Here is a 57,671-nt window from a genome sequence, read left to right on the forward strand (position 1 = left end):
AACGTCCCATTGCATAGAGCCAGAAGTTTCTGTTATCCCTCATTTAACCCCCACCAAGACTAATTTATCTGATCAATCCAATAATGCATTTTGCTCAAAAGTGATCACAATTAGGAAAAGATTTAAATGTTTTTCAGCTATAAAACGCTATGGTGATTACTATGATTGAGGTCGGAGAATACAAGGTTAAAGAGGGGCTTTACTACACCAAGGACCACGAATGGGCTCAGGTAATGGAGGATGGAACTGTTTTGATAGGAATAAGTGATTATGCACAAAAAGAACTTGGCGATTTAGCCTATGTAGAGCTCCCCGAAATTGGAAAAGAAGTTTCAAAGGGCGATGTTCTTTGTGAAGTAGAGAGTGTCAAGGCAGTAAGTGAAGTCTATGCACCAATTAGTGGAGAAATTATCGAAGTTAATGAAGAGCTCGAAGATGCTCCAGAAAAAATCAATGAAGAGCCATATGAAGCATGGATCGCCAAGATAAAACCAAGCAACCTAGAAGAGGAACTAAAAGAGCTCATGTCAGCTGAAAAGTATGCTGAATATTTAGAATCTCTCTGATTTTCTTCTCTTTAAATTAATTCTCCCGAAAAAAGAACATCTTCTAATGGTTTAGCATCATACTCCAAACCTCTCAGGATTCTAGCGAATTCTCTAGCATATCCATAGCGAGTATAGATCTTCTCAGGTTTAACTGTCTCAATTATTTTTATAAGCTCCCAAAAGTCCGCATGGTTGCTTAATTTCAAATCTCCAAATCCAGAAACAAAAAGTCCTGATGAATGGATCCCATTAAACGACATTTGATTCTTAAAGCCACTAATTAAAACCTCCCCATCCTTTGAGATATTGCGGAACTTTATTCCAAATTTCTCATAGACTTTGGCAACTTTCAGTATTTCTCGTGAAACCTTAACGGAGTACCCATGGACATCCAAGATTTTAAGAAGCTCTTGGGCCTTTCCCATCTGATTTGCATATAACATAGGAGTCTTTCCTTTATCCAGTGAGTGTTCAACAAATGCTATAAGTTTTTTCTCAGCCTCTCTTGGAGTTGGGAAATTATACATGGGTAATCCATATGTGGACTCAATAACAAGCACATCTGCTCGTCTAAATTTAGCCTTTTCTGCAGTCCTAAGTTTAAACCATTTAACGTCACCAGTGTAAAGAAGTGAAAATTCATCAAACTTAATGTATATTTGAGCAGAGCCAAGCATATGGCCTGCAGGATAAAGCTTGGCCTTGTAATCACCTATGTAAAAGCTTTTACCAAAACCGTAGGTTTTGTAAAACCCTCCCTTTTTGAGATGGCTGAGAAATTTCGTGGCCTTTGTTGAAACTATAACTCCTCCACTAACAAAATGATCTGTATGAGCATGGCTCTGAAATGCTATTCTAGCGGATGAGTCTAAACCAATTCCTCTAATGATCATCATTCAAGAATTATTAAAGAACCTTTTGAGGTTTGCCCTCGGAATGTTTATTAATTTTGGGAGCATAATAACACTGGAGGTGATAAGCTATGAAAGAAAGCCTTAAAGAGAGGATACGGTTATGGAAAAGACTATATGTGCAAGCTTTTGAGGATGCCACTAATGCACTTCCAAATATTAGTGGAGTTCTTTTAGCATATAATACAAATATCGATGCTATAAAATATCTTGATAAAGAGGATTTAGAACAAAAAATCAATGAAATAGGAAAAGAGAATGTTTTTAAGATTATAGAAAATCCTCCCGAAAAAATAGCATCGCTTGAACATCTTTTTGGAGGAATATTGAGAAGTATAAAACTCGGAAAAGCAATGGAATGGTTTGTAGAGAACGAAGAAGTTAGAAAATATCTCCGAGACTGGGGATGGGATGAACTGAGAATCGGCGGCCAAGCCGGAATCATGGCAAATCTCTTAGGTGGAGTGTACAGGATTCCTACAATAGTACACGTTCCACAGAATCCCCAACTTCAAGCAGAATTATTCGTTGATGGACCGATTTATATTCCAATTTTTGAGGGAAATGAGCTCAAACTTATTCACCCTAAAGAAGCACAATATGATGAGAATGAACTTATCCACTATATCTATGAGTTCCCAAGAGGATTTCAAGTCTTCAACATCCAGGCTCCAAGGGAAAATCGGTTTATAGCTAACGCTGATGATTACAACGCTAGAGTATATATGAGAAAGGAATTCAGGGAGGGCTTTGGAGAGATAGTCAAAAAAGTAGAACTGGCCTTAATAAGCGGACTTCAAGTTCTAAAAGAGTACTATCCCGATGGAACAACATATAGAGACATCCTCGATAGGGTTGAAAGTCACCTTAACATCTTGAACAAACATGGCGTGAAGACTCACTTTGAATTTGCATATACACCAAGCAAAAGGGTGAGGGAAGAGCTTATAGAAATGCTGCCAAAGTTCACAAGCGTTGGGCTAAATGAGGTAGAACTATCCTCAATAATAGAGATAATTGGAGATGAAGAACTCGCAAAGGAAATTCTTGAGGGACATCTCTTTTCTGTTATAGACGGAATGAACCTTTTAATGGATGAAACTGGAATAGAAAGAATTCATTTCCACACCTATGGTTATTACTTGGCTTTAACCCAGTACCGAGGAGAACCTGTTAGAGATGCCTTGCTCTTCGCTTCATTGGCAGCCGCAGCAAAAGCTATGCGGGGTAACTTAGAAAGAGTTGAACAGATAAGAGATGCCTTAAGTGTTCCAACAAATGAAAGAGCAATAATCCTCGAAGAAGAGCTTGAGAAGGAATTTACCGAATTTGAAAACGGCATAATAGATATGACTGACAGACAGCTAACATTTATCCCAACAAAGATCGTGACCTCTCCAAAGAGCACTGTCGGGATAGGAGATACAATTTCAAGCTCTGCATTTGTTAGTGAATTCGGAATGAGGAAGAGCTGAGCTTTTCCTATTTTTCTAACTTGGGGTAAAATTTATATATAGGGGAAAACAAAGAGTATTTGGCAGAGTGTTTTTGATTATTCTGCTTGCTATAATCACTTAGGAGGTGAGAACATGCTTTTAGAGGCTCCAGTTTATAAGGAAATCTTTGGAGCGGTGAAAATTTACGAACTACAAAAAGTCATCAAGATGGATACTGAAACCGAAGATGTTCCAATGTTTACGGTGCAAAATATTCCGAGAGGGGATATATACAAAGTTATTGGGGAAATGGCAATAGTTGTACCTATGAAAAATGAGAAGCTTCATCTTGTTGATGGTGTGTTAAAGGCAATCCCCCATAAATCAACTATCATCATAGTTTCTAACAGTAAAAGGAAAGGGCCCAACAGATTTAAGCAAGAAGTAGACCTAGTTAAGCACTTTTGCAATCTAACGCACTCAAAGGTCTTGATGATTCACCAAAAAGATCCTGGACTAGGAGAAGCTTTTAAAGAGGTTGGATATGAGGATATTCTTGATGAAAAAGGGCTTGTAAGAAGCGGAAAGGGCGAGGGAATGCTCCTAGGAATATTACTTGCAAAAGCTATAGGTGCCAAATACGTTGGCTTTGTTGATGCTGATAATTACATCCCAGGAGCCGTTAACGAGTATGTTAAAGACTATGCTGCTGGTTTCTTGATGAGTGAGAGTGACTATGCAATGGTAAGACTCCACTGGCGACACAAACCAAAAGTAAGTAAGGGAACACTCTACTTCAAAAAATGGGGAAGGGTAAGTGAGATAACAAATCGCTATCTAAATCAACTCATAAGTGAGAAAACCACATTTGAGACCACTATTATGGTGACTGGAAATGCTGGAGAGCATGCCATGACAATGAAGCTTGCAGAAATCATACCATTTTCCACAGGTTATTCAATCGAACCCTACGAGATAGTTTATCTCCTTGAGCGCTTTGGCACTTGGGAGAATGCAAAAGAACTCCAAGAGGTATTTGATCAAGGAATAGAAATTTTCCAGATAGAAACCTTAAACCCACATTTTCATGAGGATAAAGGCCAAGAACACGTAAAAGAGATGGTTCTGCTTTCATTAACCACTATATACCACTCAAAACTCTCATCAGAGAGTCTAAAACGACAAATCCTAAATGATCTTAGAATGCACAATATAATAAAAGAAGACGAAGAGCCTCCAAAACCAAGAGTCATGAGGCCGATAAAAGAGATAGACATTAAAAAATGGATGGACACGTTGGAAGCCAATCAAGAGACATTATTGAGGTTCGATCTATGAAGATAATATTCCTTGATCTTGACAAAACCCTCATAGGAGAGGACTATTCCCCAGAACCAGCCAAAAAAATAGTAGAATTTCTAAAGGAGAGGGGATTTAAGATAATATTTAACTCATCAAAAACTAAAGCTGAACAGGAGTACTACCGAAAGGCACTTGATATTAACGATCCATTTATCGTAGAAACTGGAAGTGCAGTGTATATCCCAAAAGATGACCTGCCTTTTAACTTTCCCTTTACACGGAAAGAGAGAAATTATCTAGTAATTGAGCTTGGAGTTAGCTATACTATAATAAAAAAAGCTCTAGATGAGATAAAAGACGAATTTGGATTAAAATACTATGGAAACTCAAGCCTAGAGGAAGTAATTAAATACACCAATCTTCCAGGAGATCTAGCAAAATTGGCCATGCAAAGGGAGTATTCAGAAACCATATTCACTTGGGATACCCCAGGCTTCGAAAAAGAACTGACAAAAAGAGAATTAAAAATATCAAAGGGAAGCAGATTCTACAACGTAACTGGGAACACCGACAAAGGAAAAGCTGCTAAACTTATTTTGAATTTGTATTCACAGATTGAAAAAGTTGAGAGTTACGCCGTCGGAGATGGCCAAAACGACATTCCTATGCTCAAAGTCGTTGATTATCCCTTCACAATCGGTTTATCCTATTCGGGGGCTAAGAATATAAGGGAAATAACTAAATTAATGGAGGTGATAAAATGAAAACCCTAATCCTCGCTGGAGGGAAAGGCACTCGACTCTGGCCCCTGAGTAGAGAACTTATGCCAAAGCAGTTTATAAGAATATTTAACAACACTTCATTATTCCAAAAAACCATAGAAAGAGCACTAAAATTCTCAAAACCAAAGGAAATTTTTGTCGTGACAAATAAAGAATACAAGTTCAGGGTTCTTGATGACCTTAAAGAACTTGGTCTTGAAATCCCAGAAGAAAATATCCTTCTAGAGCCTATAGGAAAGAACACTCTTCCAGCTATTTACTGGGGAATGAAGACTATAGAGGAAAATTATGGTAGATCGAAAGTTGCCGTGTTGCCCTCAGATCACTTGATAAAAGTTGATGAAAACTATATTACAGCATTTGAAAAAGCTGAACAGCTTGCTAATAATTATTTCATAACATTCGGAATTAGACCTACAAAGCCTCACACAGGTTATGGATACATAAAACCTGGCGAAAAGCTTGAGGGAGGATACAAGGTAGATGAATTTAAAGAGAAGCCAGACTACGATACTGCGAAACAATATGTAGAAAATGGGTATTACTGGAACAGTGGAATGTTCCTATTCGACAGCACTCTTTTCATCGAGGAAGTAAAAAGAGTCGCTCCTAAAGTTTACACTGCTTTTGAAGAGGCAAAGAATATAGAAGAGGCATATGAAAAAGTACCAGATATCTCAGTTGACTATGGTGTCATGGAGAAAACAGACAAAGCTGCTGTGGTACCCCTAAATACATACTGGAATGACTTGGGGAGTTTTGATGCCATATATGAAGCCTTTGGGAAAGATAAAACTGGGAATGCTGTTAGAATCAGTGGATTTAAAGGAGAGTACATAAACATAGACTCCAAAAATAATCTTGTAATAACTGAAAGATTAACAGCAACAGTTGGTGTTGAAGATCTGATAATAATCGATACTGGAGACGCATTACTCGTTGCGAAAAAAGGAGAAACTCAGAAAGTTAAGGAAGTTTACAGAAAGCTTGTAGAGAGCAATGATGAGAGGGCCATAGTGCACAAGACAGCGTACAGACCATGGGGCTCTTATACCGTGCTGGAAGAAGGAGAGAGATACAAAATAAAGCGCCTAACGGTTTTACCTGGAAACAGACTCTCCCTCCAACGACACTATCATCGCTCGGAACATTGGGTTGTAGTCAGAGGGACTGCAAAAGTGAAGATAGGGGATAAAGAACTCCTATTAAGGCCTGGAGAGAGTACTTTCATACCTGCAGGGGTAGTACACAGACTCGAAAATCCCGGGAAAGTCACACTTGAAGTCATAGAAACACAAATAGGAGAATACCTGGGTGAAGATGACATTGAACGTTTCCAAGACGATTTTGGAAGAGGTTGAGATAAAAAGCCTATAATAGGGCACAGGTGATGAAGATGAGCAAGATATTTGGGACATTCGGCGTTAGGGGCATAGCAAATGAGAAAATAACCCCAGAATTTGCTTTAAAAATGGGCCTAGCTTTTGGAACACTTTTAAAAAGAGAAAAACCAACCAAAGAGCTTTGGGTAGTTGTGGGAAGAGACACTAGAGTAAGTGGAGAAATGTTGAAAAATGCCTTAATAAGTGGCCTACTAAGCACTGGCATTAATGTTATAGATGTAGGTATAGCTCCAACACCGGCAATTCAGTTCGCATGTAAATACTTCAAAGTGGACGGAGGAGCTGTTATCACAGCATCTCACAATCCTCCAGAATACAATGGAATAAAACTTCTCGAACCAAATGGATTGGGACTCAAAAAAGAGAGAGAAAGTATAGTTGAGGAACTTTTCTTTAATGAGGAATTTCATAAGGCAAAATGGTATGAAATTGGCCAACTCGTAGAAAGAGATATAATAAGACCATATATAGACGCGATAAAGTCTAAAGTGGACATTGAAGTCATAAAAAAGAGAAGACCATTTGTAGTCGTCGATACATCAAACGGTGCTGGGTCACTTGTGCTCCCATACCTCCTAAGGGAACTCGGGTGTAAAGTTGTGAGTGTAAATGCTCAGCCAGATGGCCACTTTCCAGCAAGAAATCCAGAACCGAATGAAGAAAACCTTCAAGGATTTATGAAAATCGTTAAATCGCTTGGCGCTGACTTTGGAGTTGCTCAAGATGGAGATGCAGATCGTTCAGTATTCATAGATGAAAACGGAAACTTTATTCAAGGAGATAAGACCTTTGCCCTTGTGGTCAAAGCTATGCTCGAAGAAAATAAGGGTGGTCTGGTGGTGACAACCATTGCCACTTCTCACATAATCGATGAACTTGCCAAGATGTATAATGGAAAGGTCATCAAAACCAAAGTGGGGGATCTAATAGTATCGAGAACCCTTCTGGAGCATAATGGACTAGTTGGAGGAGAAGAAAATGGTGGAGTTATCTTTCCAGAACATGTTCTTGGTAGAGATGGTGCAATGACCGTAGCAAAGATAGTTGAGATCTTTGCAAAGAGCGGCAAGAAATTCAGTGAGTTAATAGACACACTTCCAAAATTCTACCAACTCAAAACTAAAAAACATGTCGAAGGAGATAGAAAAACAATTGTCGCAAAAGTAGCAAAATTCGCAAAGAAAGAAGGGCTAACTATTGATACAACCGACGGGACAAAGATACTCTTCAAAGATGGTTGGGTTCTTGTGAGAGCGAGTGGAACCGAACCCATAATAAGAATCTTTGCCGAAGCAAAAAGCGAAGAAAAAGTAAAAGAATACCTCAACTTGGGACTAGACCTATTAGAAAAAGTATTAAACGATTAAATTCCTCTTCCCTCACTTTTAACTTTTCTATAGGAACCTTTGGTTTCTTCAATCTTTAAATACCATTGCACATACTCCAACGTGATGAGGAGTGAGAAGTATCTCAAGAAATGGCCCACAATATTACTTCTATCCATCATTACCGGAGTAATCGGGGGACTCGGAGCCGTTGTTTTTAGGAAGATGGTTGCAATCGTAAGAATACTCTTCTTCAGTTCCTTCCTTCCACATATATCTTTTTATTACCACGGATACAATATTGGATACATTTTTCTTCCCGCAATTGGCAGCCTGCTGATAGTAGTAATAATTAGAAACTATCCCGAATTAAAGGGAAATGGTATACCTGAGGTTATAGAAGCAGTGATATTCAAAAGAGGAGAAATGAAAGGAAAATTGGCATTTCTAAAAGCCTTGGCAACCTCAATAACCATAGGAAGTGGAGGAAGCGTGGGAAGAGAAGGACCAATCGGATTTATTGGAGCTTCATTAGCCTCAGCGTTAGCACAGGCTTTTAAGCTCCCTTCAGAAACGAAAAAGTTGTTAACCACATGTGGACTTGCTGCTGGAATAGCTGGTACTTTTAACACTCCATTTGCCGGAGCGATGTTTGCCCTCGAAGTAGTCTATATGGGAGTATTTTCTATAAACCTCGTCCCTATTTTTCTTTCTGCGGTTGTTGGGAATGCTGTGACATTAATATTATTAGGGGAGGGGGGTTTTGAAGTCACTCTATCTTCTCAAATAACATATAATCATGTAGAACTTCCTCTTCTATTTCTCATGGGACTTATATTCGGACTCTTAGCTGCATATTGGGCAAAGTTTATCTTCTGGCTTACCGATAAATTTGAAAAATCAAGAGCACCACTTCCTTTTAAATTGTTCATCGGTGGCTTAGGTGTTGGAGTTATTGGAATGTTCTTCCCAAAATATGGAATCTTGGGTGTAGGTTATGAAGGAATAGAGCTTGCCATTGCTGGATTGCTCCCACTTACTGTTTTAATCTTCTTAGGAATAGGAAAAATGCTTGCTACATCCCTTATGATATCTAGTGGACACAGTGGAGGTATCTTCGCACCTAGCCTCTACACGGGAGCTCTACTTGGAGCAGCCTATGGGAAAATGTTAAGTATCCTCTTCCCAACGCTTGAGATCAATACTGCCGTTTATGCTCTTGCTGGAATGGCAGCGTTTTTCAGTGGTCTAACTCAAGCCCCCATAAATCAGATACTAATGGTAGCAGAACTCACAAGAGGGTATGCACTTCTCCCTTGCGTTATAACGTCCACTATCACAAGTTTTCTGACAGCTAGATTCATTCTTAGAGGGTCCTCGGTATATACATTAAAACTCGAACGCAGAGGTTTCCGTATAAAGACTGGTCGTCCCATAGTTTTGGAGACGATCCCCGTAAAAGACATCATGACAACTAACCCCATCTTTGTGACTCCTCAAGATAGACTAATAGATATAGAATATCTTGTGGCACACACAGGACATGATTGCTTCCCAGTGGTTAACGAGAAACTAGAGGTACTCGGAATTGTAGGAATAAAGGATTTTCTGAACAAACCTCAAAGAGTGAAAAGTCTTCCTATTGAAAGATTTCTTAGAAAGAACTATGCAGTTGGATACCTTAATGAAACCGCCCATGATGCCTTTGAAAAATTAATAAAATATGATCAAAATCTACTTCCTATAGTAGAGTCTCCTGAATGCAAAAAGCTGATCGGAGTTGTGACAAAAAGAGATATCTACAAAGCATATTACAGAGCATTACAAGAAATGTATATAGAAGAGTGAATTATCTCTTTGAAATCATCCCCATTAGGTAAAAAAGAAGCTTTGCTGCTGTTAAAGCTGTGACATCCCCAAGCTCCATCCCAGCCACTTCCATTATATCAAAACCAACTACTTCTTTATTCCGTACAAGCCACTCTAATGCCTCTACTACTTCCCAAAATCCTAAGCCACCTGCTTCGGGGGTCCCCGTAGAAGGCACCATTGAAAGATCAAAGACATCTATATCTATTGATATGTATATTGGATCTGGCAAGTCTCTTACAATCTCCTTGAATCTCTCAAAGCTATAATGTCTTGCATGAACCCAATGAATACCTCTTTCTTTTGCGTATTTTACTTCCTCCTTAGTTCCACTTCTTATCCCAAATTCCGCTATTTCTATACCTAACTCGGATATACGTCTAGCCACACAAGCATGATTCCATGGGTTTTCTTCATATTGCTCCCTCAAATCCAAATGAGCATCGAAAACAATGTAGCTCTTTGGCATTAACGCTTTAACCGGTGCATAAGTCATTGAATGTTCTCCACCGAGAACTATTGGAATTGCTTTTGGATTCAGTTTTTTTATCTCCTCAATTGTTTTAATACCACGTTTTATTGTCTCAAGTGGATTACCTGCCACTATTGCTAAATCTCCAACATCTGTTATTTTAACCTCAGCCAAGTCAGTGTCATAATCAAGAATGTAACTCTCTAAGTTAAGAGTAGCTTGCCTTATTAATGTAGGACCAAACCTGGTTCCAGGCTTATAAGAAGTTGTTCCATCAAAGGGAATCCCCAAGATTACAAAATCTGCTTTTTCTATATCACTCATAGGAAATTCAAGTTTTAAGGTTTCATAAGTATAAAGCAATTCCATTGACCCCACCGAGAGAAAATTTAGAAAATAAGTTAAAAATGTTTGCAAAAAGAGAGCTATTTCTCCAAGGTTACTTCTTCTCCTAGACTTAAGATAGCTTCTTTTCCAAATGCACAAACTTTAACATTTCTTGTCCCATTAATGATTTTTGCCCTTATCTTGTTATTTTTGACAACAAGATCAATCCATGTTCCTCTGAAAAAGAATCTAAGGTTTACTGATTCCCATTTTTGAGGTAAGCTTGGCGAGATTTCTACTCTATCATCCTTGATGTCAATTCCACAAAAACCTCGGAAGAGTGCTTGCCATACTCCCCCTGCTGTTGCAAGATGGAAGCCATCATGAGTGTTCCCATAAATGTTCCTAAGATCTATATAAGCACACTTTGTGAAATAGTCATAGGCCAGATCATCATAACCTAGCCAAGAGGCCACTATGCTGTAAGCCGGCATTGAAAGAGAAGAAGCGTGGGTCGTCCGGACAATGTAGTAATCAAAGTTCTTTTTAATTGTCTCAAGATCAAACTGTTCCTTTAACAGATATTGAGCTGCTATAACATCCGCTTGCTTTATGAGCCTTGTTTTTCCTATCCTTTTTCTTATCTCTTCGGGGAGTCTTGCTTCTCCAATACCATAAGGATCAAGTTTGTAGTCTTCCAAGTCAAAATATCCATCAAATTCCTCGAATACTCCCTCCACTTGTCTTGGAATATAAATCCTTTCTGCTATCTGAAGCCATTTATGCACTTCCTCTTCATCAACTCCAGTTCTTTTTACAGTTTCTACCCATTCGCCCCCAAGCTCCAGAGCTTTTTTAAAATACGCAACTCCTAAGAGAAGGTTATGCTTTGCCATTAAATTCGTGAAAAAGCTATTATCTACGTGCTCATGATACTCATCTGGACCTATGACTTTTCGTATTACATACCCTCTTTTCTCATCAAATTCTACCCTACTGGCCCAAAAACGGGCCGTTTCAAGGATTATTTCAAGCCCATATTTTGACATGAACTCTTCATCTCTAGTAAACTTATAGTACAAGTCCACAGTATAAGCTATGTCTGCGGTTATATGGTGCTCTTCCTCTCCTGTGTAAATTCTCACAACTTCCTTACCAGCCATGTCGAGAGGAACCAGGGAGGGAGTAGCCTCATACCCATCGTCAGCAGACTCCCAAGGGAATTGAGCACCATCATAACCATTGAGTTTAGCATTTTCTTTAGCAGGTTTTAGATTCCTATACCTATACATCAGCATCCTCCTGGCATCATCTGGAAAAACTGCTATAAAGAATGGAAGTGCATAGATCTCAGTGTCCCAGAAAACATGTCCCCTATAACCAAAGCCGTGTATTCCTCTGGCTGTTAGAGAAATATTGCTATCTCTTGGTAGTGACTGAATCAAATGGAAGAGACTAAAGTTAAGCCCTTTTTCTGCCTCATCATCACCTTCAATCTCAATCTTGGCCTTCTTCCAAATGTTATTCCAGTACTCTCTGTGCTCTTCATAAAGCTTCCCAAAACCCAATTCCACAGCTTCTTTGAGTTCTCCTAAAACTTGTTCCTTTAAATTCTCATCGTTTTTAGAGGATATAACCACATATTTAATAAATTCATAGACCTCGTTAGGCCGAACTTGTAGACTTAAGACCTCTGCTATACCCCTACTACTCTTTATAACGCTTCTCTCCACCTTTTCCTCTGTGATAAGGGAACTTCCAATCCCAATGCTGTATCTATCATCCAGTGTTCTAACCTCCGCATATATTGATTCCTCATCAAAATAAAGTTCCTTAAGTGAGCAATGTTTCACCATAATTTCTGGACGGTAAGAAGGGTTTGCAACATCTGTTTCAATTGGATTTACCAAAGTTAATAAACCACCTTTACTCGCTTGAAATTTAAACTTTAATATAATAAGGTTCTTTCGTTTTCCATGAACAATTCTTAAACTCTCATATTGAATTTTCACTCCTTTGTGGGTCTCCATGTGAACCCAAGTCTTTAATGTTCCTTCCTTAATATTAAGTTCTCTTTCATATCTTGAAAGCTTGTGTGTGCTCAAATTAAGAGGCTCTCCACTAAACATCATCTGCAGCCCAATTACTCGAGGAGCATTCACGATTTCTCTATAAAAGTAGGGAGCATAGTCATAAATCCCCGCAACAGTTGTACCATATATTGTGGGTTCAAGTTCAATTTCTCCCCTTAACCCAATATGACCATTTCCTAATGTTAATATCGTACCATAAAGTTCCTCTTCTCTTGGTGAGTATCGGTTAAACTCGAAATTGAACTTCATACCCTACCCTCCTTTCTTTCTATAAGCTGCTGAAGGTTCTTAGTAGTCAATTTGGCAAAATCATCAAAAGTCAAGTCAGCACTATCCAACTTCGCTTCCCTTTCATAGCCCAAAGTAAAGGCTCCAAGTTCTTTTCCAGCCCGAATACCTGCTGGAGCATCTTCAATTACGAAGAAAAATTTGATATCTGAAAAATTTCTTCTCAACTCTTCCATCGCCAGTTTGAAAACCTCTTTTTTAGTTGGGGCCATTCCACTAACATTCACATCAAACAAATCAGCAAGTGTTTTCTCCCCAATCTTGACTTTTTTCGCTAGTTTTGTCGCATTTTTAGATGCAGATGCAAGAGCATTCTTTATTCCAGCTTTTTTTGCGTTCTGTAAAAAGGCTATTGCATTCCAATTAACCTCGTATTCCTCCCTTTCAAACATCTCGTTGACTATCCTGTTCTTAAACTCTGCAAATTCATGTAGAAGTTCCTTTCTCTCTTCTTCACTTCTTGCATTATATTTTTCATAAATCCCCTTGAGTTCTAATATCTTATGAGCTCCCTCATATCTTGGTTTCCCTGAAACATAGGTCACATAAAATTCGTGATCAATGTCCGCTCCGTAGTGCCTTGCAGCTCTTTTCCAAGCTTCTTCATGAGGAGTAAAGACTAATACACCATCAAAGTCCCATATTAGTGCTATCTCCTTCATTTGATGCCCTCCAGTTCATCTTTCTATTTTCTCTATTATAATGCGCTGAGCCTCGATATCTTCCACCTCTGCATCAAATCCTCCTATAGTTAATGTCCCTTCTTCACTTTCAAGAACAAAATTACTTACAATTCCAAAACGGTTTACAGAACGAACTCTTCCTTTGGTTTTTATGGGGTAACTACTTTTAATATCCCTTCCTTCTACTGTAACTATGGGAGTGTAACCAAGCTTTAAGAGAGTTTCCAGCTCGTTAAGCGCCATAGAAAATTCTATAAAGGTCTTTGGATACAGTTCGGGCCTTGAAACCCAACAAAGGGCCTCTTTAGCCTTTATCCATAGATTATTGTGAATGTTTAGTAATCTAAGCAATAAATCCTTTTCTTGAATGACATACCCATAAATCTCCGTATTTGAAACGGGAAGCTTATGAACACTAAAGAACCTTCTTTTTGCATAAACTGCACTTGAAAGATCTGCAATAACAAGCAAAAAGTTCCCAAGTTCAGAGGTTTTTATTTTCACTTGATCTTTGAATCTCTCAAATTCCTCAAATCCGCCAGTTCCAGGGTATACCAAAAGATATAAGTTTACTCCTCTCTGAGCAGCCCCTAAAAGATAATGTTTGAGCTCTTTAAAAATAGGGAATGGCAGTTCTGCTCTAATCTCTACTTCTGCAGAGTTAACTATCTCTATAATACTAGCCAATACACCCTCTAAACTCCTAACCATAGAGATATACGGTCCCTCTTCTTCCGACCTGCTTTTTATTTTCATAAGTTCTTCTTGAAGAGTGCTTTTTAAAAGGTCAAATTTCATTTTTTGAATATCTATGAGGGCGCTTATATCACTTGCAGTATATATTCTAGGCCTCCCTGCAGAAGCTCTAATAAACCCCTTCCTGATAAGGCTTTGGATTATGTTATACAATTGAGGTTGATGTATATCCAATGACTCAAGAAGATCCTTCACGGTGGCCCCATTCCTCACAAGAATAGCAAGATACACTTCAGCTTCTCTTTTCGTGAGTCCTAGTTCCTGTAGCTTCTCAATCAAAAACGCATAGTTTTCCATTGGTACACCCCCACTGCCCCCTGCTACTATACTTTTTCTGCATTAATACTATTTAAATATATTGCATACTATATCAGTAAGGTTTATATAATATCATTGTAGTATAAAAATTGAAAGACCATATTACTTAACCCTAGGTGGGAGGGAGAAAAATGAAGAAAGTTCTCTTTGGAGGTCTTTTGATTTTTGCCTTGCTTTTTGCAGTAGTAGCCTCAGGATGTATTGGAGGCCAAACTCCAACCCCAACAACAGAAACAAAGACTGAAACCGAGACACAGATTCAAGAAAAAGTCTTCATAAGATTTGCAGGTTGGAGCGCTGGAGAAACTGAGATGAAAAACTACCAAAAAATGATTGCTGAATTTGAGCAAGCAAACCCGAACATTGGTGTTAAATATGAGGTCATTACTCAAATGTTCCACGAAAACATCCTAGCTTCATTTGGAGCTGGTGTTGCTCCAGACATATTCTACGTCGATAGCGCATGGTCACCAATATTCATTGACAAGGGAGCTCTATACCCAATATCCGAACTTGCAGACCAAAGCTTTATCGATCAATTCTATCCATTCCTCTTAGAACCCTTCAAGAAAGATGGAAAGCTTTATGGTCTTCCAAAAGATTGGAGTATGTTAGCTCTCTTCTATAACAAGAAACTCTTTGAGCAAGCAGGATTGACAAAACCACCCGAAACTTGGGAAGAGCTTGAACAATACGCAAAGATAATAGCTGATAAAACTGGAAAACCTGGCTTGGCAATTTACCTTGGTGGATTCAACAGATACGTACCCGTTGCTGTGAGTAACGGTGCTCCAAAGCCTTGGTTTGAAAAACCTGAAGATGCAGCTTGGTTTGACAATCCAGTGGTTAAAGAAACCCTTACTTGGTACATAAACCTCTACAAGAAAGGAAAGATTGAGAGAGAAGAACAAGGATTAACTCCTTATGTTGTGCAACCCGGAGATGTAGGTGCAGGATGGCTTGGAGATGCCTTTGGTCAACAAGAAGTTGCTATGGTAATAAGTGGAAACTGGATGATACCATTCTTAGCTGATCAGTTCCCTGACTTCAAGTATGGAGAAGACTGGGACATTGCTCCAGTTCCAGCTGGAAAAGAAGGCAGAGTTACAATGGCATATACAGTCATCTTAGGAATAAACGCAAAGAGCGAACATCCACAAGAGGCTTGGAAATTTGTAGAATTCTTATTAGGTCCAGATGGACAAAAAGAACTTGTTGTCAAAGGAGGACACACACTACCAAGCATAAAGGGCTTTGAGAACGACCCCGACATGTGGCCACAACACAAGAAGACACTCTCCTTTGAGTACGACGAAATGATAGTGTTCCTTTGGGGTCCAAAATCAGGACCACTTGAAGGTAAGTTCAGTGACGCAATGGCTGCTGCAATGAGAGGAGAAATGACAATTGACGAAGCAATAGATGTTATGAAGCAGGTTGTTCAAGAAGAATTAAGTGGCTGAGGTGACTGATATGTTTTCTTTTTCTTCTTTTTATGAGAAGGCTAGAAATAAGGAAATTGTTGCCGGTTTATCTCTCATCTCAATCGCTGTCATTCTAAACCTCGTTTTTGGATATTTTGCAATGGGATTTGCCTTCTATTTGAGCTTTTTCAAGTGGGATTATATAGGGACAATGCAATTTGTGGGGTTAAAAAATTTTGAGATAGTGTTAAGAGACCTAATGAGAGGTCTCAACGGAGCCTCATATTTACTTTCTCCGTTTTATACAGGATTAAAAAACATTCTTATTTATACTGCAATAGTTGTCCCCGTACAAACGTTTCTTGCTATAGTTTTAGCCTCTTTTGCAAATCAAAAGATTAAGGGCCAACAATTCTTTAAAGTATCCTACTTTCTTCCTGCAACCACCTCTTCCGTTATAGTCGCCTTGATTTTTATTTGGCTCTTCATGAAAAACGGTTTTATTAATTTTGCACTTTCCCATGTAATTCCAGGATTCCAACCAATAGACTGGATAAACGATAGAAATTATCTCCTCTTAGCGATAGCTACTGTTGCTATATGGGGAACCAGTGGACACTTTATGGTGTCCTTCCTAGCAGCAATGCAAGCGATTCCCAAAGAAATATACGAGGCGGCTATGCTAGATGGTGCAGGCCCCATAAGAAGATTCTTCTTCATAACAATTCCAATGTTAAGGCCCATGATAGTGTATGTAGTGGTTATGGGTCTTATTGGGGCCCTCCAGATGTTTGACCTAGCTTGGGTAATGGCTGGGGCCAATGGCGGGCCAGGAGGGGCAGGATACACCGTGGCACTGGACATCTATAATGAGGCATTTACAAGAATTAACCCCGGGGTTGCAGCAGCTAAAAGTTGGTTCCTCTTTGCTATAATCTTTACAACTACATATATCTTCCAGAAAAAGTATGGGAGGGCTATGAGATGACACCCAAAGAAAAAGAACTACTAATACGACGTATCTGGGTTGTAATAACTTATGTAGTCCTATTAACCTTTGCACTCGTTTATCTAATGCCATTCATCCGCTCTCTTGTAGCTTCTTTTATGACGTGGGCTCAAGCTTCAAGATACCCCCCAGAGTGGATGCCTAGTCCATTCACCCTAGAGAATTATCAGAAACTCTTTAGGTTGGAATTATTCCCAAGATGGATTAGAAACACTGCTCTTTATGCGGGTTTAATAGTTGCGGGCAATATAATGTTTACCAGCATGGCCGGTTATGCATTTGCTAGATTGAAATTCCCAGGGAGAGATGTTCTTTTTTCAGCTCTACTTTCTCTCTTGATGATCCCCATGTTCGTAACCTTAGTGCCAAATTACATTATAATATATAAGCTTGGGCTAATAGACAACATCTTTGGACTTGCCCTTCTGGGCCTCACTAATGTCTCGAGCATATTCCTAATGAGACAGTACTTCATGTCTCTTTCCACCGAAATATTTGAAGCTGCTCGTTTGGATGGATGCGGACCGATAAAATCATTTTTCTACATTGCCTTACCTCTAGCAAGACCTGCCCTTGGAGCAGTGGCCGTATATCAATTCTTAGGCTCTTGGAATGCATTTATAGGTCCACTGATCTTCTTAAGATCTCCCGAGAACTTCACACTCCCAGTAGGACTTAGTTTTGCTTTCCAAAGAAGCATGTGGACTGAATACACTCCAATAATCGCAGGTTCACTCGTGGCATCTGCACCCACGATAATCCTCTTCCTTGTGCTGAATAAGTATCTGATTAGAGGTATAGTAGTTACAGGAGGGAAAGGCTGATGGCGAGGGTTTTGCTGAAGAATGTCACAAAGAAATTTGGAGATGTGATAGCTGTTAGTAGGCTAAACCTTGAAATTAAAGATGGAGAATTCATGGTGCTACTTGGTCCAAGTGGATGTGGGAAATCAACAACTCTTAGAATGATTGCTGGATTGGAAACACCTACAGAGGGTGAAATATGGATTGGCGATCAATTAGTTAATGAAATAGACCCCACTAAGAGAAATACAGCAATGGTATTCCAGAGCTATGCTTTATACCCCCATATGACTGTCTTTGGGAATATCGAATTTCCTCTAAGAATGGCTGGTGTTCCAAAACAGGAACGAGCCAAAAAGGTAAAAGAAGTTGCAGAGTTCCTGGGAATAAGTGAGTTGTTAAACAGAAAACCAAGCGAGTTAAGTGGTGGGCAACAGCAAAGAGTAGCACTTGCAAGAGCACTCGTAAGAGAACCTGAGGTATTTCTACTAGATGAACCTTTAAGTAACTTGGATGCAAAAATAAGAACTCAAATGCGTTTTGAGCTTAAAAAACTCTTGAGTTACGATTTAGGAATAACAACAATTTATGTAACTCACGATCAGGTCGAGGCTATGACAATGGCCGATAGAATAGCTGTTATGAATAAAGGAGTTCTCCAACAAGTTGGAACTCCAAATGAAATCTTTTACAAACCCGCAAACACTTTCGTCGGTACATTTGTAGGAAGCCCCCCTATGAATCTAATTGAAGGAGAAATAATTGTAAAAGACAACAAAACACTCTTTAATGCTGGTGAATTTTTGTTAGAGCTTCCAATAGAAATGGAAGCCAGGGAAAAAGTGATTCTAGGCTTCAGGCCCCAGCATGTAGAAGTAAGCAAAGACGCAAAGGAAGGGTTTGTTAAAGGAAAGCTCCTAGGTATCGAAAAACTAGGGGTAGAAAGTTATGGCCATATTCCCTATGGCAACCTAGAGATAGTTGTTCAACTTCCAGAAAGTATGGGAACCAGTGTAAAAGAGGTTTACTGGAAACCAAGGGCAGACAGAATATACATATTCGATGCTAAAACAAGAGAACTCATTTATGGATAAGGAGGGAACTTTTTGAAAAAGAAATATGCGGCTATTATTTTTTTATTAATATTTACAATTCTGTTTCTAACTTATGGATTCAGATACGATTGTACTCCTCCAATAAGTGGATACACACGAGTTTCAGACAAACCAATTTTATCCCCAGGGGAGTATCCTTTCGAAAGCAAAGCAGCGTTTAATCCCGCAGCAATTGTTGTTAACGATACGATTTATCTATTCTACAGAGCCCAAGATAATAAATTTAGATCTTATATAGCCCTAGCAACTAGTAAAGATGGGATAAACTTCAAAAAGTATCCTCAACCCGTGATATATCCCACTCTCCCAGAAGAAAGAATGGGATGTGAAGATCCAAGAATTGTAAAAATCAACGATACTTACTATATGACATATACAGCTTTTGATGGTTCCACTGCAAGACTTGCAATAGCTTCAAGTAAAGATCTAATACACTGGGAAAAACATGGAATAGTGTTCCCTGAATGGCCATGGACAAAAAGTGGTGCAATACTCCCAGTTAAAATAAACGGAAGCTATATAATGTTTTTTGGAGATTGGAAAATCTGGATTGCATACAGCAAAGATTTAATTCATTGGAAAGCAGACTGGAAAAATCCAATACTAGAGGCCAGGTTAAAAATGTTTGATGAACGTCTCGTAGAACCAGGTCCACCTCCAATACTCACAGACAGAGGCATTTTGCTATTTTATAATGGAGCAAGCTGGGAAAAAGGATATAGTGTTGGGTGGGTTCTACTCGATCCCTCTAATCCCTACAGGGTTATCGCAAGGTCTGATGAGCCTATATTTGAACCACAATTACTTTGGGAAAAAGTGGGAAATGTTCCAAATGTGGTTTTTGCTGAAGGCCTAGTAAGGTACAAGGGAAAGTGGATCATGTACTATGGAGCAACGGATAAGTATACCGGAGCCATCATAGCACCAGCGTGCAGATTTAGCTTTTATGGAAAAGAGATCAAAAATGCATGGTTTAATGAGTGGCTTAACAAGGTCTTCTGGAGATTATATGGAGAAAATTACCCATAAATCAAGACAAAATCTAAATCTTTGTTACTCAACCCTGAAAATATTGCCACAAGAGTGTTAGAGGGGTGATAAAATGAGAATAGCAATGATAACTCCTCATGGAGATCCATTGGGGAAATTGGGTGAACCAGACACTGGAGGTCAGTGTGTCTACATTAAAGAACTAAGCAAGCATCTAGGAGAGTTAGGGGCAGAAGTAGATATGTTCACCAGACAGAGAGGTGGAAAACCTCCTATAGAGCACATTAACGAAAATGTCAGGGTAATTAGGATAGAATGTGGTCCTGAAGGCTTCATTCCAAAGGAGAAGCTAATACCATATTTGCCAGAATTCACTGAAAAAATTGCCAGATACATGAAGGAAAGAAATTATGAAATTCTCCATACCCATTACTGGGATGGTGGTTTTGTAGGATTAAAACTCAAGGAAATGTTTGAAGTTAAAATGGTACATACCTCCCATTCTCTTGGAATTCTGAAAGCAAAAGCTCTAGGGGACTTTGAACCATACAAAGATAGAATTGCCCTTGAAAAAGAGATTTACGATAAGGGTGATGCTATAATAGCAACTACAAACATTGAAAAGAAAGATATAGCTACCCTTTATGAAATTGACGAGAATAAAATCCACGTGATCCCTATAGGGGTTGACACAAGCTTTTATAAACCAATAGAAAAGAAAGAAAAGCTAAAAAAGGAGCTTAAACTTCCAAAAGTGCCATTAGTCTTTACTCTAGCAAGACTAGACCCAAGAAAGGGCTTAGACTTGCTCATAAAGAGTGTTCCCTATATCAAGAAGCATTATGATGGAGATTTTCTAGTTCTAATAAGTACCGGCACCGGAGCAAAGGAAGAAGAACCAGAAAAACAGAAGCTTTTACGTTTAATTAAAGAATTGAAAGTTGAAGATCGTGTAAAGATAATTCCTGCAATAGAGCCGAGAGAACTAGTTCCAAAATACTATTCAGCTGCGGATGTCTTTGTTCTTCCCTCTCCATACGAGCCATTTGGAATAGTCATGCTTGAAGCAATGGCATGCAAAACTGCTATGGTGGGAACAAAGTTTGGGGGTCCAGCAGAAGTCCTAACAGATGGTTATGATGGATTCTTAGTAGACCCAAAAAATTCTGAAGAAATGGGAGCCAAGATTGCAGAGCTGTTAAAGAATAAGGAGAAGAGAGATACCTTTGCGGAGAGAGCATATCAGAGAGTTCTCGAAAGATACTCCTGGCATAGCGTGGCTAAACAAGTACTCCAACTCTTTAAAGAATTATGAGGTGACAACATGATTGATATTTTGACATTAGGGGAAGCATTAGTTGACTTAAAACTCATAAATAGTCAAATAAGTATGCACGCTGGTGGCTCTGTCCTTAACTTTTCTTATTATGCTGAACAAACTGGGGCAAAAGTGAAATTTGTTGGCACTATAGGAAATGACTTCTTAGCAGACCATATAGAAAGTGAACTCAAATACTTAAATTCAAACATAAAGCCATTTCGTATAGGTCAAAACACGACTCTAGTTTTAATAAAAGAAGCTGGAAAAGATTTTATCATCTATAGAGGAGCTGACAGGTTCTTAACCTATAATATAATCGAGAGAAACTGGAAAAAAGCAGAGATTGTACATACCTCTGCATTCGCACTCTCTCTGAAGCCTGCCAGTGCGGCCATTCTTAGAGCATTGAAAAAAGCAAAGGATGAAGGAGTATTGATCTCAATAGACCCCAATTATCGTAAAGAAATATGGAAGAAATGGAATGCTAAAAAAGAAAATCTACTACAGGCCCTCGCAATGGCAGATTATGTTAAACCCTCATTTGAAGATGCTAAGGAACTCTTTGGAATAGAAACTCCAGAAGAAGCATTAAAGGCTTTTAAAAACGCAGGAGCAAAGAATATTATATTAAGTATGGGAGAAAGAGGAGTTATTGCACTTACTGAAGACAACGAGATTATTAAAGTACCTGCAAAGAAAGCTAACATTGTGGACCTCACAGGAGCTGGAGATTCGCTTTTTGGAACAGTGATAGCAAATATAGCAAAGGGATATTCTCTCAATGAAGCCATACAAGAAGGAATCAATGTAGCCACTCAAGTTATAAAAAACCCAGGCAACCTCGTAAGAATAACACAATGAGAATTTAAACAAAAATAAAAAAAGTTCACTAACTCTCTCCCTTAAGCTTCATGATCTTTATTCTTCCAAGAGTTTCCCAGTACTCAACGTTGATTCCCTCTTTAAGTTTATCTTTGATATCCTCATTAACCCCTGTAGCTATTGGAACATCAAAGAGATCGTAAGTTTCCATGTCCATAAGTTGGATTGTATCAGGTGTGATGGCTATGATTTGCCCGGTTCTCTTGTCGATAATTGGAACATCAACCTCTGCGCTTGTTGGCTTTACAATGCTCCTAACTTTACCATCGAAGATTCCAACTGCCTCGATTCTTGCCTTTGCTGAACCGTGTTTTCCAGGGGATGAAACTGTGATGTTGCCTATTCTGCACGGTTCATTATCAATAAGGATATATCTCCCGGGTTTGAGCTTACTAACCTGAACTCTGGTTTTGTCTCCCATTTTCTTTACCTCCCACAAATGTTCTTGATGTGGTTTATTCTACTCATTTAAAAAATTTTTGAAGAAGATTTACTTTTTCTTTTTCAAGCCTTGCCCTTCAGGGCGGGAAGGAGATCAGCAGAGTAAACTGGTTTCATAACTAACTATAACTTCATTCACAACAGTCCATGCCATAAGTGGTTCTCTGTAAATGCTGACTTTTTCTCCCTTTATATCACTTAGAAAGTCTCCATGAGGAAAGCCGCCCACAATGACTACGGGTGAAGTGTACTTAGTCAGTTTCTTTCCAAACTCCTTAGGTACCATGAATTTTCCTTCCTCATGCATGATAAAAACTGCATCTGGGGTTATCTCCTGGATAAGTTTAGAAAGAGTCTTCTCCTCAATTCTCAATAGTGCTAAATCCTTAGGAACAACCTTATTCTTGAATAAACTCTCCATTAGCCCCACAAAGCGGTTGTAGTTCCTGGGTAACCTTGTTTCGGGTTTTATGTAGATTACTTCATTATTCCTTGTGTGCACATAAACCCTAAGCTTGCCTTCTTTATTCAAGATACTCTCCAAGGCATTTATGAGGCATAGGTGAACTATATCAGGCCTACCTCTTCTTTCTCCATCCTTTAAAGATTTCAATACAGAATGATGATAGGTAGAGTCAAGAAGAATATCCTCTGGTCGTTTATTCCTCTTTTTTGCATAGTTGATAATTATAGGATGGTTTCGAAGCTTTTTTGGAACAAGCTCAAGCTCACTGTCAGCTATTATCAGATGAAGCACTTTTGCTCACCTCTATTCGAATACCTCTCTTCTTAAGTCCATTCATTATTTCTAAATATGTATCTTCTCTCATTCCCAAGATTTCCGGAGGGATGACACCATATGCACAAGCACCTCTACCTACAACGCGAGCTATTATAGCCGTCGTAAAACCGGTAACACGGGCCATTGATGTAAAACCATCTTTTTCTTCATCATACAGAAAATATCTGATTTCCATAGGTTTACCATTAATTCTGCCGTTTCCAATAACTTCCATTATTGAAAAATCCGGGCTTTCATACGTCATTAATGGGGATATCACATTAAGAGTATTTTCCAAGTTTTCCGAACTGAAGAACCCAAGTTCCCTTAAGATTTTCATCTTGGCTAAATGCCCTGGCCAGCGAAGTGTCCATTCCTCCAGTCTCTTAGCATTAATATTCTCAAGAAGCGAACGCAGACCATCACTTATAAATCCCTCAAATTTTTTCCCATCAATTTCAATGATTTTAATATCCCCCAACGGATCAACTGATAATATCTCTCCATCTTTTACAATTCTCGCAGGCCTAGTGTATTCTTCAATTAAATCGTAAGGAGACCATGTTATTCTATAATATAATGGAGGCTTAGGCTCTTTTGGAAGGCCTCCGACATAAATATAGGCCTCTTTGAGTTCATCCATTTCCTGATAAATTCGTCCTAAAAATATATGACTGAGACCCGGAGCAAAGCCAGCGTCAAATACCACCGTCACCTGGCTTTTTTCTGCCTCTTTTTGGAGCTCAAGAGGATTTTCAGGCATAAAAGAAACATCAACTATATCAACACCTGCTTTAATTGCGGCTTTAACAGTAGAATAACCGAACCTACCTGGCAGTGCTCCAATAACTAATTCAAATTGTCGCATGATTTTGACTAGTTCATTAAAGTCCGAAGCATCTATTTTTATGGTTTCTACAAATTTTGAGAGTTCTTTTAATCTCTTTTCACTTACATCGCCAACAGAAACATCAAACTCATCTTTTAAATCCCAAGCTATAGCCTTTCCAACGTTACCCGCACCTAATAACAACACCTGCACTATAAACCACCTCTCCTTTCTTGGACCAAAGTTATATAAAATGCTATCGAAAAAATATTTAAGATGAGATTTAACCTTCCAAGTTTTCTAAGGAGAAGAGGACTCCCAGAGGTATTACTTGAGACTTCAGAACCAAAGATCATGCACATAAGTGATACACCGGATAACATATACTCATTCATTCTCAACTTAATAGAAAAGAGTAGGCCAAAATACATAATTCATACTGGAGATCTCGTAGACAATATAAAACTCGAGAGACGACCCGAACTTAAAGATAGATATAAAAAGAGAGTTCAAGAACTTTTAGATATTCTAGAAAACTCTAATGCCACGGTATATATAGTGCCTGGAAATGAAGATGATCCAGAAATACTCAAAAAATTTTCTAGAAGGGCAAAAATAGTAAAGCCTGGTGATATCATAGAAATAGAGGGAATTAGACTGGCTTTGGCTCACGAACCTCATGAGTTAAAAAACAACGAACCCATTGATTTTGCATTATATGGCCATAACTTTAAAGTTATCGAGAAAGGCCTAAATGGAATCCTAAACATTAATTTCATTCTCCCACAAAGCAAACGTGTTATTAAGGTCAAATACCCAGATGGAACAAATTTTGAAAGAGGTTATAAAGTGATGAGGGGATTATAATGAGATTAATGCGTTTTGGACCTTCAATGTTATTTTTAAGAACCTCCAACGTTGGAGTTGGAGAGAATTTCATTACCAACCTTTTTGGAGTTCCAAAGACATCTGTTGAGGAAGCATGGAACCAAAGCGGCGAACTTGATACTATTGTTTTTGTGACACCAGCCGAAGAATGGAAAACTATACTTGACCTAACAAGAGGAGCCTTTTTGATAAAAATGAGAAGCGATAGCGTGTTAAAGGAACTTTTGAATGCAAAAGCCCCCTTTGACAGGGCAAATCTTGGACCACAAATAATATTGTTGAGAGTTCCCAAAGAAGCAGAAAAGATCTCGGAAATAATCCCCCAAAGATATAATGCAATTGAGACTAGCTTTGCCCGAGGAGTAAACGAAGGAGAGGAGAAAGATACTCTTCTTTTAGTAACGGACAAAAAACTTGTCGAACATCTCAGTGTAGGGGATTTAAAAGGAGCCTTTTTAATCAAGAAAAACTTCATAGATGTATATAGAGCCCTCAGAATAGACTTACCAATCTTGCTTTTTAAGTTACTCCCAGAGGGATGGCGAGAGATAACCATAAGAATATATGACACAAAAAAGAGATACGAAGAAAATATTGAACGTGTACTTTTAGTTCTTGAAGACCTCGATCTAGGATACGTTGTAAGCGAAGGATGGGACTGGGACTATCCAAGGCCTTTTATGAGAATTAGAGTTTACAAGATAAAACTCATAACTTGGGAAGACCCCCTCAGGATAAAATTCCTTCTCAAGGGACTAGAATATAAAGGATATCAACGATTTGCAGATATCGATGTGTTTGTGGAAAAGAAGAAAATTCCTTGGATAGAAGTTTCCAGAGAATATTCTTCAAAATTCGATGTTGCTAAGGCAGCACGAGATGAGCTTGAAAGTTTGTTAAGTGAAGAAACTAGAAAAGTGCTTCACGAAATTGAAACTAAAATTTTAAATGACGAAGATCTTCAAGGGGGATCTTGAATTCCTTTCCATAATCATCCAAACGTGGAGACTTTCTAATTTTAATTTTTAATGTTCCTTCTTCATGAATAACCTCCATCACTCTAGAAGCTGCCTCTTCTACTTGTAAAAGCAATGCCCTTGTCGCTATATCCCTGTTTATGAAATAAATTCCTACCCTCTCTTCATCACCAAAAACATACCGTGTGTAATTTGTAGCGTATAATTCAAATGCCTCTTTCCTTTCCTGCAGATGCACAAGCTTTTCCATTCCGAAAATGAAGTACACTATATTTTTGTGGGTTTCATAGTATTCTCGAAGAATTTTGGAATACTTAGATGCATATACTGTAATATCTTGGTGGGGATCCACATAACCTATTATCTTACCAAGCTTTATGTTCCCCCCTATTTTTATTACATCAAGGTTATGTATGAAAGATGTATCCTTGCCAGCAATATCAAGATTTAATTTTAACATTGATAAAATATCTAAAACATCTAAGACAAGTATATTATCAGTAATTTTCTCAGAGATTTCTACCAGCCATTTAAAAATTAAATGAATGGGCTCACTAGAAGAATATTCTATGACAATTCCTTCTCTCCACATCACCGATTTTGTATATTCCAAGATTTCCTCCACTGTGGAAGTCATAATTCTATCACCCCATCCAAATGATCAAGTTTAGGTGCTTTTTTAATAAAAAATCTGTCTCCTCTACCATTAATCTCAAGAACTCTTGTGGAGCTCTCATACCATAGGGCCTTGACCTGAGCACTCATGAGGCCCTTTAGAGCAAAAACAAAGATCATGTTTCCTTTAAACAATGGCCTTCTTACAACTTTATCAAAATATTCCTCGACCCTATAGGAAGATTCTTGGAAGGAGTACATGAACTTTTCCGTGCCCAAAAACACAATAACGGCCTTATCAGATTTGACTTTTTCAAAGAATAACCTTACTGCATCATTATACTCTTTAAGTTGCACGTAAAACTCTTCCATTATCCTAACCCTTCCAATTACCTTCCCAAGTTCAACCTTGCCCCCTCCTTTAATAACACAGAGATTTTCCAAATGATGAGTGCTATATCCCAAAAATCTAAGCTGCTGGACAAAGAGATGAAATGTATCCAGCATGTCAACGATTAATAGTGGTATCCCCTCTTCATTGCTCCATTTCACCAATCCATCAAGAAAAAGTTCTGGGTGAGACGTGGATTCATACTCAATGAATATTCTCTCTCCCTCACAGATGTCATTTAAAAAGTCCCCCAATTGCAACCTCATTGGAATTCACCTAAAATTATTGTTATTAGCATGTTATTAAATGTTTTTCTTTCTATTTTAGAATTTTTTCTGTACCTTCGCCACAAAAAAACCACTAGTATTATGTTCATCTGGATAGAATCGTCTTGCTTTAGAGAGCTCAGAACTAAGCTCTATGTCAAATGGAGAGGTCAAGGCCGGTTCGCCAAATCGAAGAGGTAAAAGTGTAACATCAAAGTTATCAAGCACCCATTGGATCACAAATTCATTCTCCTCTGGTTCCAATGAACATGTAGAATATACTAATACTCCCCCAACCTTTAGATTCTCTAATGCAACCTTGATCATTTGCATTTGCAGGTTTTGACAGAATTTAACATCTTTAATTGTTCTATTTGCTTTTCTCTCTGGATTTTTATGGATTGTGCCACTACCAGTACAGGGGGCGTCCAAAAGAATTTTATCAAACTCTATGCCAAGTTCTCCCATGTACAGAGAACTTTTATGAACGAGGATGGTATTTGTCACTCCAAGTCTTGAAAGATTAAGTCTAGTCTCTTTTAGTCGATCTCCTCCCACATCAAAGGCATATATTACTCCCTTGTTTTCCATCAGTTGGGCCATATAAGATGTCTTCCCTCCTGGAGCCGCAGCCATATCCGCTACAATTTCCCCAGGCTTTGGCTCAAGAGCTACTGGTGGATACATTGAAGAGGCTTCTTGGATATAAATTAATCCTCCCAGATATTCTGGAGTTGATGTGATCGAAAAAGGTTCTCTAGTCAAACAAAAGCCTTCTCTCGCCCAAGGGACGCGCTTAAATTGAAATCCTTTTTTGTTTAACATCTTAGTAAGTTTTGATACATCAACACGAAGAGTATTGACTCGAAAACATCTTGGAAGAGATTTTTCCATTGCTTCAGCTATCCTTAAAGCTCTCTCGCCCCAAAGCTGATAATAACGCTCTGCAAACTCTTTTGAATAGCCAAGGGCAAAAAGTCTTCCTATCATGAGTAAAAATTTAAAAAGAAATTTATTAGGTTTTTGTCTTCATCTCTCAAAGGGACTCTCTTTTAACCTTTCATTAACAAAACGGATTATATGTCTCACATCCTGCTCTATGGTTTCAATCTCTGGCTTCATGAAGATATATAGTACGTTGGTTTTTGGAGTAAGTGATATATGCTTAACATTTTCAGCTTTAGAAAATCCTTGAATGAAGTCTCTAAGTAGTTCCACATCGCGTCTTTTCTCAAAGAGCACCTCGTACTGTTTTCCATTCACTTCAATTACTTCCCTTTGAAGAAGTTCTTCATCCTCGATCTTCGGTTTAAACCTATAATAACCTCTCTGAATCAAGTGTACTTCACGTCTAATTGTGGTGTAGGGCTTTATAACAAAATATATCTTGTCATGCCTATTAACTATCTTTGAAATTGGGAAATAGAGGATGCTTTGTCTTGGTAGAAGTGTCAAGGTATATTCAAACTTATCCAAATTGGCCTCATTGACCTTATAAAATGCTCTAAATCCCACATATCCTCCTATCCATACATATTCTTTGTCTTTCGGTTTTACTATACCTTCTATTGTCCGTAAGTAGTATTCCATTATGCTTAAGTTCAGTCTTCTACCTTTATAGAACTGTAAAGCTGCTACTGCACCCAAAACCATTATCAAAAGCAACATCTCAGGAGTAACCTTCATTATTAGACCTCCTTTATTGGATAATATCTTTGAAATGTCATATCATCAATTATCTCAAAGTTAACTTTGCCCTCTAAAACCTTTACTATATCCTTAACAATCCGTGCATGCACTGCCCAGTTAAGGGCCATTTCAAAAGGATGTCTAGGAGTCCTACGAGCAAGACCCAAAAAGATAACTACTTTATCATCCTCCTTTCTTATCAAACTCACAATGCCAAGGCTTACTATATCCTCCCCACTTATTGGCTCTCTAACTTTTTTGAGTTCTTCATAGATTTCCTTAATCTCCAACTATTAACCCTCCAATTTTTTCCAACCATTCTATACCTCTGGGCTCCTCCTCAAACATGGGTATCATTGCAATGTCAATTCCCCTGAATCTTCCCTCTATTTCTCTTAACACTTTTTTCTGGGCCTCTATTTTTACTCTTATCCTTGGGATATCCTCCTCAAGTTCAATAATCTTGTTTATGACTACCAAATTAAAAGGAATCCTAAACTTTCTTAATGCTTCATAGGCCCTTTCCGTCTCATATAGAGGAAGCATTTCTGGATTCATCACTGCAATTACACTGGTTCTTTTAGAATTAGTGATAGTTTCACGAACGAATTTTATTTCTCCCTCATAACCCCTTAGTTCCCTCATAACAGGATCTTCTTCCTCCCTACTCGGAAGTTTATACTCTTCACCCTCAATTACAAACTTTCGTTCCCCTTGTATATTTTCTATAGCCCTTCTCTTTTCTAAAATCTTTTTCCTAATTTCTATGAGCTTTTTTGTCCATATAAGCGCAATTTCTGGAAGAGCTAACACTCTAAGGGTTAATCCTGTAGGTGGAGTATCAAAGATTATAATATCCCATTTATCCCCCTCTTGCAATATTTCTCTAATCGCTTCAAGTGTAGCATACTCCTCTATACCCGGGGAAAAGCTGAGAACTTCAAAGTATTTCTCTAGATTTATCACTGTAAGGTAACGGTACATGTGCTTTAGATTCTCCTCTAAATGTCTCAAATAATTCTTGATTAGCTTCTCCATATCAAGTTCCATCGCATAAAGGTTTTCAGTTATCTGTTTAGGCTTATCCTCCAGTTTAACTTCAAATACATCACCGAGGTTGTGAGCAGGATCTATTGACACTATCAGAGTTTTATAACCCTTCCTAGCTAAAGCAACCGACACTGCTGCTGAAGTAGTTGTTTTACCAACCCCGCCTTTCCCTATGAAAAATAAAACTCTAAACCCTTCTCGTGGAAATAAATACTCCTTCATTTTATCACCTCATGTAATCTCAAACATTGCGGCAATTTCTCCAAATATATCATCCATCTCACCGGCTCTCCTTTGCATAACATAAATTTCCCTAATCATATGAGGCATTAACCTCATAACAAGTGTCGTCGGGGGTGATGGGATCCCTACGAATGACCCCATAAGTACCAAGGCAAAGACATTTTCAAGTTCTCTCTCCTCAAATTCAATATACTCCGTTGAGCGTGCTTTGAATGACCTGAAAAAACCTTTAAAAAATGCTTTTATATTCTCAAACATTTAACCACCCCGTCTTTATAGTTAATGAATTAACAGATTTCTCCTGCATAATATAGATTTCCCTAACCATATGGGGAAGAAGCCGGTAGCTAATATCTATGGGAGGATTTGGGATTCCCACATAACTACCCAACAAAAGAAGAGCAAAAACATTCTCTAACTCTTCAAGTTCCCACTGGATCCCCCTAAGATAATAAAGCTTGAACCCTTTATTAAACTCCCAAAGAACACGAACAGGCATTAAAACCCAATATAAAATCTTTCTTAAAAGTTTTTTCACCATACCATCACCTCAAAAATTATTTAAAATACGGAAAATTTAAAAATAAAGAAAGAAGGTTTACGCCGGAGCAGCCTCATACTCTTCTGTCGGTCTCTTCCATGCAAGGTAGAAGTCGTATCCAAGTAGGAAGTTGAGTAATAGACCTACTGAGAGAGCACCTTTTACTGCTATAGTTGTACTCATGTTGGGCAATGGGATTACTATGAGATACCAGACAATAGCTACCGTAACTGTAATCCATAAGAATAGTGCAGGAATTAAGACTGCGTAACTCCACTTTCCAGCATTCTGTATCTTGTATGCCCACAAAGCTGCTGTCATCATAGCAATTGAAGCCAACAACTGGTTCATACCTGCAAATGCTGGCCATAATACCTTATATCCAGCACCCCATGCCATCCAAGTTCCGAGACCTGCAATTATTATAGAAGCAACCCACTTGTTTGTGAGAGTATTCCAGATTCCCTGGCTGGTATCAGTTACCATTCCAAATAACTCCTGCCATGCAAATCTTCCAAGCCTTGTAGCGGTGTCAAGTGAAGTCAATGTGAATGCTGCAATCCAAAGAGTTGCAAATGTCTTACCTAGTGTAATGTCTATTCCATAGAAATCAGCCAATCCTTGGGCATAACCACCGATAAATGTTCCAAGTCCACCCTTGGTAATATACTGAGTTCCCCATTCAGCAATGTTAAGTCCAGTCAATTTGACACCATAAACTGCTATAGCAGTGATAACGATTGTAGAAAGGAATCCCTCAGTAAACATTCCACCGTAACCAACAAGTAATCCGTGAATTTCTTTGTCAAGTTGCTTTGATGATGTTCCAGAACCAACTATGGAGTGGAAACCGCTTAAGGCACCACATGCAATTACCAACGGTACTGTTGGCCAGAAGGGTGAGGGTTGTCCTCCAACAACATTTGCTGACCACATTGTAAATCCTGGAACTTCAAATGGCTTTGCAAGGGCTATAAATGCGATACCTCCAATGAGGAGACCAAACCACAGAATGTAAGCGTTTAAGTAATCTCTGGGTTGGAGAAGCACCCACACTGGTAATGATGATGCAATGATGATATAAATCATCAATATAATATTCCAGTAGTGGTATGCTTGAGTATAAGCAGCGCTTGTAGCATCTGTTTGCCCTGGAACAAATATCAAGGGGTTCTTAAACCCAATCCACACTGCTATCACAAGGAGTATCAATCCTATTGCTGTTGCAACGTAGAAGTTAACGTTCATCTTGTACATCATCCATCCTAGGAGTATTGCCACTAAAAGGAACAGTAATGTTGCTGTTGCTGCTTGTGGAGTTAAAACGAGCAGTCTTGCGGTAACAGCTACGAATGCTGCAACAACCAATAGCAGAGTAAACCATATGTACACCTCAAATGAAATACCTGTTCTTCTGCTCATTATCTTTCCAGCAATCCACTGTACAGATTTTCCATCATATCTAACTGAAGCCATTAATGCCAGATAGTCATGTACTGCCCCAATAAAGACGTTACCAAACCATACCCACAGCAAGGAGGGTATCCATCCCCATGCCATTGCCACTGCTGGACCCACTATTGGGCCAGCTCCTGCAATACTAGCGAAATGGTGTCCATAGAGAACAACTGGGTGTGCAGGGACGTAGTCCACACCATCATAAAGCTTGTGGGCTGGTGTTGGCCTGTTTGCATCTGCTTTGACTACTTTGTTTTGAAGACTCTTTCCATAAGTAAAATACATAGCTACATATATTATTGCAGCAGCCAATATAATCACTGCAGAGTTCATCTAAAACACCCCCAAAGGAAAATCCATCATAAATTTATTCTATGGTAGAATATATATGCCTTTCGGAAATCCGGGCGTTCTCACGAATAAATTTCGAGAAGTGTACCATATAGAAGTAAAAATAAAGTATTTAATCCACAAGTTGAGTCAAAAATAAAGAAAAAGACCTAACGCAAAGACACGTGAAAATCACCCTAGTTCTATTAGTGGTTGGCCTGTATCGACTGTGTCACCCTCCTTAACAAGGATTCTCTTAACAACACCATCCTTAGGTGAAGGAATCTCATTCTCCATTTTCATTGCCTCTAACACAAGAAGCCCCTCACCAATCTTAACCTCATCGCCCTCTTTAACAAGAACCCGAAGAATCTTACCAGGCATCGGAGCGGTGACTACGCCTTCCCCGCTAACAGGAGGTGCAGGAGCACTAGGCACTTCAACTGAAGCTGCGGGAGTAGGAGCTTGTGTCATGGGGACTTGTGGTATTGTTTGCATAGGAATTTCTGAGGGAGTATAGGCTGGCATGACTAAAGCTTCAAGACTAACTCCTTCTATTCCAACCTCATATTCCCTACCAGCCACGTAGACCTTTATTATCTTGCCCTTGGGTTTTTCCTCAACGGGTTTGAGCTTTCCTTGTTTTCTTAATTCAAAGAATTCTAATGCTACTTGTGGGAATAATGCATATGTTAGTATGTCCTCTTCTTTTTCTAAATAACCCTTTTCTTCAAGCTCTCTTCTTGCTTTCTCGAGCACAGGCTCAAGCAGGTCTGCAGGTCTAACGGCTATAGGTTCCTCATCTCCAAGAATAAGCTGCTTAATTTCTTCTTTTATCTGAGCCGGTGGCATACCATAGAGTCCCTTAACATAGTTTTTAGTTTCTTCTGTGATCATTTTATACCTTCCAAAGAGGACATTAAAAACAGCTTGAGTCCCTACTATCTGGGAAGTTGGAGTTACCAAAGGAGGATAGCCAAGTTCTTCTCTAACCTTTGGAACTTCTTCAAGAACTGTTTCTAACTTATCAAGAGCCTTCATTTCTCTAAGCTGTGAAATTAAGTTTGAATACATTCCTCCTGGGATTTGATGAATCAAAACATTTGGATCGCCGTGAAGTGCTCTTTTGTTCATTAGATGTTCATACTTCTCATCAAGCATTTTCCTTAAATAGCGAGAGATTTGGAAGATAAGCTTCATATCAAGTTTGGGTTTGTCCCCATTTCTTAATGAGTAATAGATACTTTGAATTGCTGGTTGAGCAGTTCCATTTGCCAATGGATAAATAGCAGTGTCTATGAAGTCAGCTCCAGCTTCCACTGCTTTTAAATAGGTAGCCGAAGCTAGGCCACTGGTTGCGTGAGTATGAACATTAACTTTTATCCCATAACGTTCTTTAATCTCCTTCACAAGATCATAAGCTGTTTGAGGATCTAAAAGAGCAGCCATGTCTTTGATTGTGATATAATCTACATCTAGCTCTATTAACTCATCAACTTTCTTCATGTAGTACTCTAGAGTAAAAACTTTTCCGGTAGTATAGCTTATTGCCCCCTGAACTTCGGCTCCAACTTCTTTGGCTTTTTTAATTGCAGTTTTCATGTTTCTAACATCATTGAGGGCATCAAAGACTCTAAAAATATCAATTCCATTTTTGTGCGCAAGCTCAACAAACTTTTCCACAACATCATCAGGATAGTGCTTATATCCCACAACATTCTGCCCTCTAAGCAACATCTGGAGCTTCGTTTTCCTTATATACTCCCTTAAGACTCTTAGTCTTTCCCAAGGATCTTCTCTCAAAAAGCGTAGAGCAGCGTCAAAAGTTGCCCCTCCCCAGACTTCCATTGAATAAAACCCTATCTTATCCATCTTCTCGGCTATTGGGAGCATATCACTTGTTGAGAGCCTTGTTGCAATAAGTGACTGATGAGCGTCTCTAAGAGTAGTATCTATTATCCTAACCATCCTCCTCACCTCAAGCTTCATTTAAAATTGGCCTTTATAACCCTTGTCTTTAGCAAATTAAGATTTTATTGGCCATCAAGGCCCAAAAAAGAAAAATTATGAACGTGATTATACATTGCAACCAGAAAAAGGAAATATGTGTATCAGACCAGACCTTCAGCTTTAGCTGCCTCTTCAGGATCTTCATTCCTATGTATCACCCTCAAAAGGGCCCTTATAAGAGGTTCTGGGTTCTCTCTTTGGAAAATATTCCTACCTACAACAGCTCCACTTCCCCCAGCTTCAATTACTTCCCACACAAGGTTTAAGAAATCAAGTGGATTACTTGCCTTCGCGCCTCCACTTAGAAGAACTGGAACTCCTGAAGCTGCTTCCACAACCTTAGCAAATGTTTCTTTTGAACCTGTCCAGTAAGTTTTAATCATGTCTGCTCCCATCTCTGCAGCCGCCCTTGCTCCATACATTACCACTCGATAATCTTCCTTTTTTCCGTACTTTTCATTAATGTAGGGGCCTCTTGGATATGCAAATTGAACAACAGGATACCCTAAATCATGAGCATAACTAGCTATCTCTGCAAACTGCCTCATCATAGCTCCCTCGTATGGACTTCCCCAATAAACTGTTGCCGCCACAGCATCAGCACCAAGCTTAATTGCGTCCTCTACAAAACCAAGTTGATCTTGCATGAGCCACTCCTCTTTTGGCCTAAGTTCGGTCTTGCTAGTAAGCTTTACCATCAGACCTACCTCTTTCCCAATGAGCTCGTTTCCAGCAATCCTAGTTATTCCTGGAAGCATCATAACGCCATCGATCCCTGCCCTTACGACCTTTCTAATAATAACCCTTGGATTAATGTGCTCCCAAGTTTCTTCAAAATCTGTTGGACCATGTTCAAATCCATGATCCATTGCAAAAATCAAGGCCTTTCCATCTCTTCTAAAGAATCTCCTTAGTCTCCTCTTTATGCCAATATTGTTGTAAGATTCCATGCTAATCACCTCTAGTGATACATTGCCTTTTTAGAATTTAAACCTTATCGTTAACTTAAATAACTCTTTAACACCAAATATTTCTGGTGAAAACCATGTTGGAACTTAACACACAGCTGATCGGCAAAAAGATTATTTACTTTAAGAAAATAGACTCAACTAACGAATACGCAAAGAGAATTGCTGCTCATGAGGAAGAGGGCACAATAATAGTGGCAGATGTCCAAGAGACAGGATATGGAAGAAAATTTAGAACATGGGCCTCCCCTCAAGGGGGACTTTGGATGAGTGTTATTCTAAAGCCAAATACAACCCCAGAACATATGATAAAACTCGTTTTTCTTGGAGCCCTAGCAGTAGTTGAAACCCTTGAACAGCTTGGAATTGAAGGAAAAATAAAATGGCCTAATGATGTACTTGTTAATGAAAAGAAAATATGTGGAATCCTAGTAGAAGGAAGCTTCTCCGAGAAAGAGGTTTACTACATCGTTCTAGGCATAGGTATGAATGTTAACAATTCCTTACCCCAAGAGCTTGTGAGTACTTCCACCTCGTTAAGAGAGGTATTGGGAGTGGAAATACCCATTATAGAAGTTTTTAAGATTCTTGTAGAACGCCTAGAACATTGGTATAGAGAATTTTTGGCAGAGAAAGATGCTCTTATCCTCCAGAAATGGAGAGAAAAGGCCATTTTAAGAAGAGAGGTAAAAATAATAACGGAAGACAAAACCTTAACTGGAAAGGCCTTAGATATTGACGAATTTGGTGCTTTGATCCTTGAACTTGAGGATGGAAAAAGGGAAAAAATTCTCTATGGAGATGTGTCATTAAGGTTTAAGTGATTCTCTATTCTTTCCTTAATTAGAAAATATTTATATACCTTGATGACCAATTTTCTCCCGCCATATCCCATATATAACACCAATGCCCGGAGGTGGGAGCCAATGGGGCTCCTTAAGAGCTATCTTGAATACCCCGTTTTGAGAAAAATCTTGATAGGTTTGATTCTTGGTGCAATAGTTGGATTAGTAATAGGAGACAAAGCAGCGACCATAAAGCCGCTTGGAGACCTATTCATCAGACTTTTAAAAATGTTAGTAATGCCAATAATCCTAGCTTCTCTAGTTGTTGGTGCAGCTAGCATAAGCCCTGCAAGACTTGGAAGAGTTGGTGTAAAAATAGTAGTTTATTACTTAGTAACCTCAGCTTTTGCAGTGTTCCTTGGTCTTTTGATGGCCAATATTTTCAAGCCAGGTCTAGGGTTAGAACTTGGAGTTGGAGAAGGGAAAGTTATTGAAGCAACTAAACCATCACTAGTGGACACTCTTCTAAATATCGTACCTAAGAACCCATTTGCAGCATTGTCAGACGGTCAAGTCCTACCAACAATATTCTTCGCCATTGTTCTAGGAATCGCCTTAAGTTATCTTATGAATAGCGAAAATGAAAGAATAAGAAACTCCGCCACGACCCTCTTTAATGCTTTCGATGGACTTGCTGAAGCAATGTATAAAATAGTTTGGGGAGTTATGCAGTATGCCCCAATCGGTGTATTTGCCTTAATAGCTTACGTTATGGGAACCCAAGGAACCAAAGTCGTTGGACCTTTAGCCAAAGTAACATTAGCAGTTTATTTAGGCCTTATAATTCAGATTGGACTAGTATATGGAATTCTCTTGAAGGTCTTTGGTCTGGACCTAATTAAGTTCCTCAATAAAGCCAAAGACGCTATGATTACAGCATTCGTCACAAGAAGCTCAAGTGGTACCCTACCAGTGACCATGCGTGTTGCTGACGAAAATATGGGTGTCCCAAGGAGCATTTACTCATTTACCCTCCCACTAGGTGCAACGATTAACATGGATGGAACTGCCCTATACCAAGGTGTATGTGCAATGTTCATAGCTTTTGCAATTGGACAATCACTCCCGTTCAGCCAACAGTTAGTAATAGTTCTTACAGCAGTCTTGGCTTCAATTGGAACCGCTGGTGTTCCCGGAGCTGGAGCAATAATGCTTGCAATGGTCCTTGAAAGTGTTGGATTATCTTTAGAGCCTGGAAGTGCAGTGGCATTGGCATATGCAATGATCCTTGGAATTGACGCCATATTGGACATGGGAAGAACAATGGTAAACGTTACTGGAGATTTAGCTGGAACCACAATCGTTGCAAAAACTGAAGGGGAGCTCGACGAAAGTAAGTGGTGATCTTTTTTCTTCCTTTTCTTTATGGAATAGATAGAGTTAAATACTCACTTACCATCTGATTCTTAGAACAAGAATATTTGGGGGATAGAGATGAAAAAGTTAGGAAGTATTTTAATAATCCTGCTTCTGAGCCTCTCTTTCGTTCATGCAGAGGCCGTGGATTATTATAAAGAGGAGTTCACTCTTAAGATCAAAATGTTACAAAACGGAGATGCTCAAATCACCGTAATAACTTCAATATTAGGACCCCAAGATAGAATAAATGAAGAGATAGCCAGTATACTTAATCAAACGAACATGAGCGAAGAAGAAGCAATAGCAAAATTTGAAAAAGAGCAACTTGACAATTACATCGCAAGTTTAGCCAATGCAGGAATTAGGACAAAAAACCAGACCTTCAAATTGGTAAGCATTAAAGAAGACAACTTCACCGTGGTCTTTACTGCCTATGCTGAGAGTTTTGCTAAGTATTATTCATATGATGATTACTGGGAGATAATAGTTGATCCAACAAGAGGATACGCTACAATGCCAATCCCAGATACAGGGTTACCACAAAAAATAGAGCTCCACAACATGTTCATAATAGAGCTACCTGAAGGAGCAGAACTTGTTGAGTATCCTCAAGCATATACCCAAGAATTTAACCAGAGCAAGTTCTATGTGCGTTCAAAGGTTGAAGGAAATAAAATAATCGTTGCTTCTGACTTATATCTGGAAGAGAATCTTTCTCCAGATGGATTTAGAGCACTTTTCGCCAATTACAATGCATTTTATATTCGCTATAGAACCCCATACAAAGGGGAAGAAACATACCAACCAGTGAAAACAGAACAGTACATACGGGCAGAAATTAAGGAAGATGGCACTACAAATCTTTTAGTTAGAGAGACATATCTTGAGCCAAAAGATCAGATAGAACTCATGAAACAACAAATAAACCTCTTGGGAGTGCAAAATGTAACAAATATGATACTTCAGAACTACCTACAAGGTATGATTATGCAAGGAATTCAAGTTGAAGATGCCAATGCAACGATTTTAGGGATGGAAAAAGAAGGGCCTCTAACAATAGAAGCCAATTATGTCTTGAAAAACTTCACAAAAATGGTAAATGGAACCTACGAATACTCCTTTGATCCAACTCTCTTGAATCCATCTCAACTAGGTTATAGAGCCCAAAATGAGATTAACCAAAGCTTGAAAATAGAGTTTATTCTACCTCCAACAGCCACTATCGTGGAAGTTCCCAAAAACGTGAGTAAAGAGATAAACGGAAACGAATACACTCTCATAACAACCATAGAGAAAAACAAAATAGTAATTACCGCAAATGTCTTTGTAAGGTATGGGGCACCTTTTGAGGATATCCAAGCGCTCCTCGGAAATGTAACAAGAGCTTACATTCGTTATACTATGCCAGAAAACAGCGGAGGTATTAACCTCACAACTACACAAATAGCAGGGATAGCTGGAGCATTGGTTCTAATTGGGATTGCCCTCTTTATGTTGAAGAAAAAATAGAGGGGCAAATTTTTAACCTCTTTTTTCTATTTGTTGTAGGTGGTGCTTGTGACAAAGAAGCTTTATTATGAAGATTCCTATCTGAAAGAAGCCACTGCAAAGGTTCTCCAGATAAAAGACAATGCACTTCTTTTGGACCAGACAATCTTTTATCCAACAGGGGGTGGACAGCCCCACGATACAGGAAATATAAATGATGTGAAAGTTCTAGACGTGTATAAAGATGAAGAAGGTAACATCTGGCATGTAGTCGAAGAACCAAGTAAATTCAATTTAGGAGATGAAGTAGAGCTCAAACTTGATTGGGAAAGAAGGTACAAGCTAATGAGAATCCATACAGCATTGCATCTTCTTGATCATGTTTTCAATGAGGTCCTTGGGAAAGAGAACTGGCAAATACATGGTAGTGGAATGAACCCTGAAAAGGGCCGTTATGACGTAAGATATCCAGAAAACATCAACCAGTACAAAGAAAAAATAATCGAACTATTTAATCGCTATGTAGATGAAGGTGGAGAAGTGAAAACTTGGTGGGAAGGAGAGAAGAGACTAACCCAAATAAGAGACTTTGAGATCCTCCCCTGTGGGGGGACTCATGTAAAAGACATTAAGGAGATCGGCCACCTAAAGAAGCTCAAACGTTCCAGCATAGGCAAAGGCGTTCAAAGAGTAGAGATTTGGCTCGAATGACTTTTCTCTTTCTATTCATGAAAAGGAGAAAGGTTTAAAAGCTCTATCAGATTCACTTAATAACGCGCGGGGGTTGCCGAGCCTGGCCAAAGGCGCGGGATTCAGGGTCCCGTCCCGTAGGGGTTCGCGGGTTCAAATCCCGTCCCCCGCACCATTGAGAACTTCTCACTCTGTTCTTCAAGAAAAACCACAATCCACTTAATAAGCTTTAATGAACCAAAGAGAATAAACTTCACTAGTATTGCTTAAAGATATTGTAGATGCGTTGTGCAGGCATCAGTATAAATTGTGTATTTCCTACCTCTTCCCTTTAGCCCAACAAAACCAATAGTGTAATCCAAAAATAAGTTAAAAATCAAAAAACAATCATCTTGTAATCTTTATCTCTCTCATAAGCTCTAAAGGCTCTGGGTGCTTTTCGAAGTATTCCCTAACGGGTTCAAGAAGTTCTATCAGGTATTCTGCAACTGCATTCTTTAGATCAAGTGGATGGAGGTTTCCTTCTGCAAAGTCCCTTTTAAGCTCTTCAAAGGTTGTGTAGGTCACATCTCCTCCAAATTTAGCTGGTCTGTGGATTGTAAACTCAGTGGGTTCCTCTCTAAAGATTATGTGTTCGGCCCAATCTAACACTGGGTTGTAGTTGACCTCCTTAGCTGGACAGAAGGCCTTTCTAAGTTTTTGCTTTATCTCCTCTGGAGTGTCATGGATAAATACTGCTGAATATGGCTTGCTTTTGCTCATTTTCATTGCCGCTTTAATCTCCTTGAACTCCTCCTCACTCTCAATCGGCCACTTTGGAGGTTCTTGAAGACCCAGTAAAAGGTGATGATGAACAGCAACTGGCTTAACTTTTTTCTCATTCCACTTGAGTGGGTGGTATTTTAATTTCTCTGCCACCTCAATGGCAATAACATGGGCCTTTCTTTGATCCATTCCAGCATGAGCAATGTTAACTCCCTGGTAGAATATATCTGCTACTTGCATGGCTGGATAGATGAGCTTTGCAAAATCAATTGCTTCTCCCATTTGTCTTCCCATAATGGTTATTGAGCGCATCATTCTCGCCAGTGTAACATTCTTTGAGATATCTATCACTGTTCTCCAGTAATCTCCCTTCTCTAAAATCTCGCTTGCTAGAACAAATTCGACTTTGTCTGGATCTCCACCCATTACTTTAATGCTCTGTTTCATTCCCTCTTTGAAATAACTTAGCGCAACTTTTTGAATAACCTCTAAATCTCCACCAAGCTTATCATTTATCCAAGAGTGCCAGTCTGCCAAAAAAATTCTTGTTTTAATTCCCGCTTTCTGAAAGTCTGCTATCTTTGCTCCCGCCATTAATCCAGTTCCAAGATGAATGTAACCACTTATCTCAAAACCTATGTAATGTTGTAAAGGCATCCCTATTTCTAGAAGATGCTTCAAATTATTCACGGTCAGAATTTCTTCGGTAGGTTTTCTTGTAATAAGCTCTATCTTTTTTTCAATATCCATCACACACCACCTTTACCCCACTATACCACGAGTCTTTTAAGTATTTTTCTCCACAACAAGAAATTTTCCATCAATGAACAAAATTGTCGAATGGTCAAAAATTTTATAACTTTCAAGTTTTATAAAATACTCTGGTGAACACCATGAGAAAGCTTTCAATACTAATTTCGGTTTTTGTATTGTTTGGTCTTTTTGGCATGGCTTTTGCTAGTGCAACAACAGTCGCAGTCGATTTAGCCCATGGAGAAAACGAAAAATATCTTGCAGAAGACGTGCTAGAATATGGGACCAATAGGACCCTTGCACACGGAATCGTTAAGACCATTACAGATGTCGAGTGGGCCTATTTTGGAGATCCCCTAGCAGCAGATACTCTTGGAATAAAGCACCTTGGGGAGAAAATAACCGCTGATGCTCTTGCAAACGTTGATATGCTCATTCTTGGTCAGCCCACAAGCCCATTCCAACCAGATGAGATCCAAGCAATAGCGGAATGGTTCAAACAAGGTGGAAAAGTTTTGTGGGTTGCCGCAGATAGCGACTATGGTAGCGGTCCCCAAGCCCAAGATATTGCAAATGCTATTCTTGAACAATTGGGTGTTGGACATCTAAGGATTGACTTAGCTTCAATTGAAGACCCAACAAGCAACGCTGGAGCCTCTTACAGAGTTGTGGGTCTTGTCCAACCAGATGATGGAACCCCTGACAAAGACATGATAACCAGAAACTTCCAATATGATGGAAAAGTTCTCTACCACGGACCAGCCGTTGTTGGTTGGGTTGACGACAATGGAAACTGGCAACAGCTTATAGATGGAAACATCCCAGAAAACGTCTACAGAATTGTTAAAACTTCTTCAGACGGAACCATTGTAGAAAATAACGATCCACCAGCTTATGCATACAGCGCTGGAGATATCGGCGTATTCACTCTCCTAGCAGCAGAGATAATCAAATTCGAGAATGGAAAGCAAAGTGTTCTCATCGTGAGCGGTGAGAGCCCATATGGTGATTACACTCCAACTTGGGAGGCAAAATATCATGGTGTCGACCTAGACGGACCAGCTTTTGTAACAAACATGGTGCACTGGGCGTTAAAACAAGCATCAAAAGAGACTATTACAGTTACAGTTACTGAAACAGTTACCAAAACTGAGACCAAAACTGAGACAGTTACAGAAACAACAACCGAAACTGTTACAGAGACTGCCCAAGGAGGAGTCTGTGGTCCAGCAGCCCTAGTAGGTTTGATTCTAATCCCATTACTACTCAAGAGAAGAAGATGAGTCCAAAAACTTCTTTCTTTTTCCAATTTTGCCATTTTTGTGGTAAATTTTAAAAACGAAGTTGAGAGCATTAAACAGGTGAGGCAACGTGAAAAAGAGGATTGGTTTTGTGATGCTTTTTATTTTAATCGTAAGCGTAATAGCTGCTGGATGTATTGGTGGCGAGACTACACCCTCAACCACGACCCAACCTACTGAGACAGAATCCCCCACAGAATCTCCTACTCAAACCACCTCCCCAACTTCTTCTCCAACACCTACTGGTCCAATAACTCTAGTTGTCCTTACGAGACATGATGTTACTATTCAAGTGATGGCAAAGAAAATGTTTCTCCAAAGCGACATAGCTAAGCAATACAACATTAAAGATGTAAAGTTCATAAAAGCTCCAGAGTCCTTATGGCCTACATATATAGAAAAAGGAGCCGACGTCGGATGGGGTGGAGGCCCAACACTCTTTGATGATCTCTTCAAGAATAATTATTTAGCTCCCATCGAGGACCAAAAGATTTTAGGGCTTGTTGGAAATCAGATCCAAGAAACACTCGCTGGAATGCCAATGATCAGGAAAGGAGACGATGGAAAAATCTACTGGATAGCCGCTGCATTGTCATCCTTTGGATTCACTGTAAACCATGATGTCCTCAAGAGGTGGAACCTCCCAGTTCCTCAAAAGTGGGAGGAAATTGCAAGTGAGACTTTTGCAATGGATCCACCCCAAATGGGAATAGCAGATCCAACAAGAAGCACTTCAAACACAAGAATTTATCAAATAATTCTCCAAGCATTTGGTTGGGACGAAGGATGGAAGATTCTTAGACTCATTGCTGCAAATTCAAAGATCTACGACGCAAGTGATGCTGTTAGAGAGGCTGTAATAGCGGGAGACATAGCCGTTGGAAACACCATTGATTTCTATGGATACACTGCAATGAAGCTCAATCCATCTTGTGAATATATTATTCCAAAAGGACAAAGCATAATAAATGGAGACCCAATAGCCCTTCTCGCAAACTCCCAAAACAAAGAAGCTGCTCAAGCATTTATTTATTGGGTTCTTACTGAAGGGCAAAAGATATGGCTTGATGAAAAAATAAACAGACTTCCAGTTAATCCAGATGTATTTAACACACCTGAGGGGCAAAAGAGACCTGATCTGAAAAGAGCATATGAAAGTGCACTTAAGACCCAAGGTATTGAGTTTGATGATAACGCGGCCTTAGCCACTGTAACTTCAATGCAACTTTACTTCAAAGCAACCCTCGTAGATGCAAACCAAGAGCTTCACAGAGCCTGGGTGGCTCTTGTAAAAGCTTACAAAGAAGGAAAAATAAGCGAAGAGAAATACAATGAACTCAAGGCAAGACTTTTAGAGCCCATAGAGTTCAAAGATCCCGATACAGGGCAAATGGTAACTCTAACTGAGGAATATGCAGAAAAGATAAATGACAGACTTGCAAAAGACTCATCCTTTAGGGACACTCTAATGCAAGAGTGGAGAGAGGCCGCAAGACAAAAATACCAAAGCGTTCTTTCGGAGGTGCAAGGATGAAAGTGAATAAATGGACTGAAAGATTTTTTGGGACTCCATTGTTTGAGCCCCTTGTTGCCTTTTCCTATATTTTTCCATTGCTTTATCTGATGATCTTTTTAATAGTCCCTGTACTTTCTATGCTGTTAATTGCATTCACTTATGATGGAAATATCTCACTTCATTGGTTTAAGAGCATATTAATGGATTCCTATTATCTTCAGGTCCCTCCACATGGGGATTTTGCTCAAAAATTAACAACTTCAACTGGTGAGAGTTTGTATTTAATCAGGGGTGTAGATTTTGGTGTTGTTCTTAACTCCCTTGTTGTTGCCGGTTTAGTGACTCTCTTTACTGCGATTTTAGGGACAGTTTTTGCCTTTGTAATGGCAAGATATAATTTTAAAGGGAAAAATCTCTTTAGAATCGCCCTCTTTATCCCGCTCCTAGTAACTCCCTTTGTAAACGCTTATGTTATAAAACAAATGTTCAGTGAATTCGGGTTGATAAATTACATCTTCCATGAAATTCTTCATGTACTTCCCTTTAGAATCAAAATAGATGGCCTAGCAGGAGTTGTTTTAGCCCAATCAATGGCGTATTACCCAATAGTTTATTTAAATGCATATGCGAGCTTTATTAATATCGATCCTACTCTAGAAGAACAAGCTGAGAACCTTGGAAGCAAGGGGTTCCGACTTTTCAGAACTGTCACCTTCCCCCTGGCTCTTCCTGGAATTGCTGCAGGTGCTACTTTGGTATTCATATTCAGTCTTGAGGATTTAGCAGCTCCCATCGTATTCCACGGTGATCCACTGGCTAAAAAGTTAATGTCATACCAGATATTCAGTAAATTTATATATGGTCTAGGAGAGAGAAGCCCAGAAATAGCAGCCCTATCAATAATAATGCTCATTTTAGCAGTGATAGCCTTCCTCGGAATTAGAAAATATGTAAGTTTAAGACAATATGCAATGCTGAGCAAGGGTGGAAGATGGAAACCAAGAATAAGTAAACCAAAACCATGGCAAGCTCTCTTAATCTACCTAGTCCTCCTCCCAGCGTTACTGCTTACAATCTTCCCCCAAATAGGTGTCATAATGCTCGCTTTCTCTGAGAGGTGGACCACAACAGTCCTTCCCCAAGGATTTACTATCGATTACATAAAGGAGATGCTCCTGAACCCAGATGTGAGAAGATTCATTGTAAACAGCCTAAGTTATTCTGGAGCAGCTGTTGTCCTTATAATCCTCCTCTCAATAACCTCCTCCTATGCAACAAGCAGGTTCAAGGGGATCTTAAGTCCGATATTAGAAAGCATAGTGATACTCCCAATTGCGGTTCCTGGAATAGTCGTGGCAATGGGGTACTTTTACTTCTTCTCAGCAGTGACACCAGAGAACTCACCCCTAAATCCAACATCCCTCTATGGATTTAATCCTGCCCTCGTCCTGATACTAGCTTACTCTATACGAAGACTTCCCTTTGCTGCCAGATCAGTTTACGCTGGGTTACAGCAAGTACATATGTCCCTCGAAGAGTCCTCAATAAACCTCGGAGCCTCAAGATGGAAGACTGTTACAGGAATATTGATGCCATTAATTTCGTTAAATGTCTTTGGTGGAGCAATGCTTAGCTTTGTTTACTCTATGAGCGAAACAAGCGTGGGAATAACCCTAGGTTCAATCAACATGGATCAAGCCCCAATAACAGCATTCATGAAAGAAGTCTTAATGTCAGCTGCAGGTAGTATCAACATAGCAGCGGCATTAGGTGTATTATTGATAGTTGTGCAGATCACGGCAATCGTTGTTGTGAACATTATCACAAAGCAAAGATATTCATTTATTGGATTAACATGAGGTGAGAAAATGGTCGAGGTTAAACTTGAGAACATAGTAAAAACATTTGGTGAAACCGTTGCACTAAAGGGTATTGATCTCCATATAAAACACGGAGAGTTATTTACTCTCCTCGGACCAAGCGGTTGTGGAAAATCAACCACCTTGAGAATAATAGCAGGTTTAGATTTTCCTGACAGTGGACAATTACATTTTGATGACGAGGATGTCACCTACAAAAGTTCAAGTGAAAGAGGTGCCGTTTTGGTCTTCCAAAACTACGCCTTGTGGCCCCATATGACAGTATATGACAACGTGGCATATGGACTCAAGGTAAAAAAGCTTCCCAAACAAGAAATCGAAAAAAAGGTAAAATGGGCGCTTGAACTGGTTAAGCTCCAAGGTTATGAAGATAGATATCCAACCCAGCTGAGTGGAGGCCAACAACAAAGAGTAGCAATAGCAAGGGCTCTCGTAGTTGAACCTAAGCTTCTACTCTTAGATGAGCCTCTCTCAAACTTGGATGCAAAGCTTAGACTTGAAATGAGGTCTGAAATAAGGAGAATCCAAAGAGAACTCGGAATCACAGTTATCTACGTTACCCATGATCAAGAAGAGGCTATGGCAATAAGTGATAGAATCGCAGTAATGAATATAGGTCAAATAGAGCAAGTAGGAACTCCAAAAGAGATATATGAACAGCCTAAAACAGAATTTGTTGCTTCTTTCATGGGTAAGACCAACGTAATCCCAGCGGAAGTCGTGGAAAGAGATGGGGACAAAGTAACAGTAGAGTTTGAAGGATTCAGGCTCGATGGCCTAACTTATACCGGAGAGAACGATAAAGTTGTGGTGGTCATAAGACCTGAACGTATCAGCCTACACCCCATCGAAAACGCTGTTTCAATAACTGGAAAAGTAGATCTAATAGAGTACTATGGCTTTTTCATCGAGGTCGTTGGACTATTTGGAGAGAGGAGAATAATAGCTAGGACAATAAATGATAGGGACGTTATAGGTCTGAGACCCCAAGGAGATGTCACCTTCTACATAGAGAGAGAAGACATCCTTGTACTTCCTAAGACTCTCTAGTTTTTCTCCTTTTATTGGAGGTCTTAGAATGGAAATGTTTGAAGAAGGCAAAGTGTATGAACTTCTTTTAGTCACAAAATCCAATGTAACCCCAGTGGGTGTTGTTAAAAAAGGAAACAAGTTCCATTTTAAACTATTTGAAGGAAAAAGTGCCAAAGATATAAGAGAACACCCTTATGGCGTACTCCATATAACTTGGGATGTGGATATATTAGTAAGAACTGCTCTTAACTTACCCTGTGAATTAGAATGGGAGGATTCCAAAACAATTCCTTTAAAGAAAATAAAGAACTTGCCCAACATAGAAGGAAAAATAGAATTCCAAGAAGACTTGATAAAAGACAGTCTTGGAGAAGCTCGAATCCTGAGATGTTCACTAATCCCTTCAAGAATCGAGGTGTTCCCAGTTTCCAATCCCCCTCTTAGTAGAGCAGATTTTTACCTTCTTGAGATGGCAATAAACCTAACTAGACTGTATGTGGCAACAAGAAAACTAAACGTGAAGGAAGCTCAAAATATATATTCAAAGATATGGGTTGAATATAGAACCTACAAACGACTTGGAGGCAAAAATAAACTTGCAGAAAAGATTATGGGGTTTGCTACGGCAGCTTTAAGATGGAATCCTTGAAGTATTTCAAACAACAATTTTTTAATGTTTGAGATCGCTATTATTTTGGTGGTGCTATGAGAAGAATAGTTGCTTTTTTGTTAGTTCTTTTAACTCTGTCTTTAATTAATGTAAACCAAGTAAGTGCAGAAGCCCTCCCGGGAGACGTGTTGAAGTATCCAATGCCCGGAGCCCCTGTGGTGGCACTTCCAGGAGAGGTCGTGGAGATACAACCACAAGATGGAGTAGACATAACCTCTCTCTCAATAGTCTCTGTGTTGAATGGTCCATATGAGCTAGAGATCATTGAGAAAGGTGCTACATTAAAGGTAAAAGTTCCAGAGAACGTTGTTCCAGATGTGTATTTCCTTCAAATTAAATCAAACAAAGGAGAAGTAACAATTCCAGGTGCAGTTTGGATTCTCAAAGAGTATCCTAAAGTTCTTAGAATAGCACATGTTAGTGACACACACGTTACAAGTGGTACTAAGTTTGGTTATGTTTGTGGAGAATACTTCCAGAGAGACATGAAAAGAATCAAAGAACTATGCGATGGAGGTATAATAGTCCCGTTACACAGCTATGTTGCAACAGATAGTGCTTACACATACTGGGCCATGGATGATAGAGTTGATGTTACAATAAACACGGGTGATGTGGTAGATACTGCCGGAGATGGCAAAGGATACAAGTTACTGCTTGATATAATCTCCCATGCAACCGCAGCCGGAAGGCCTACAATAATTGTCAAAGGAAATCATGATGATCCACCTAATTATTATCCCAGACTTATAGGGCCTACGGACTACTACATTGTTATTGGAAAGTTTATCATCATAGCCCTCGACTCTCATGGAGATGAAGCTCATCCCTACATGAACCAGCTAGAATGGATGGAAAAAGTGCTTGAAGACCATCCCGATAAAATCCCAATAGTAATTGTCCACCACCCATATTGGTATTCTGCCCCACAAGGATGGATCGGGGGTAGAATTGAGGGTGTTTCAGCATTCGATGACGAAGATTGGCAAGAAATGATACAATATGGTAGCTATTATTGGTTTGGAAGAAATCAAGAGTATCTTGACATAGCAAGGCGTTTCCTCCAAGATGTCGAGAAGTACAACATTAAACTTATTATGAGTGGCCATATTCACCATGACAAACTTCACATTTACGTGGACAAGAACGGTAATGAGCACTGGTTTGTAACGTCAACAACTACAGGAGCCCCAGATAAAGAAACCAACCCACCTAGGCCTGACAGGAGCCCAACATGGTATGGATCAAAAATCATAGAGATAGATGAAAATGGAAACGTTAGACTTCCTGAAATTGAAGAAATGTTTGGAAATCTCTTCAACGACTTTATCTCATTACCCGTTCCACAAGAGTTTATTACATTCAAATGGACATCAGAGTTTGGAAGCGCTGTAAAATTCGTGAACTTACTAGGAGAAGAAAGTGGAAAATTTGCCATTGAAATCCCAGATGGAGCCCAAGTTGACACAAGTGTAACAAACGTCACATACAAGCTTCTTGGAGAGAGAAAAATAGGAGATAAAACATATGAACTCTTTGAAATCACTGTACCCAAAGGAATATCCCAACTCGTTATAAGCAAAGGAAAAGACACAGAGAAGCCCCAAATAGATATCCCATACCTTACTCCGTCCAAACCCACAAAAGGAAAACCATTTAAAGTTTATATCAGCGTAAAAGACAACTTAGGAGTCAAGGATATTTATGTAGAAATTGAAGCAAATGGGGTTGTTACGAAATATCCAGCAGTTCAAACCAGTGGAGGACAAGCAGAGTACTTTATGGCTGAGATTCCAGGAATTGATGCAGATGGATATATAATAAGGGCTGTAGCAATAGACTTCTACGGGAACAAGGCCACCATAGAAAAAATCATGGGAGAAATAGAGACAAGTACAACTTCAACTCCCACTCAAACTACACCCTCCGAAACAACCACGTCCTCATCAACCACGCCAACAACTAGTTCTCCAACAGAAACTACTTCTTCATCATCTCCCACAACGACAGAAGCGGGTGGGGTATGTGGCCCTGCAGCAATTGTAGGTCTCGCCCTATTGCCATTACTTGCTGCTAAAAGGAAAAAATGATATTTCCTTTTTTAATTCTTCTTTTTCTCATATAGAAGAGTTTTTAAACCTACCCATCCTCCCCTCTCTAGGTGATGCCCTTTGAAATTTAAAGGGAAAGCTTTTGGAAATCTAGTTAGAATCGAATTTGATATACTAAACCTCAGCGAGCTTAGGATTGAGGATTTGAAGGATTTTGACATAGAGAGTTTAAAAATCGAGCTTAGACCAACCTCTTCTGGCATAAAGCTTATTGGAATATGGGAAGGCGAGATTGAAAACGCTGGTGAGGGGATGAAAAAAGCCCTAGAAGAGAGCTATAAGTTGAGAGACCGCTTGTTGAATAGGATGAAAGCAAAAATTGAGAGAATGAGAAGTGTTATGAAGAAACTTGGATTTAATGAAGAGGTCTTAGGATACGGAAATATGATAAAGTTCACAAAAAAAGTTGGAGGTTATGAAATAGCAGTTATGGCATCCTCGAAGGACGACGTTATTAGAGTGGAAGTCTATGGAAACGACAAAAAGGTCATTGGACCTGAAATAGAAAACTTCTTTGAAGATGTAGACATTGAAGAGCTCGAAGTCTATGGACTAGATGAAGAAGGACAAGAAGAAAGGCTTGTAATAAATTTGGAGTTACCAGAGGAAGATGTACCAGAAACAAAAATAGTAGAAGCTATAAAACTCATCGAAAGCCTCTTAATGACCTAATCACTTGTACTTTGCATCCAGCTGGAGTTTCTTTATTTTTGCCTTCAACCCTTTCCTTGGTACCATGTCCTCTTTTAAGATTTTACCCGTACGAAGATCAATTTTTGCATAATAAAACCCATTATCTCCAGAAAGCTTTATAATTGCATCCCCTCTTTCTTTGTGAACTATTATTGTTTCTGTTTTCAGATTTTTCTCAGCAAACTTCTCTGAAACATGAGCCTGATAAGTTTCTTCAATTATAAATTCTGTTAGGAAAATATCACTCTTTAAGACTCTCCCTGAAACTCGTTCTATGAGAATCTCTCCCACCCGTTCTTTACCCGCAAATTTGACCTTCCAGTTTTCATCAAGCTCTAACTCTTTAATATCTGCAGTAATTCCTTTTTCCTCTAAGAACTCCTCCGCTATTTTCTTCACAACGTCTTCTTTCAAGTATTTATCGACTTCTGTTAGTAGTTTCCCATCTTTACTAAGAGAGAGTTTTAACAGAAGTTTGTCATTTTCGAGTTCTATCCTATAGCTATCTTTTAATTCTTCTATTTTCTTTATTCGCCAGTCAGGGTACTTTTTCAAGATTATTTTTTCAGCTTTTTCAGGAGTAATTTCCACAAAGTAATCCATTATATCTCCTGTCTTTCCATCAACCTTTACCAAAACTTTTCCATCCTCACTTTTAAGGAGTAGTTCTAGGTTCTTATGATCATGAACCTTAAAATCACTAAGTTCTAGGTTTTTTATATCAAAATTGGCTTCAATAAGATCTTTCGCTATTTTCGCAAGATTATACGGATGGACAAGCTTTTCTTTGATCACATAATCTCCCGTTTCCAAGTTAAATTCCAAAACCACAATACCTTCAGGTGCTAGTACATCAATAATTGCTTTATCCTCTTTTTCAGTAAAGGAAATAACTTTTCCTCCTGGATATTTCTTTGAAACTTCAGAGAGAATTGCATCTCTCTTTATCTTCGATTTTCTCTTTAAAACCCTCCCACTATATATATGAACAGCTGCACCAAAAAGGAACCTGCTAACTTGACCATTTATTATAGCCACATTCTCTTTTGGTTCAAATGAAATCTCCCTAAGTTCTTCCCCAAGTAAATTCATGCACTCCTCCTTAGCAATTTCAATTAACTTCTCCTTTGGAAGAGGTTCTATTTTAACTCTGGCCTCTTTGCTTTTGAGATCAACCTCCCCCTTTGCGGAATTTATTCCAACTTGCAATTCTAGTAATACTCTTTTAGGAATATACACTTTCTTCCGAGAATGCAAGATAATACTACTTTGAGAGACTTTCAGATCCTCTGCAAGTCTGGACTTAACTAGTAAAACCGCCTCATTTGGAGTTAATGGCTCAATGATCCTTATCTCTGTTGCCTTAATAGCAGATCCACTCTCTAAAAGGGCCTTAGACACTTTTTTATCTAATTCCTCATCCTTGCTCACAAAGGGCAATATTTCCTCCTTAGAAAATATCACAGCCTTATCTTTTGTATCTTCCACCAGAGCTGACCAAGAGAAGATATAAGCCGTTGAAGCTTCTAAAATCAAGGTTTTTAGAATGATGTCTTCCTTCTTTATTTTATACTTTTTCTCGAGTAATGAGGATATTTGCTCAAAAACTTTATCTGGAGAGAAAGAGTACAAAAGTGGAGTATCTAGTCGTATTACCTTTAGAACACCTTTTCGCTTCTCTTCCAATTTTTCCTCTTCTTTTTTTCTCTTGATTTTTTCGAGTAAGTCTTCACTCACTGGCACTTCTTTGTCGTTTAAATCTTCAACAAGCTTTTCGCCATCCCATATAATTATCCTTCCTTTGTACTCCTTTCCAACTAAGAGTTTAGCATCTTTAGTATACCCATTTATTGAGACGAAAATCCCCTTATCTGCCTTTGCTCTCCCTATGGCTTCATTAAAGTGCTCAATATCTTGAGAAGATGTTAGAGCTCCTGATTTTACTTTTATTACATATTTTTCAAATCCCGCGATAGGATCGTCCCTAAGAGCGAGAATATCTATTCCCCACTCTTCTGGGCTATCCACCATCTCTACATTCCTAAACCCCATCAATTCGAGCAGATTTACCAGAGTTTTGATAAGCGTTTCCCGAGAGGCCTCTTGTAAGATCTCTAAATTCCACTTCATAATATCACATCCAATTAACTCGCATACCTAAAATAATAGAGTAATTATAATATAAATCCCTTTTGCCATTTTCCAACCTCTCATGTTTTCATCTAAAATTAAAGAACCAAATACCTCATACATCACCACTATAAGTGTTTAAAATAACCTTTTTAACTCCCCAAAATTTACAAGAATCAGGTGAGAGCATGTTTAGACTACCAGAGTTCAATTACCACAATAAGGTCGTTTTTCTCAGGGCAGATCTCAACTCACCTGTAAAAGATGGAAAAATTATTAGTGACGCGAGATTTAGGGCTGTGCTACCCACTATACGCTACCTCTTAGAGCATAAAGCAAAAATAGTAATAGGAACACATCAAAGCAAGCCTTATGAAGATGATTATTTGACCACAGAAGAGCATGCTGAAATTTTGAGTTCTCTTTTAGGGGTGGATGTGGGATATGTGGAAGACATTTTCGGAAAATGTGCGAGAAATGCTATAAACTCTCTAAAGCCAAGTGGGATTTTAATGCTTGAGAATCTCAGATTTGCAGCGGAGGAGACCAAACAACGACCATTAGAAGAATGTGAAAAGACGTATTTTGTTAAAAAATTATCTCCCTTAGTTGACTATGTTGTAACTGAAGCATTTGCTGCTGCTCATCGATCTCAACCTTCGCTAGTTGGTTTTGCAAAGATAAAACCTATGATACCTGGTTTTTTAATGGAGAAAGAGATAAAAGCCCTAACAAAAGCCTACGAAAGCGAAGAAGTGCCTAAAGTGTACGTACTTGGTGGAGCTAAAGTTGAAGATTCATTAAATGTTGCAGAAAATGCTTTAAAAAATGGAAAGGCAGACTTGATTTTAACTGGAGGTTTGGTGGGACACATCTTCACCCTCGCTAAAGGCTTTGACCTGGGAGATGCAAACATAAGTCTCTTGGAGCGGAAAGGACTAATAAACCTCGTAGATCGAGCTGAAAAAATTTTAAATGAGTTTTATCCCTACATCCGAACTCCTGTAGATTTTGCAGTAGAATACAAAGGAGAGAGAGTTGAGATAGATCTTTTAAGTGACAAGAAATGGGTATTCGATGAAAGACCCATTATGGATATTGGAAGCAGAACAATAGAAAAATACAGTGAAATCTTAAGAGAAGCCGCCATAATAGTAGCTAATGGTCCAATGGGAGTATTTGAGATTGAGGAATTTGCCAAAGGCACTATTGAGGTCTTTAAAGCAATAGGAAAAAGCAACGCATTTTCTATAGTGGGCGGTGGGCACAGTATAGCCAGTATATATCAATATAATATAAAAGGAATTTCTCACATAAGCACAGGTGGGGGAGCAATGCTGACGTTCTTTGCGGGAAAGACTCTCCCGGTTTTAGAAGCTCTTAGAATAAGTTATGAGAAATTTAAAAATAAAAAAGATTTCAATCAATAGTCGCCTTTTCAAACTCTAACATTGCGAAACTGAGGAATACCAACGCAAGTAATCCCAAAACTATCCAATCAGTCGTTATAGAGAATCTCGTGACATTAGATCCTACCAGATAATAGCGGGCCCCATCAACCGCATAAGTTAGTGGATTTATATATGCCAAAGCTTTCATCCAGCCAGGCATAGTCTCTATGGGGTATATTGCACCACTAAGGAAAGTGAGTGGCATCATGAGAACCATCATTATCATCTGAAATCCTTCCAGACTCTCCATTTTAAGCGCTAGGGTTGTTCCAAAGCCCGAGAATGCTATTGCTAAAAGGAATCCCATCACAAGAGCAGGCAAAACCCCAGAAAGTTTAAGATTTTCTGCTAAAAGAAACGTTAAGAGTAGTATTATGAGGCCCTGAACTGTCGTAAGGAGAGAATCTCCAGTTAGTCTCCCAACAATAGCCTCCTTTCTTGATGCTGGTGCTACCAAAATTTCCTTAAGAAAGCCAAACTGCTTATCCCATATAACACTAACCCCACTTACAAAACTCTGATTAAATATAGTCATGGCAAATATACCTGGAGCCAGGAAAGTTAAGTAATCCACACCCCCAAATATCGTCCTAGCCATAGGATTGTCGAAAACCTTGCTCCAACCAAGACCGAAGAAAATCAACCATATAAGAGGGTTGATTATCATCCCCATAACTCTGGATCTCGCTCTAAAGAAACGCTTCGCCTGCCTGTAAATCATAGTAGTGAACGCTCTCATTTTATCACCTCCTCAGTCTCATACGAGCTATCATTTTGAGTGTACTTTCCCCACGTTCCTCCCTTATCTCTCTCCCTGTCAAGTGCAAGAAAACATCATTGAGTGTAGGCCTGTGATAAGTAACCTCTAATATTTTGACTCCTTCTTTTTGAGCAAGGAGAAAGAGTTTTGGAAGGGCTTCTGCAGCATTTTCAACCTCTAAATGGACTCTATTATCACTAAGGAGCTTGCAACCTTTAATGAAATCAGATTTGAGACACTTGAGTCTTTCTGGAGCCTCAAGTTTGAGAGATATTACATCATTGCCCACCAGCTTCTTCAGCCCTTCCGCTGTTCCCTCCGCAATTATTTTTCCATGATCAATTATCGCGATTCTATCAGCAAGTTGCTCGGCCTCATCCATATAATGTGTTGTCAAGAAAATAGTCATGTTATGCTCTTCTTTCATTGCTTTAATGTACCCCCATATATGAGTCCTCGTCTGAGGGTCAAGGCCTATTGTAGGTTCATCCAAGAAGAGAATTTCGGGTTCATGAAGAAGTGAACGTGCTATTTCAAGTCTTCTCTGCATACCACCACTAAATGTCTTTACAGGTTTATCCCTGAAATCCCAAAGCTCTACAAATCTTAGAAGCCTTTCTATTTTTTCTTTTAGTTCATTTCCATCCAGCCCATAAATTCTTCCATGAATGTACATGTTCTCATATGCCGTCAGCTCCCTATCCAAGCTAGGATCCTGAAAAACTATTCCTATCTTTTTTCTTACTTCTATTGGTTCCTTAACGACATCATGACCAGCCACAATAGCTTTTCCTGAAGTTAACCTAAGAAGTGTCGTAAGCACATGAACAGTAGTGGTTTTACCTGCTCCATTAGGGCCTAAAAATGCAAATATCTCTCCTCTCTTTACTTTAAAAGAGATCCCTCTAACGGCCTCAAAATTACCATACCTTTTAACTAAGTTTTCAACTTCAATTGCATACATGCTATTTCCCCCCCAAAATTATTAACCTAATTCTTCTCGTGAACTCCATGATCTCGTTTGAAAGTGCCATTTTTTGCTCTCTGGTGAGCGATGGGAGAACCCTTAGAACTTCTTTAATTACCTCTTTGAGTTCATTTCCTCCAAGACTTCTAAATTCCTTAAAGGATTCTATCATCCTGATAACTTCAAAGAGTTCATCTTTATGCTCATCGAGATATTCTATTCCTTTATCTGTTATTTGATAGAGTTTCTTCTCTCTTTTACCTTCCCCAGCCGCTTCAATCAGGCCATTCCTTTTTAAACTTGATAAAATAGGATATATAGCCCCCGCACTTGGACTTGGGATCCCATATCTATTTTCAAGCTCGGACATTATCCCATATCCATGTTGTGGCTTTTCCTTTAGCAGATAAAGGATAAGGAGCTTAAGATGACCTTTATATTTTGGTCTTTCCATATGCCTCACCAGATATATCAAAAGATATATCGATTATAAAGTTTGTGGTTCAAAACCCTTATTATAATTTAGTGAGAATATTGAGTGGGTGGAAATTCATGAAAGTTGTATTAAAGCCGCTTTTTGATGCTCCTTTAACACCTGATTTTATAGAGGTCATAAGAGCAAAACTTATAGGAAAAGAAATTAAAGAAGGAGATACTGTAGAGATAGAACTTTTGGGAAAGGCCCTTCAATTTAAGGTAATGTACAGTGAACCAAAACTCATAAAGGTAAACAAAAACACGAAAATAGAGCTTACTGAGGAGGAAATATTTAGCCTAACGTTGGATTTTGAAAAAGAGATTAGAGACGTGCTTCTCTTTGAAAAAAGAATCGTGATACTTCTTGAAAATGAAGTTCTGATTTTAAACCAAAAAGGACACAAGATTTTTAACCAACGGTTCGACAATCTCAAAGAGGCCAAGATCTTAGGTGAAATTATAGCGGTGATTCATGATGGGGGCAAAAAACTCACACTCATTCACCTTTGAAGAAAGTTGGAATGAGAAGAAGAGAAGAGCTCATGAAATCGTAAAACGATTGATGAACCATCACCAAAGGGAAAAACTTCTAATTGGAGACCCTTATAAAACTCTTATTCATTGTATAATCTCTCAAAGAATGAGAGATGAAGTCACGTATAAAGTGTGGAAAATGTTATTTGAAAAATACAAAAACATTAGAACCATTGCTAAAATATCCCCTGAGGAAATGCAAGACTTCTTGCGAAAAAATGGAGTAGGGCTTTGGAAAGCCAAGGGAGAGTGGATAGTTAAAAGTTCCCAGATAATCCTAGAGAAATATGGAGGTAAAGTTCCTGATAAAATTGAGGAACTTATGAAGCTCCCTGGAATTGGAAGAAAATGTGCAAACATCGTTCTGGCATATGGATTTGGACAACAGACGATCCCTGTTGACACTCATGTGAATAGAATAAGCAAACGTCTAGGCCTCGCACCTCCAAAAATCGCACCTGAGAAGGTCGAAGAATATTTAAAGGAATTAATCCCTGAGAGGCTATGGATATACGTAAACCATGCGATGGTAGACCATGGAAAAAGTATTTGTAGGCCCATAAAACCCAAATGCAGTGAATGCTTTTTACAAGATCTTTGTCCATACAATAAGGGACTCATAAAAAAAGAAGATATAAAATAGGCCAAAAAAGGTTTATATATTCTAAAATCTCAGTATTTTTGGTGTCACAAATGAGATATGAAATTATTCAAA

Annotated in this window: 55 protein-coding genes and 1 tRNA gene (1 of these 56 running past the window's edge); 32 read left to right on the top strand and 24 right to left on the bottom strand. The window is 38.9% G+C overall.

The window, feature by feature from the left end:
• Positions 1 to 161 precede the first annotated feature (161 nt).
• Positions 162 to 566, top strand: a complete 405-nt coding sequence (gcvH, locus tag EP1X_RS00005; protein ID WP_055280666.1) for a glycine cleavage system protein GcvH — start codon at positions 162 to 164, stop codon at positions 564 to 566.
• Positions 567 to 577: 11 nt separating this feature from the next.
• Here the strand turns inward: gcvH and EP1X_RS00010 are convergent, their stop codons facing one another.
• Positions 578 to 1,441 carry an MBL fold metallo-hydrolase gene (locus tag EP1X_RS00010; protein WP_055281353.1) on the bottom strand — a complete coding sequence of 288 codons (864 nt, stop codon included), beginning with the start codon at positions 1,439 to 1,441 and terminating at the stop codon, positions 578 to 580.
• 89 nt (positions 1,442 to 1,530) lie between these two features.
• Between EP1X_RS00010 and EP1X_RS00015 the strand changes: the two genes are divergently transcribed.
• The 6 genes from EP1X_RS00015 to EP1X_RS00040 all read left to right on the top strand — a co-directional run bounded on the left by EP1X_RS00015 (position 1,531) and on the right by EP1X_RS00040 (position 9,555).
• Positions 1,531 to 2,934 carry an ADP-specific glucokinase gene (locus tag EP1X_RS00015; protein WP_055280668.1) on the top strand — a complete coding sequence of 468 codons (1,404 nt, stop codon included), beginning with the start codon at positions 1,531 to 1,533 and terminating at the stop codon, positions 2,932 to 2,934.
• A gap of 114 nt (positions 2,935 to 3,048) precedes the next feature.
• Entirely contained in the window at positions 3,049 to 4,233 is a 1,185-nt protein-coding gene (gene mpgS, locus EP1X_RS00020) for a mannosyl-3-phosphoglycerate synthase (protein WP_055280669.1), read from the top strand.
• Complete coding sequence (gene mpgP / locus EP1X_RS00025; RefSeq protein WP_055280671.1) at positions 4,230 to 4,961, top strand: mannosyl-3-phosphoglycerate phosphatase; 732 nt, start codon at positions 4,230 to 4,232, stop codon at positions 4,959 to 4,961. Before mpgS ends, mpgP begins: the two co-directional genes overlap by 4 nt.
• Complete coding sequence (locus tag EP1X_RS00030; protein ID WP_055280673.1) at positions 4,958 to 6,340, top strand: mannose-1-phosphate guanylyltransferase/mannose-6-phosphate isomerase; 1,383 nt, start codon at positions 4,958 to 4,960, stop codon at positions 6,338 to 6,340. Before mpgP ends, EP1X_RS00030 begins: the two co-directional genes overlap by 4 nt.
• A gap of 35 nt (positions 6,341 to 6,375) precedes the next feature.
• Entirely contained in the window at positions 6,376 to 7,749 is a 1,374-nt protein-coding gene (gene glmM, locus EP1X_RS00035) for a phosphoglucosamine mutase (protein ID WP_055280675.1), read from the top strand.
• Positions 7,750 to 7,833: 84 nt separating this feature from the next.
• Positions 7,834 to 9,555, top strand: a complete 1,722-nt coding sequence (locus tag EP1X_RS00040) for a chloride channel protein (protein ID WP_055281355.1) — start codon at positions 7,834 to 7,836, stop codon at positions 9,553 to 9,555.
• Position 9,556: 1 nt separating this feature from the next.
• On the opposite strand, the gene speB is transcribed toward EP1X_RS00040, so the two are convergent.
• Genes speB through EP1X_RS00060 form a run of 4 tightly spaced genes read right to left on the bottom strand, consistent with a single transcriptional unit; the run spans position 9,557 to position 14,492 of the window.
• Positions 9,557 to 10,417 (bottom strand): agmatinase, encoded by an 861-nt coding sequence (speB, locus tag EP1X_RS00045; RefSeq protein WP_055280677.1) that lies wholly within the window; start codon positions 10,415 to 10,417, stop codon positions 9,557 to 9,559.
• A 56-nt stretch (positions 10,418 to 10,473) separates the two neighbouring features.
• Positions 10,474 to 12,717 (bottom strand): glycoside hydrolase family 65 protein, encoded by a 2,244-nt coding sequence (locus tag EP1X_RS00050; RefSeq protein WP_055280678.1) that lies wholly within the window; start codon positions 12,715 to 12,717, stop codon positions 10,474 to 10,476.
• Positions 12,714 to 13,418 carry an HAD family phosphatase gene (locus EP1X_RS00055; protein ID WP_055280681.1) on the bottom strand — a complete coding sequence of 235 codons (705 nt, stop codon included), beginning with the start codon at positions 13,416 to 13,418 and terminating at the stop codon, positions 12,714 to 12,716. The genes EP1X_RS00050 and EP1X_RS00055 overlap by 4 nt, the downstream gene beginning before the upstream one ends.
• 15 nt (positions 13,419 to 13,433) lie before the next feature.
• Positions 13,434 to 14,492: a TrmB family transcriptional regulator gene (locus EP1X_RS00060; RefSeq protein ID WP_055280683.1), complete on the bottom strand. Its 1,059-nt coding sequence runs from the start codon at positions 14,490 to 14,492 to the stop codon at positions 13,434 to 13,436.
• Positions 14,493 to 14,644: 152 nt separating this feature from the next.
• Between EP1X_RS00060 and EP1X_RS00065 the strand changes: the two genes are divergently transcribed.
• From EP1X_RS00065 to EP1X_RS00095, 7 genes are all read left to right on the top strand, one after another.
• Positions 14,645 to 15,976: an ABC transporter substrate-binding protein gene (locus EP1X_RS00065; RefSeq protein WP_055280685.1), complete on the top strand. Its 1,332-nt coding sequence runs from the start codon at positions 14,645 to 14,647 to the stop codon at positions 15,974 to 15,976.
• A gap of 10 nt (positions 15,977 to 15,986) precedes the next feature.
• Positions 15,987 to 16,925, top strand: coding sequence for a carbohydrate ABC transporter permease (locus EP1X_RS00070; RefSeq protein WP_055280688.1), 939 nt, complete (start codon positions 15,987 to 15,989; stop codon positions 16,923 to 16,925).
• A complete protein-coding gene (locus tag EP1X_RS00075) occupies positions 16,922 to 17,770 on the top strand; it encodes a carbohydrate ABC transporter permease (protein WP_055280690.1) in 849 nt (282 codons plus the stop codon). The genes EP1X_RS00070 and EP1X_RS00075 overlap by 4 nt, the downstream gene beginning before the upstream one ends.
• Complete coding sequence (locus EP1X_RS00080; protein WP_055280692.1) at positions 17,770 to 18,843, top strand: ABC transporter ATP-binding protein; 1,074 nt, start codon at positions 17,770 to 17,772, stop codon at positions 18,841 to 18,843. The genes EP1X_RS00075 and EP1X_RS00080 overlap by 1 nt, the downstream gene beginning before the upstream one ends.
• Positions 18,844 to 18,855: 12 nt before the next feature.
• Positions 18,856 to 19,893 (top strand): glycoside hydrolase family 130 protein, encoded by a 1,038-nt coding sequence (locus EP1X_RS00085; protein ID WP_082391424.1) that lies wholly within the window; start codon positions 18,856 to 18,858, stop codon positions 19,891 to 19,893.
• 73 nt (positions 19,894 to 19,966) lie between these two features.
• The gene (locus tag EP1X_RS00090; protein ID WP_055280693.1) at positions 19,967 to 21,169 is read left to right on the top strand and encodes a glycosyltransferase; all 1,203 of its coding nucleotides are present in this window, start codon (positions 19,967 to 19,969) and stop codon (positions 21,167 to 21,169) included.
• A gap of 9 nt (positions 21,170 to 21,178) precedes the next feature.
• Positions 21,179 to 22,036: a carbohydrate kinase family protein gene (locus EP1X_RS00095; protein ID WP_055280695.1), complete on the top strand. Its 858-nt coding sequence runs from the start codon at positions 21,179 to 21,181 to the stop codon at positions 22,034 to 22,036.
• A gap of 28 nt (positions 22,037 to 22,064) precedes the next feature.
• Here EP1X_RS00095 and EP1X_RS00100 read toward each other — a convergent pair whose 3' ends face one another.
• From EP1X_RS00100 to EP1X_RS00110, 3 genes are all read right to left on the bottom strand, one after another.
• Positions 22,065 to 22,478, bottom strand: coding sequence for a translation initiation factor IF-5A (locus tag EP1X_RS00100; protein WP_055280697.1), 414 nt, complete (start codon positions 22,476 to 22,478; stop codon positions 22,065 to 22,067).
• Positions 22,479 to 22,592: 114 nt separating this feature from the next.
• Complete coding sequence (locus EP1X_RS00105) at positions 22,593 to 23,255, bottom strand: 16S rRNA methyltransferase (protein WP_055280699.1); 663 nt, start codon at positions 23,253 to 23,255, stop codon at positions 22,593 to 22,595.
• On the bottom strand, positions 23,233 to 24,321 hold the full coding sequence (locus tag EP1X_RS00110) for a saccharopine dehydrogenase family protein (protein WP_055280701.1): 1,089 nt from the start codon (positions 24,319 to 24,321) through the stop codon (positions 23,233 to 23,235). The genes EP1X_RS00105 and EP1X_RS00110 overlap by 23 nt, the downstream gene beginning before the upstream one ends.
• A 63-nt stretch (positions 24,322 to 24,384) precedes the next feature.
• On the opposite strand from EP1X_RS00110, the gene EP1X_RS00115 reads away from it, so the two are divergent.
• Both EP1X_RS00115 and EP1X_RS00120 read left to right on the top strand, forming a co-directional pair.
• Positions 24,385 to 24,975: a metallophosphoesterase gene (locus EP1X_RS00115; protein ID WP_055280703.1), complete on the top strand. Its 591-nt coding sequence runs from the start codon at positions 24,385 to 24,387 to the stop codon at positions 24,973 to 24,975.
• A complete protein-coding gene (locus EP1X_RS00120) occupies positions 24,975 to 25,973 on the top strand; it encodes a hypothetical protein (protein ID WP_055280705.1) in 999 nt (332 codons plus the stop codon). The genes EP1X_RS00115 and EP1X_RS00120 overlap by 1 nt, the downstream gene beginning before the upstream one ends.
• Here the strand turns inward: EP1X_RS00120 and EP1X_RS00125 are convergent.
• The 11 genes from EP1X_RS00125 to fba all read right to left on the bottom strand — a co-directional run bounded on the left by EP1X_RS00125 (position 25,933) and on the right by fba (position 35,516).
• Positions 25,933 to 26,586 (bottom strand): DUF257 family protein, encoded by a 654-nt coding sequence (locus tag EP1X_RS00125; protein ID WP_172672576.1) that lies wholly within the window; start codon positions 26,584 to 26,586, stop codon positions 25,933 to 25,935. The genes EP1X_RS00120 and EP1X_RS00125 overlap by 41 nt on opposite strands.
• Positions 26,587 to 26,606: 20 nt before the next feature.
• Positions 26,607 to 27,245 (bottom strand): DUF257 family protein, encoded by a 639-nt coding sequence (locus tag EP1X_RS00130; RefSeq protein ID WP_055280709.1) that lies wholly within the window; start codon positions 27,243 to 27,245, stop codon positions 26,607 to 26,609.
• A 57-nt stretch (positions 27,246 to 27,302) separates the two neighbouring features.
• Positions 27,303 to 28,235, bottom strand: coding sequence for an RsmB/NOP family class I SAM-dependent RNA methyltransferase (locus tag EP1X_RS00135; RefSeq protein WP_055280710.1), 933 nt, complete (start codon positions 28,233 to 28,235; stop codon positions 27,303 to 27,305).
• Positions 28,236 to 28,274: 39 nt separating this feature from the next.
• Complete coding sequence (locus EP1X_RS00140) at positions 28,275 to 28,931, bottom strand: hypothetical protein (RefSeq protein WP_055280712.1); 657 nt, start codon at positions 28,929 to 28,931, stop codon at positions 28,275 to 28,277.
• 2 nt (positions 28,932 to 28,933) lie between these two features.
• Complete coding sequence (locus EP1X_RS00145; protein WP_055280714.1) at positions 28,934 to 29,224, bottom strand: hypothetical protein; 291 nt, start codon at positions 29,222 to 29,224, stop codon at positions 28,934 to 28,936.
• Positions 29,214 to 30,206, bottom strand: a complete 993-nt coding sequence (locus EP1X_RS00150) for an ArsA family ATPase (RefSeq protein WP_055280715.1) — start codon at positions 30,204 to 30,206, stop codon at positions 29,214 to 29,216. Before EP1X_RS00150 ends, EP1X_RS00145 begins: the two co-directional genes overlap by 11 nt.
• A gap of 9 nt (positions 30,207 to 30,215) precedes the next feature.
• Entirely contained in the window at positions 30,216 to 30,485 is a 270-nt protein-coding gene (locus EP1X_RS00155; protein ID WP_055280717.1) for a hypothetical protein, read from the bottom strand.
• The gene (locus tag EP1X_RS00160) at positions 30,478 to 30,726 is read right to left on the bottom strand and encodes a hypothetical protein (protein WP_055281357.1); all 249 of its coding nucleotides are present in this window, start codon (positions 30,724 to 30,726) and stop codon (positions 30,478 to 30,480) included. Before EP1X_RS00160 ends, EP1X_RS00155 begins: the two co-directional genes overlap by 8 nt.
• A gap of 99 nt (positions 30,727 to 30,825) precedes the next feature.
• Entirely contained in the window at positions 30,826 to 32,559 is a 1,734-nt protein-coding gene (locus tag EP1X_RS00165; protein WP_055280720.1) for a carbon starvation protein A, read from the bottom strand.
• 189 nt (positions 32,560 to 32,748) lie between these two features.
• Positions 32,749 to 34,524, bottom strand: coding sequence for a sodium-extruding oxaloacetate decarboxylase subunit alpha (gene oadA, locus EP1X_RS00170; RefSeq protein ID WP_055280722.1), 1,776 nt, complete (start codon positions 34,522 to 34,524; stop codon positions 32,749 to 32,751).
• Positions 34,525 to 34,667: 143 nt separating this feature from the next.
• Positions 34,668 to 35,516 (bottom strand): class I fructose-bisphosphate aldolase, encoded by an 849-nt coding sequence (gene fba / locus EP1X_RS00175; RefSeq protein ID WP_055280724.1) that lies wholly within the window; start codon positions 35,514 to 35,516, stop codon positions 34,668 to 34,670.
• Positions 35,517 to 35,611: 95 nt separating this feature from the next.
• Between fba and EP1X_RS00180 the strand changes: the two genes are divergently transcribed.
• The 5 genes from EP1X_RS00180 (at position 35,612) to EP1X_RS00200 (ending at position 40,091) form a co-directional block, all read left to right on the top strand.
• Positions 35,612 to 36,358, top strand: coding sequence for a biotin--[acetyl-CoA-carboxylase] ligase (locus EP1X_RS00180; protein WP_055280726.1), 747 nt, complete (start codon positions 35,612 to 35,614; stop codon positions 36,356 to 36,358).
• A 102-nt stretch (positions 36,359 to 36,460) separates the two neighbouring features.
• The gene (locus EP1X_RS00185) at positions 36,461 to 37,723 is read left to right on the top strand and encodes a dicarboxylate/amino acid:cation symporter (RefSeq protein ID WP_055280728.1); all 1,263 of its coding nucleotides are present in this window, start codon (positions 36,461 to 36,463) and stop codon (positions 37,721 to 37,723) included.
• A 90-nt stretch (positions 37,724 to 37,813) separates the two neighbouring features.
• Entirely contained in the window at positions 37,814 to 39,247 is a 1,434-nt protein-coding gene (locus EP1X_RS00190; RefSeq protein ID WP_055280730.1) for a hypothetical protein, read from the top strand.
• Positions 39,248 to 39,295: 48 nt separating this feature from the next.
• On the top strand, positions 39,296 to 39,937 hold the full coding sequence (locus tag EP1X_RS00195) for an alanyl-tRNA editing protein (protein WP_055280732.1): 642 nt from the start codon (positions 39,296 to 39,298) through the stop codon (positions 39,935 to 39,937).
• A 66-nt stretch (positions 39,938 to 40,003) separates the two neighbouring features.
• Positions 40,004 to 40,091: transfer RNA gene (locus EP1X_RS00200), tRNA-Leu, on the top strand.
• Between the two features lie 212 nt (positions 40,092 to 40,303).
• On the opposite strand, the gene EP1X_RS00205 is transcribed toward EP1X_RS00200, so the two are convergent.
• The gene (locus tag EP1X_RS00205) at positions 40,304 to 41,431 is read right to left on the bottom strand and encodes a tyrosine--tRNA ligase (protein WP_055280734.1); all 1,128 of its coding nucleotides are present in this window, start codon (positions 41,429 to 41,431) and stop codon (positions 40,304 to 40,306) included.
• A 143-nt stretch (positions 41,432 to 41,574) separates the two neighbouring features.
• On the opposite strand from EP1X_RS00205, the gene EP1X_RS00210 reads away from it, so the two are divergent.
• From EP1X_RS00210 to EP1X_RS00240, 7 genes are all read left to right on the top strand, one after another.
• Positions 41,575 to 42,717, top strand: a complete 1,143-nt coding sequence (locus tag EP1X_RS00210) for a CGP-CTERM sorting domain-containing protein (protein WP_055280736.1) — start codon at positions 41,575 to 41,577, stop codon at positions 42,715 to 42,717.
• A gap of 88 nt (positions 42,718 to 42,805) precedes the next feature.
• Positions 42,806 to 44,269 carry an ABC transporter substrate-binding protein gene (locus tag EP1X_RS00215; protein WP_055280738.1) on the top strand — a complete coding sequence of 488 codons (1,464 nt, stop codon included), beginning with the start codon at positions 42,806 to 42,808 and terminating at the stop codon, positions 44,267 to 44,269.
• Positions 44,266 to 46,110, top strand: coding sequence for an iron ABC transporter permease (locus tag EP1X_RS00220; protein ID WP_055280740.1), 1,845 nt, complete (start codon positions 44,266 to 44,268; stop codon positions 46,108 to 46,110). The genes EP1X_RS00215 and EP1X_RS00220 overlap by 4 nt, the downstream gene beginning before the upstream one ends.
• A 9-nt stretch (positions 46,111 to 46,119) precedes the next feature.
• Positions 46,120 to 47,181: an ABC transporter ATP-binding protein gene (locus EP1X_RS00225; protein WP_055280742.1), complete on the top strand. Its 1,062-nt coding sequence runs from the start codon at positions 46,120 to 46,122 to the stop codon at positions 47,179 to 47,181.
• A 28-nt stretch (positions 47,182 to 47,209) separates the two neighbouring features.
• The gene (locus tag EP1X_RS00230) at positions 47,210 to 47,812 is read left to right on the top strand and encodes a DUF447 domain-containing protein (protein WP_055280744.1); all 603 of its coding nucleotides are present in this window, start codon (positions 47,210 to 47,212) and stop codon (positions 47,810 to 47,812) included.
• 56 nt (positions 47,813 to 47,868) lie between these two features.
• Entirely contained in the window at positions 47,869 to 49,923 is a 2,055-nt protein-coding gene (locus tag EP1X_RS00235; RefSeq protein WP_055280745.1) for a metallophosphoesterase, read from the top strand.
• Positions 49,924 to 50,004: 81 nt separating this feature from the next.
• Positions 50,005 to 50,616: a hypothetical protein gene (locus EP1X_RS00240; protein ID WP_055280746.1), complete on the top strand. Its 612-nt coding sequence runs from the start codon at positions 50,005 to 50,007 to the stop codon at positions 50,614 to 50,616.
• On the opposite strand, the gene EP1X_RS00245 is transcribed toward EP1X_RS00240, so the two are convergent.
• Positions 50,617 to 52,767, bottom strand: a complete 2,151-nt coding sequence (locus EP1X_RS00245) for a restriction endonuclease (RefSeq protein ID WP_055280747.1) — start codon at positions 52,765 to 52,767, stop codon at positions 50,617 to 50,619.
• A gap of 188 nt (positions 52,768 to 52,955) precedes the next feature.
• Here EP1X_RS00245 and EP1X_RS00250 point away from each other — a divergent pair, with 188 nt between their 5' ends.
• Positions 52,956 to 54,197, top strand: coding sequence for a phosphoglycerate kinase (locus EP1X_RS00250; RefSeq protein WP_055280748.1), 1,242 nt, complete (start codon positions 52,956 to 52,958; stop codon positions 54,195 to 54,197).
• Here the strand turns inward: EP1X_RS00250 and EP1X_RS00255 are convergent.
• Genes EP1X_RS00255 through EP1X_RS00265 form a run of 3 tightly spaced genes read right to left on the bottom strand, consistent with a single transcriptional unit; the run spans position 54,187 to position 56,399 of the window.
• Positions 54,187 to 54,957, bottom strand: coding sequence for an ABC transporter permease (locus EP1X_RS00255; protein ID WP_055280749.1), 771 nt, complete (start codon positions 54,955 to 54,957; stop codon positions 54,187 to 54,189). The genes EP1X_RS00250 and EP1X_RS00255 overlap by 11 nt on opposite strands.
• A 4-nt stretch (positions 54,958 to 54,961) precedes the next feature.
• On the bottom strand, positions 54,962 to 55,942 hold the full coding sequence (locus EP1X_RS00260) for an ATP-binding cassette domain-containing protein (RefSeq protein WP_055280750.1): 981 nt from the start codon (positions 55,940 to 55,942) through the stop codon (positions 54,962 to 54,964).
• A gap of 1 nt (position 55,943) precedes the next feature.
• Entirely contained in the window at positions 55,944 to 56,399 is a 456-nt protein-coding gene (locus tag EP1X_RS00265) for a PadR family transcriptional regulator (RefSeq protein ID WP_055280751.1), read from the bottom strand.
• Between the two features lie 98 nt (positions 56,400 to 56,497).
• On the opposite strand from EP1X_RS00265, the gene EP1X_RS00270 reads away from it, so the two are divergent.
• The 3 genes in view from EP1X_RS00270 to EP1X_RS00280 are tightly spaced (at most 50 nt apart) and all read left to right on the top strand, a layout consistent with a single transcriptional unit that may run on beyond the window.
• Positions 56,498 to 56,932, top strand: a complete 435-nt coding sequence (locus tag EP1X_RS00270; protein WP_055280752.1) for an ATPase — start codon at positions 56,498 to 56,500, stop codon at positions 56,930 to 56,932.
• The gene (nth, locus tag EP1X_RS00275) at positions 56,895 to 57,599 is read left to right on the top strand and encodes an endonuclease III (protein ID WP_055280753.1); all 705 of its coding nucleotides are present in this window, start codon (positions 56,895 to 56,897) and stop codon (positions 57,597 to 57,599) included. The genes EP1X_RS00270 and nth overlap by 38 nt, the downstream gene beginning before the upstream one ends.
• A 50-nt stretch (positions 57,600 to 57,649) precedes the next feature.
• Positions 57,650 to 57,671: the start of a TIGR00266 family protein gene (locus EP1X_RS00280; RefSeq protein ID WP_055280754.1), read on the top strand. The gene runs 647 nt beyond the window's last position; 22 of the gene's 669 nt are visible here — the first part of the coding sequence; it begins with the start codon at positions 57,650 to 57,652; its stop codon lies off the right edge, out of view.

Source organism: Thermococcus sp. EP1, from assembly GCF_001317345.1.
Classification (GTDB): domain Archaea; phylum Methanobacteriota_B; class Thermococci; order Thermococcales; family Thermococcaceae; genus Thermococcus_A.

Excerpts from the sequence above, each read along its gene's own strand:
- gcvH (WP_055280666.1), top strand. The coding sequence starts at position 162 with ATGATTGAGGTCGGAGAATACAAGGTTAAAGAGGGGCTTTACTACACC.
- EP1X_RS00010 (WP_055281353.1), bottom strand. The coding sequence starts at position 1,441 with ATGATCATTAGAGGAATTGGTTTAGACTCATCCGCTAGAATAGCATTT.
- EP1X_RS00015 (WP_055280668.1), top strand. The coding sequence starts at position 1,531 with ATGAAAGAAAGCCTTAAAGAGAGGATACGGTTATGGAAAAGACTATAT.
- mpgS (WP_055280669.1), top strand. The coding sequence starts at position 3,049 with ATGCTTTTAGAGGCTCCAGTTTATAAGGAAATCTTTGGAGCGGTGAAA.
- mpgP (WP_055280671.1), top strand. The coding sequence starts at position 4,230 with ATGAAGATAATATTCCTTGATCTTGACAAAACCCTCATAGGAGAGGAC.
- EP1X_RS00030 (WP_055280673.1), top strand. The coding sequence starts at position 4,958 with ATGAAAACCCTAATCCTCGCTGGAGGGAAAGGCACTCGACTCTGGCCC.
- glmM (WP_055280675.1), top strand. The coding sequence starts at position 6,376 with ATGAGCAAGATATTTGGGACATTCGGCGTTAGGGGCATAGCAAATGAG.
- EP1X_RS00040 (WP_055281355.1), top strand. The coding sequence starts at position 7,834 with ATGAGGAGTGAGAAGTATCTCAAGAAATGGCCCACAATATTACTTCTA.
- speB (WP_055280677.1), bottom strand. The coding sequence starts at position 10,417 with ATGGAATTGCTTTATACTTATGAAACCTTAAAACTTGAATTTCCTATG.
- EP1X_RS00050 (WP_055280678.1), bottom strand. The coding sequence starts at position 12,717 with ATGAAGTTCAATTTCGAGTTTAACCGATACTCACCAAGAGAAGAGGAA.
- EP1X_RS00055 (WP_055280681.1), bottom strand. The coding sequence starts at position 13,418 with ATGAAGGAGATAGCACTAATATGGGACTTTGATGGTGTATTAGTCTTT.
- EP1X_RS00060 (WP_055280683.1), bottom strand. The coding sequence starts at position 14,492 with ATGGAAAACTATGCGTTTTTGATTGAGAAGCTACAGGAACTAGGACTC.
- EP1X_RS00065 (WP_055280685.1), top strand. The coding sequence starts at position 14,645 with ATGAAGAAAGTTCTCTTTGGAGGTCTTTTGATTTTTGCCTTGCTTTTT.
- EP1X_RS00070 (WP_055280688.1), top strand. The coding sequence starts at position 15,987 with ATGTTTTCTTTTTCTTCTTTTTATGAGAAGGCTAGAAATAAGGAAATT.
- EP1X_RS00075 (WP_055280690.1), top strand. The coding sequence starts at position 16,922 with ATGACACCCAAAGAAAAAGAACTACTAATACGACGTATCTGGGTTGTA.
- EP1X_RS00080 (WP_055280692.1), top strand. The coding sequence starts at position 17,770 with ATGGCGAGGGTTTTGCTGAAGAATGTCACAAAGAAATTTGGAGATGTG.
- EP1X_RS00090 (WP_055280693.1), top strand. The coding sequence starts at position 19,967 with ATGAGAATAGCAATGATAACTCCTCATGGAGATCCATTGGGGAAATTG.
- EP1X_RS00095 (WP_055280695.1), top strand. The coding sequence starts at position 21,179 with ATGATTGATATTTTGACATTAGGGGAAGCATTAGTTGACTTAAAACTC.
- EP1X_RS00100 (WP_055280697.1), bottom strand. The coding sequence starts at position 22,478 with ATGGGAGACAAAACCAGAGTTCAGGTTAGTAAGCTCAAACCCGGGAGA.
- EP1X_RS00115 (WP_055280703.1), top strand. The coding sequence starts at position 24,385 with ATGAGATTTAACCTTCCAAGTTTTCTAAGGAGAAGAGGACTCCCAGAG.
- EP1X_RS00120 (WP_055280705.1), top strand. The coding sequence starts at position 24,975 with ATGAGATTAATGCGTTTTGGACCTTCAATGTTATTTTTAAGAACCTCC.
- EP1X_RS00130 (WP_055280709.1), bottom strand. The coding sequence starts at position 27,245 with ATGAGGTTGCAATTGGGGGACTTTTTAAATGACATCTGTGAGGGAGAG.
- EP1X_RS00135 (WP_055280710.1), bottom strand. The coding sequence starts at position 28,235 with ATGATAGGAAGACTTTTTGCCCTTGGCTATTCAAAAGAGTTTGCAGAG.
- EP1X_RS00140 (WP_055280712.1), bottom strand. The coding sequence starts at position 28,931 with ATGAAGGTTACTCCTGAGATGTTGCTTTTGATAATGGTTTTGGGTGCA.
- EP1X_RS00150 (WP_055280715.1), bottom strand. The coding sequence starts at position 30,206 with ATGAAGGAGTATTTATTTCCACGAGAAGGGTTTAGAGTTTTATTTTTC.
- EP1X_RS00155 (WP_055280717.1), bottom strand. The coding sequence starts at position 30,485 with ATGTTTGAGAATATAAAAGCATTTTTTAAAGGTTTTTTCAGGTCATTC.
- EP1X_RS00160 (WP_055281357.1), bottom strand. The coding sequence starts at position 30,726 with ATGCCTGTTCGTGTTCTTTGGGAGTTTAATAAAGGGTTCAAGCTTTAT.
- EP1X_RS00165 (WP_055280720.1), bottom strand. The coding sequence starts at position 32,559 with ATGAACTCTGCAGTGATTATATTGGCTGCTGCAATAATATATGTAGCT.
- oadA (WP_055280722.1), bottom strand. The coding sequence starts at position 34,524 with ATGGTTAGGATAATAGATACTACTCTTAGAGACGCTCATCAGTCACTT.
- fba (WP_055280724.1), bottom strand. The coding sequence starts at position 35,516 with ATGGAATCTTACAACAATATTGGCATAAAGAGGAGACTAAGGAGATTC.
- EP1X_RS00180 (WP_055280726.1), top strand. The coding sequence starts at position 35,612 with ATGTTGGAACTTAACACACAGCTGATCGGCAAAAAGATTATTTACTTT.
- EP1X_RS00185 (WP_055280728.1), top strand. The coding sequence starts at position 36,461 with ATGGGGCTCCTTAAGAGCTATCTTGAATACCCCGTTTTGAGAAAAATC.
- EP1X_RS00190 (WP_055280730.1), top strand. The coding sequence starts at position 37,814 with ATGAAAAAGTTAGGAAGTATTTTAATAATCCTGCTTCTGAGCCTCTCT.
- EP1X_RS00205 (WP_055280734.1), bottom strand. The coding sequence starts at position 41,431 with ATGGATATTGAAAAAAAGATAGAGCTTATTACAAGAAAACCTACCGAA.
- EP1X_RS00210 (WP_055280736.1), top strand. The coding sequence starts at position 41,575 with ATGAGAAAGCTTTCAATACTAATTTCGGTTTTTGTATTGTTTGGTCTT.
- EP1X_RS00220 (WP_055280740.1), top strand. The coding sequence starts at position 44,266 with ATGAAAGTGAATAAATGGACTGAAAGATTTTTTGGGACTCCATTGTTT.
- EP1X_RS00225 (WP_055280742.1), top strand. The coding sequence starts at position 46,120 with ATGGTCGAGGTTAAACTTGAGAACATAGTAAAAACATTTGGTGAAACC.
- EP1X_RS00230 (WP_055280744.1), top strand. The coding sequence starts at position 47,210 with ATGGAAATGTTTGAAGAAGGCAAAGTGTATGAACTTCTTTTAGTCACA.
- EP1X_RS00235 (WP_055280745.1), top strand. The coding sequence starts at position 47,869 with ATGAGAAGAATAGTTGCTTTTTTGTTAGTTCTTTTAACTCTGTCTTTA.
- EP1X_RS00245 (WP_055280747.1), bottom strand. The coding sequence starts at position 52,767 with ATGAAGTGGAATTTAGAGATCTTACAAGAGGCCTCTCGGGAAACGCTT.
- EP1X_RS00250 (WP_055280748.1), top strand. The coding sequence starts at position 52,956 with ATGTTTAGACTACCAGAGTTCAATTACCACAATAAGGTCGTTTTTCTC.
- EP1X_RS00255 (WP_055280749.1), bottom strand. The coding sequence starts at position 54,957 with ATGAGAGCGTTCACTACTATGATTTACAGGCAGGCGAAGCGTTTCTTT.
- EP1X_RS00260 (WP_055280750.1), bottom strand. The coding sequence starts at position 55,942 with ATGTATGCAATTGAAGTTGAAAACTTAGTTAAAAGGTATGGTAATTTT.
- EP1X_RS00265 (WP_055280751.1), bottom strand. The coding sequence starts at position 56,399 with ATGGAAAGACCAAAATATAAAGGTCATCTTAAGCTCCTTATCCTTTAT.
- EP1X_RS00270 (WP_055280752.1), top strand. The coding sequence starts at position 56,498 with ATGAAAGTTGTATTAAAGCCGCTTTTTGATGCTCCTTTAACACCTGAT.
- nth (WP_055280753.1), top strand. The coding sequence starts at position 56,895 with ATGATGGGGGCAAAAAACTCACACTCATTCACCTTTGAAGAAAGTTGG.